Genomic DNA, 45,212 nt, shown 5'->3' with positions numbered 1-45,212 from the left:
GGTAGCAAGACAGCCACAGCAAAGAGTAGTGTAGCAAAGGTACAGGTAAAATTAGCAAGCTCACCAAATTTAGGTGATGGCACCATATCACCAAACGATAATATTTTATCCCCAGCACCTGTAAAAATCACACTGGATACAAATGGTGGCACAACGCTAGTACCAATCGAAATTGCATACAATACAAAGGTGAGCGAATTACCTATCCCAACAAAAGAAGGTTTCCGTTTTGATGGCTGGTATCTGGATGCAGCGTTTACAAAACCGTGGGGTAAAGAGACACTTGTTCGTGAGAATATAGCGCTTTATGCGAAATGGACTGCATTGCCAGTGGAAGAATCCGAAACACCACAAGAACCTCAGCAACCACAACTGCCAAAGCCAGTAGTAACTTACAGTGATATGGATCATCATTGGGCAAACGAGATGGTTGAAGAGCTAGTCAAACTAGGCATTATTCAAGGCTATGAGGATGGCACTTTCCGTCCGAATGTACCGATTAGCCGTATGCACGTAGCGGCACTATTGACAAGAGCGTTTCCATTTAAACCACTACGAGCAACACATGATTTTTCTGATGTTTCCTCAACACATCCTTATTATGATGCGATTATTACGTTGCAACAGGCAGGAATTATTGATGGGACAAATGGGGCTTTCCGACCAACAGAAAAGATGACGCGCGCGCAACTTGCGAAGATTCTTGTTGGTGTACTAGGTTTAACACCAGAGGGCACAAGTTCATTTGCCGATGTAGATAGTCATCATTGGAGTGCAGGTTATATTGCTGTGCTAGAGCGTGAAGGGATCGCGCTTGGAGATAATGGTAAATTTCGACCAAATGAGCATGTGACACGTGCACAGTTCGTGGCTTTTTTATATCGTATTATGCAGCAATAAAATTTTCTCTTGCTAGGATACAGGAAATAACATATAATTTATAATTTTACAGAAATGAAAAAGGGCTGTAGGGAAATGCATTTCTTTCCTTACAAGCCCTATCTTTATTTTGTTATATAATTAAAAAAACAAGCCGATATACATAAGAGAGATGAGGTAATACTACAATGCAAACAATAAAAGAAATTACAACTGCTTTAAAAGCTGCTACAGCACATGAGCCGTGGATGGATACCGTCCAGCAAGACGGACGAGCAGGCGTACAGAAAGCGTGGCAGCAGTTTTTAAAGCGCATGGAAAAAAAGCAACAATTACAACGGGAGCATGATGCGAAAATTGCATTTGATGCACAATTTGGCCAGCTAGTTGCTGGCATAGACGAGGCTGGGCGTGGACCATTAGCAGGCCCTGTCGTTACCGCAGCCGTAATTCTACCTGAAAATTGTCAGGCATTGCTAGGCTTAAATGATTCTAAACAACTGTCAAAAGAAACAAGAGAAAAAATGAGTAAGTTAGTAAGGGAGCATGCAATAAGCTATAGCATACATTTTCAAAATACTAAAGTAATCGATGACATCAACATTTATGAGGCAACGAAACAATCAATGGTCACAAGTTTAGAGACACTAAAAATAAAACCGAACTTTGTTATAGCAGATGCCATGACACTGCCAATCAATTTACCACAGAAATCGATTATTAAAGGGGATGCACAAAGCTTAGCGATTGCTGCAGCTTCTATTTTGGCGAAAACGGCGCGTGACGAATATATGGAGAAGCTTGCACAAGAGTTTCCACAGTATGGCTTTGAGCAACATGCAGGCTATGGCACAAAACAGCATTTAGAGGCACTTGCTAAGTATGGACCGACTATTCATCACCGAGCAAGTTTTGAACCGATAAAATCTATGATGAAGGGGTAATGATATGACATCTACATCATTTAATCCGATTGCAGCACAAACACAGGCGCTTTCAACGAATCAACCGTTAGCGATGAAACAGGGTCAACTATTTCATGGGACAGTTAAGCAGCTTTATCCAGATCAAATGGCTGAAATACAGGTTGGTCAACAAAAGTTTATTGCTAAGCTTGAAGCACCGCTAAAAGCAGGAGACACACATTTCTTTCAGGTAACAGGCACAAGTCCCCAAACGGAACTAAAAGTAGTGACAGGTCCGATGGTACAAACGGCTTCTTCAAGTCAACAAATCAATCAATTACTTGAATCTATGAATTTGCCAAAGACACCTGAAATGCAACAGCTTCTAGCTCATTTTATGAAGGCGGAATTACCGATTTCAAAAGAGCAGCTGATGCAGGCAGAAATGTGGTTAAAGGCTTTACCTGAAGGCATTACTAAAATGGATGCTCTACAAGCGATTCAAAAAATGGTAGAGCTAAAAATGCCGATGACGAATGAAGTTTTTCAAGCACTTATTAGTGGGCAAAAAACTACAGGGATGAATTCCGTTATGGAAAACTTTACTCAAGTTTTAGCAAAGGATACATCTTTACCAGAAAGCCTAAGGCAAAATCTAATGCAACAAGTACAGGCAATTGCAAAGCCGTTTGAGGTAGAAACAGGTAGTTTAATATTCGCGAAGTCCATTCAACTACTAACGAGTGAAGCTGCCTCGATGAGTGAAAAGATTCAAGCTTTGAATATTTTAAAAGAGGCAGGGATAGTGCCTCAGCAAGCTACTTTACAAAATTGGTCAAATCTTAACGCAGCCAAGTCTGGTCAACCAATTCAACCTCAACAGGCAGGACAAGTTATTCAAACAATTCTAACGACAAGCCCTGAAGATAAAAATCAGCTTATCAACGATCTTAAATCATGGACAGCCAACCAAAACCTATTAACGAATGAGCAAAAACAGCAAATTAATCAATTAATCGATAGGCTAAACCAAATACCAGCTACTAAACAAACATTAGAGATTTTTGCAAAGCAGATGCAGGAACAACTCATAAAAGCATTTGCACAAAATGCTTCAGATCGTTTATTCACACAGGATAGTAATGCTCTTTCAGTGAAGGACCATTTATTATCATTAGTAAAAAATGATGTAATTACTCCATTACAGAGCGAAGCATGGATGAGAAATCTTATGAAAAGTAGTGTAGAATCTCCACAATCTTTCATTCAGCAAATGGTTACACAGGCAGATGCACAGGTGCAAAACTCAATGGATAATAAAGCAATGGAGCACGCTCTAAAAACGGTATTGAAGAATCTAGGTATTAGCTATGAGGCTGCACTTAATAATAAATCTGCGGATTTACAAGTGATTGCACATCAATTAAAGCCTCAACTTCATACACTCTTGCAGGATGCCCAAATTACACCCCAGTTGAAGGAAGCGGCAGAAATGTTAATGGCTCGTATGAATGGCATGCAGCTTGTATCTGGAGAGAATGGGCATCAGCATCAACTTATTATGCAAGTACCGCTAGAATTCTTCGGCAGAAAAATGGATGCAACACTACAATGGAATGGACGCATGAAGGAAGATGGAAAAATAGATGCCAATTATGCGCGTATTTTATTTTATTTACAAATGGAATCAATGAAAGAAACCGTAATTGATATGCAGGTTCAAAATCGTGTCGTAACAGTGACAGTATTTAATGAACATAATGACGTTGTTCCTCTTGCAGAACCATTAAAAGCAGCATTAAAAATTGGCTTAGCAGAAAAAAATTATCAACTTTCAGGAGTATTTATTAAACAATTTGAAAAAGCTAAACCTGAAAAAATAACCGCTGTAGTAGAACAGCAGGAGGAACATAATGGGGTGGATTTCCGGGTATGAGTGAAGAAAAATTTACTCGAAAAGAGGCTATCGCGCTCACATATAAGCTAGGTCGTTTTGATAGCCCAAAAGTCGTAGCAAAAGGAAAAGGGAAAATAGCAGAAAATATTTTAGCACGAGCAAATGAGCACAATGTGCCGATTTATGAGGATCCGAACCTCGTTCAATTACTTGGGCAATTAGATTTAAATGAGTCGATACCGGAAGAATTGTATCAAGCTGTCGCGGAGGTTTTTGCATTTATTTATCATTTAGATCAACAACATGCGCAAAAAAATAGAAAAGATAAATAATTCTGATAGTTTGAAAAATCTGTTTTAGTACACGAAGTAGAAGAAAATGTCATAACAAGAGAGAAAATTCGAACAAAAGACAAAGTGTAGACTTTATCAGAATCTTTCGTTAGAATAGATTATGTTAGTAAAACAATTTTATGCAAATGTTTGATGGGAGGATGTATTATGAATATCCATGAATATCAAGGGAAAGAGATTCTGAGAAAGTATGGTGTAGCTGTACCAAATGGAAAAGTAGCTTTTTCCCCTGATGAGGCAGTGAAAGTAGCGAAGGAACTTGGCTCTAATGTAACGGTAGTCAAGGCGCAAATTCATGCAGGTGGACGCGGTAAGGCGGGCGGTGTAAAAATCGCTAAAAACCTTGACGAGGTGCGTACGTACGCAAAGGAATTACTAGGTAAAATTTTAGTGACTCATCAAACAGGTCCTGAAGGAAAAGAAGTAAAACGCTTATATATTGAAGAGGGTTCTGATATTCAAAAAGAGTACTATTTAAGTTTAGTATTAGACCGCGCAACATCCCGTGTGACAATGATGGGATCTGAAGAGGGCGGCATGGNNGGCATGGATATTGAAGAGGTAGCGGAAGCACATCCAGAAAAAATCTTCAAAGAAGTGGTAGATCCAGTCGTTGGATTAACAGGCTTCCAAGCACGTCGTATGGCGTTTAATATGAATATTCCAGCAAACCTTGTAGGGAAAGCTGTTAAATTAATGTTAGGCTTATATCAAGCATTTATCGATAAGGATGCTTCAATTGTCGAAATCAATCCACTTGTTGTCACTGGTCAAGGAGATGTTTTAGCTTTAGATGCTAAATTTAATTTCGATGCAAATGCATTATATCGTCATAAAGATATTGTCGAATTACGCGACTTTGATGAAGAGGATGCAAAGGAAATCGAAGCATCTAAATATGATCTTAGTTATATTTCACTAGATGGCAACATTGGCTGTATGGTTAATGGTGCTGGACTTGCTATGGCTACAATGGACACAATTAGCTATTACGGCGGAAGCCCCGCTAACTTCCTTGATGTAGGGGGCGGTGCAACAGCTGAAAAAGTAACAGAAGCTTTCAAAATTATCCTTTCTGATCCTCACGTAAAAGGCATTTTCGTGAACATTTTTGGCGGAATTATGAAATGTAACATTATCGCTGAAGGTGTGGTAACAGCTGCTAAAGAAATTGGCTTAGCTGTGCCATTAGTTGTACGTTTAGAAGGTACAAATGTAGAACTTGGAAAAGAAATTTTAAATGCATCTGGTTTAAACATCGTTGCAGCGGATTCAATGGCTGACGGTGCACAAAAAATTGTGGGACTAGTAGGCTAAGGAAGGCAGGGAGAATAATGGCTGTATTTATTAATAAAGATACGAAGGTAATTGTACAAGGGATTACAGGCGAAACAGCGCTTTTCCATACAAAACAAATGCTTGAGTACGGTACTAAAATCGTAGCAGGTGTAACACCAGGTAAAGGTGGTCTTGAAATCGAAGGAGTACCTGTATTCAATACAGTAGCAGAAGCAGTAGCTGCAACAGGTGCAACTACATCAGTTATTTATGTACCAGCTCCATTTGCTGCGGATGCAATTCTAGAAGCTGTAGATGCTGAATTAGAATTAACAATCTGTATAACAGAACATATACCTGTCCTTGATATGGTAAAGGTTAAACGTTATATGGAAGGTAAAAAAACTCGCCTTGTAGGACCAAACTGTCCAGGAGTTATTACAGCAGATGAATGTAAAATTGGTATCATGCCTGGCTATATTCATACAAAAGGACATGTAGGAGTAGTTTCTCGCTCTGGAACATTAACATATGAGGCTGTTCACCAATTAACACAAGAGGGTATTGGTCAGACTACAGCTGTTGGTATTGGTGGAGACCCTGTCAATGGTACAAACTTTATCGATGTATTAGAAGCTTTCAATAATGACCCAGAAACATATGCAGTCGTGATGATTGGGGAAATCGGTGGTACTGCTGAAGAGGAAGCTGCTGAATGGATTAAAGCAAATATGACGAAACCTGTCGTTGGCTTTATCGGTGGACAAACTGCACCCCCAGGAAAACGTATGGGCCATGCTGGTGCTATTATTTCTGGTGGTAAAGGTACAGCCGCTGAAAAAATCAAGGCTATGAATGCTGCTGGTATTGAAGTAGCTGAAACGCCATCTGTCATTGGTGAAACACTTATTAAAGTAATTAAAGAAAAAGGGCTATACGAAAAGTGTAAAACCCATTAAAATGGAAGATGTAGCACATTGTGGCTACATCTTTTTCTTTTACTTTAATTGGACTTAAATTAAAGTACTTCTCCTGCCTTGCTCAAAAGATTGCGGTCATTTATCTTTCTTCTATTATTAAAGGGAGGTTTTTAAATGATCTTTTCAGTCGATACACAAAGATTACTAGCTTTGCATTATATTTACCCGTTACCACTTCAAAAACTTCAGCAATTACTGTCTCCAGTAGATCTATTAAGTTATTTTGAAGAAGCAACCCCTAATGAGCTCGCAAATGCATTGCAAATATCATCGCACAAAGCCTTGCAAATTTCTCGAAGCTTTCGACAAATTATGACATGGTCGTTTGAAGAGGCATATGATCGTTCCCATATTTTCCCCATACCTTTTCATCATCCTTTTTATCCAGCGCAATTATTTGAAATCTCCAGCCCACCTACTGTATTGTATGTGAAAGGTCAGTATTTGCAATTAATGAAAGGAAAACAAGTGGCTATAATAGGCTCTAGAAAGGCTACAGCTTATACAAAAACCGCAATGGACTTAATTGTCCCACCTCTCGTTGAACACGGGTATACGATAGTGAGCGGGCTTGCAAGAGGTGCAGATACGATGGCTCATGAGGCAACTATAAAAGTTGGTGGACAGACAATTGCAGTGCTTGGTCATGGTTTTAATTATATATATCCAAAGGAAAACAAAGCCTTAGCAGATCGTATGGCGGAGCATCATTTATTAGTTACGGAGTATCCACCTTACATGAAGCCGGAGAAATGGCATTTTCCTATGCGTAACCGTATCATTAGTGGCTTGTCCCAAGCATTAGTTGTCACAGAAGCTTCATTAAGAAGTGGTACGCTTATTACAACGGAATGCGCACTGGAGCAGGGAAAAGATGTATTTGTTGTGCCAGGTCCAATTGATGCTGAGCAATCAAAAGGGACGAATAGATTACTGGTAGAAGGAGCTATTCCAGTATGTAATGGTCATGAAATCGTTGCATCACTTGCACTCTTTTCTAACAAAAATTGAAAAAAAGTTGCATTATCTTAAAATCTGTTATACATTTTGCAACAGGTAACTTAAAAAATTAGCAATAGACCTCGCTAAGGGGGAGACATAGATGGCGGATTATTTAGTGATTGTAGAATCACCAGCAAAAGCAAAAACAATTGAACGTTATTTAGGAAAAAAATATAAAGTAAAAGCGTCAATCGGACATGTTCGTGACTTACCACGTAGTCAGATGGGCGTTAGTGCTGAAAATAACTTTGAACCTAAATATATTACTATTCGTGGTAAAGGGCCTGTTTTACAGGAATTAAAGACTGCTGCAAAGAAAGTGAAGAAAGTCTATCTAGCGGCCGATCCAGACCGCGAGGGAGAAGCGATTGCTTGGCACCTTGCGACTGCGTTAAATATCGATATTCATTCAGATTGTCGTGTTGTATTTAACGAAATAACAAAGGATGCAATTATAGAATCTTTTAAAAATCCACGTCCTATTAATATGGATCTTGTAGATGCACAGCAAACGAGACGTATATTGGACAGACTTGTCGGCTATAACATTAGCCCAATTCTTTGGAAAAAGGTTAAAAAGGGATTATCAGCAGGACGCGTTCAATCTGTAGCACTGCGTATGATTATTGATCGTGAAAATGAAATTAAAAATTTCCAACCGGAAGAGTATTGGACAATTGAGGGCTCTTTTGAGAAGGGGAAAAAAACGTTTGATGCACTTTACTATGGTAATGGCAAAGACAAAATTAAATTAACAAATGAAGAACAGGTAAAGGCTATATTAAAAGATGTAAAGGGTACTGATTTTAATGTAGTTAATGTTTCAAAGAAAGAGCGTAAACGAAATGCTGCACCAGCCTTTACGACATCTTCATTACAGCAAGAAGCGGCACGTAAGTTAAATTTCCGTGCGAAGAAGACAATGATGTTGGCACAACAATTATATGAAGGAATTGATATTGGTAAAAAAGAGGGAACTGTCGGTTTAATTACCTATATGCGTACTGATTCAACTCGTATTTCAGATACTGCAAAAACGGAAGCGATTGCATACATTGAATCGAAATACGGAAAAGAATATATCTCAACAGATACGAAGCAGGCAAAAAAAGCATCAAATGCACAGGATGCCCATGAGGCGATTCGTCCAACTAGCACAATGCGTTCTCCGGATGAATTAAAAGCGGTTCTAAGCCGTGATCAATTACGCTTATATCGTTTAATTTGGGAACGCTTTATCGCAAGCCAGATGGCGCCAGCTATACTTGATACAGTTGCTGTAGACCTTCAAAATGGTGATGTTTTATTCCGTGCAAATGGCTCACAAGTTAAATTTGCAGGCTTTATGAAGCTATATATTGAAGGTACTGATGATCAGACAGAGGAAACTACAAAGCTTCTACCTGAAATGGAAGTTGGCGATCAAGTAAAATCTCTTGAAATCGAGCCAAAGCAACATTTTACTCAGCCACCACCACGTTATTCAGAGGCGCGTCTTGTAAAAACAATGGAAGAGCTAGGTATAGGGCGCCCATCCACATATGCACCGACCCTCGATACAATTCAGCGCCGTGGCTATGTCGTGTTAGATGCAAAGCGATTTATGCCAACAGAGCTAGGAGAAATCGTGCACCAACTCGTACTAGAATTTTTCCCAGATATCATAAACATCGAATTCACAGCACAAATGGAGCAAGATTTAGATGATATTGAAGAAGGTAGTCGGCAATGGAAAAATGTTGTAGAAGAGTTTTATAAAGATTTTGAGGTTCATGTAAAATATGCAGATGAGGCGATGGAAAAGGTTGTTATTAAAGATGAGCCGGCTGGCGAAGATTGTGAGCTTTGTGGGTCACCAATGGTCTTTAAACTAGGAAGATATGGGAAATTTATGGCTTGTTCAAACTTCCCGGATTGTCGCAATACCAAAGCGATTATGAAGCCAATTGGCGTAAAATGTCCTTCGTGCGAAACTGGTGAGATTGTAGAGCGTAAAAGTAAAACAAAGCGTTTATTCTATGGCTGTAATCAGTACCCTGAGTGTGAATTTGTTTCATGGGACAAGCCAATTAGTAGACCATGTCCAAAATGTAGTGCATTATTAGTAGAGAAAAAAATTAAAAAAGGTGTACAAATTCAGTGTACGAAATGTGACTATGAAGAAGCACCAACTCAATGATAGAAAGATGGTAAGCACATGACGGAACAAGTAGTAAATGTAATAGGAGCGGGCCTTGCAGGAAGCGAAGCGGCTTGGCAAATTGCCAAACGTGGTGTGAAAGTTAAACTTTATGAAATGCGTCCAGTAAAGCAAACACCAGCTCATCATACCGATAAATTTGCAGAGCTTGTATGTTCAAATTCTTTGCGTGCGAATGGTTTAACAAATGCTGTAGGCGTTATTAAAGAAGAAATGCGTATGCTAGATTCTGTTATCTTAAAGGCGGCAGACCAATGTTCAGTCCCTGCTGGGGGTGCATTAGCAGTAGACCGTCACGAATTTGCTGGATATGTGACAGAGACGGTGAAAAACCATCCGCTTGTGGAAGTTATTCATGAAGAGGTCACAGAAATTCCCGAAGGTATAACAGTTATTGCAACAGGACCTTTAACATCAAAAGCCTTAGCTGAAAAAATTCAAGGCTTAACAGGATTAGATTATCTTTATTTTTATGATGCAGCTGCACCTATCATCGAAAAAGATAGTATAGATATGGATAAAGTATATTTAAAATCCCGTTATGATAAAGGGGAGGCAGCCTATTTAAACTGTCCTATGACAAAGGAAGAGTTTGATCGTTTCCGTCAAGCATTAATTGAAGCGGAAGTTGTACCTTTGAAAGAATTTGAAAAGGAAATTTACTTTGAGGGCTGTATGCCAATTGAAGTAATGGCAGCTCGTGGGGAGAAAACAATGTTATTTGGACCGATGAAACCAGTAGGTCTTGAAGATCCGAAGACAGGAAAGCGCCCGTATGCAGTTGTCCAATTACGCCAAGATGATGCTGCTGGTACTCTTTATAATATTGTTGGCTTCCAAACGCATTTAAAATGGGGACCACAGAAAGAAGTACTGCAGCTAATTCCTGGGTTAGAAAATGTGGAAATCGTTCGTTATGGTGTGATGCATAGAAATACTTTTATTAATTCACCAAAGGTTTTAGAGAAAACTTATCAACTTCGTGAACAAAAAAATATTTTCTTTGCTGGTCAAATGACAGGTGTTGAAGGGTATGTTGAGTCAGCTGGTAGTGGACTAATTGCAGGGATTAATGCAGCTCGTTTAGCATTGGGGCAGGAGCCAATTATTTTCCCATTCGAAACAGCATTAGGCAGTATGGCGCGTTATATAACAGAAGCGCAAGCGAAAAACTTCCAGCCGATGAATGTTAACTTTGGAATTTTCCCTGAATTGCCACCAGGCCGTCGTTCCAAACCAGAGCGTGCTGAGATGCATGCTAACCGTGCAATAAGCACAATTTGTAATTTTGTGAATTCACAAACAATTTAATTGCAATAAGCCTCTAAAAGTTGTTATACTCTTAGAGGCTTTTGTTTTTTTTGTAGACAAAATGCTGATTAACACGTATTTTATTATTTTGTATGGAGATTTTCTCAAAATATAACCATTATCACTTGCTATATTATGTAGATAGGTATAGTGTCAGTATGTATGTTTATTAACGATAGGTAACTGATAAGCTTATCCATTTAAATTGTAAGTGTTCGTCATTTGAGAAGATTATTAATAATTCATTGGTGGTGAATCTTTTCATGTTAGTTTCGTCCCAAGATGCACTTGAACAGTTCATGCTTTACATCCAGGTAGAAAAGAACTTCTCTGTTCATACGGTGCGAGAATATGAATCAGACCTACTAGATTTTTTAACCTTTTTACAGGCAGAGGGTGTTAATGATTTAGCTAGTGTTGAGTATATACATGCACGTCTTTATGTAACAAAGTTGTACGATGAAAAAAGAGCAAGATCTTCAGTATCTAGAAAAATTTCTTCCATACGCTCCTTTTTTCGTTTTCTAAATAGACAGTTCGGCATAGATGATGGGGCATTCCGTTCACTTTATCATCCGAAAAAAGAAGCACGCTTACCAAGTTTTTTCTACGAAGAGGAGTTAATGCAGCTATTTGAAGCAAATACTGGTGATGATTTGAAATCAATCAGAAATATGGCTATATTAGAGCTGTTATATGCGACAGGAATTCGTGTGAGTGAACTTACCTCAATTCAAATGAAGGATGTAGATTTTCATTATTCAATTATTCGGGTAATGGGAAAAGGGCGAAAAGAGCGTATTATTCCATTCGGTCAATTTGCGAGTTTAGCGATGCAGGATTACATAGAGCAAGCTCGTCCACGATTGATGAAAAAAACAAATCATCAGCAATTGTTTGTCAACATGCGTGGTGGGGAACTTACTCCTAGAGGGGTACGTCATATTTTAACAGAAATGATTGACAAAGCCTCGCTCCATACGAAAATATATCCTCATATGCTTCGTCATACTTTTGCTACACATTTATTGAATAATGGCGCAGATTTACGTACGGTGCAGGAATTATTAGGCCACGCACATTTATCTTCTACACAGGTTTACACACATGTAACGAAAGAGCATCTTCGTCAAACATATATGAATGCTCATCCAAGGGCATAATAAAGCTAAGGAGGAAGACGAATGGGACAAATTCATGCGACAACGATATTTGCAGTTCATCATAATGGAGGCTGCGCAATGGCTGGTGATGGTCAAGTGACCTTAGGGAATGCAGTTGTGATGAAAGGTACGGCTAGGAAGGTCAGACGTCTGTTTAATGGGCAAGTCCTTGCTGGTTTTGCTGGATCAGTTGCCGATGCCTTTACACTTTTTGAAATGTTTGAAGGAAAGTTAAATGAATACAATGGGAATTTACAACGTGCGGCCGTAGAAGTTGCGAAGCAATGGCGTGGTGATAAAATGCTGCGCCAATTGGAGGCAATGCTCCTTGTAATGGATAAAAACACACTTCTTCTTGTTTCTGGGACTGGAGAAGTTATTGAACCTGATGATGGAATATTAGCGATTGGTTCTGGTGGAAACTATGCATTATCTGCTGGCCGAGCACTGAAAAAATATGCGGGCGAAACAATGTCTGCTCGTGAAATTGCCGAAGCAGCACTCGAAACTGCTGCTGAAATATGTGTATTTACGAATCATAATATTATCGTGGAGGCGCTGAGCTAATGACGCAAAATAATTTAACGCCAAGACAAATTACTGAGCATCTGGACCGTTATATTGTAGGACAAAATGAAGCGAAGCGAGCAGTTGCTATTGCCTTACGTAATCGTTATCGCCGCTCGTTGTTAAATGATGACATGAAGGCAGAGGTTATTCCAAAAAATATCTTAATGATAGGGCCAACAGGTGTCGGAAAAACAGAAATTGCAAGAAGAATTGCAAAGTTAACAAATGCACCATTTGTCAAAGTGGAAGCAACAAAATTTACAGAAGTAGGCTATGTTGGACGTGACGTAGAGTCTATGGTACGTGATGTTGTAGAAGCTTCTCATCGACTTGTAAAAGAAGAGATGATGGAGTCTGTGAAAGACCAGGCGGAAGAATTAGCGAATGAGGCAATCGTTAAATTATTGGTTCCCTCCTTGCGAAAAAAACAATCGATGCAAAATCCTTTCGAAATGCTGTTTGGTGGCAAAGATCAGCAGTCAACTGATGAAAACTCATCTGAAGAGACTGAGGTGCGTTCAAAACGTGCACAAATCGCGATTGATTTACGTAATGGTAAATTAGAAAACGAGTGGATTACTATTGAAGTAACAGAGCAAAGTCCTTCTATTTTTGATGCATTACAAGGCACGGGTATGGATATGTCTGCTAATAGTGGTATGCAAGATATGCTATCTAGCCTGATGCCTAAAAAAACGAAAAAACGCAGAGTCCAAGTGAAGGATGCGCGTCGCATTTTAACAATTGAGGAAGCGAACAAACTTATAGATGCAGATGAAGTTGCTCAAGAAGCCATAGTAAGAGCTGAGCAATCAGGCATTATTTTCATTGATGAGATTGATAAAATTGCTAGTAAAGAAAGTAACTCTTCTGCGAATGTATCTCGAGAAGGTGTACAGCGTGATATACTGCCAATCGTTGAGGGATCTACCGTTACAACAAAGTATGGCGCTGTGAAAACGGACTATATGCTTTTTGTTGCTGCAGGAGCATTCCATATGTCAAAGCCATCCGATTTAATTCCTGAACTACAGGGGCGTTTCCCAATTCGGGTAGAACTTGAAAAATTAACGAAGCAAGATTTTGTCCGTATTTTGCAAGAGCCAGATCAATCGCTTATTTTGCAGTATAAGGCATTATTAGAAACAGAAGGTGTAGAGATTAACTTTACGGAAGATGCCATTGAACGTATTGCTGAAATTGCAACTGAGGTCAATCAAGAAACGGATAATATTGGAGCACGACGTTTGCATACGATTTTAGAGCGCTTGCTAGAGGAATTATCGTTTGAGGCATCAGAGATTGCACCAGCAAATATTCCGATCACTGCCGCATATGTTGATCAAAAACTAGCGGGTATAGTAAAAAACAAAGATTTGTCACAGTTTATATTGTAAGATAAAGCTGAATAGTACCATTCAGTTGTAAAAACCTTTAGAATAGTAAGAAAATACGCTTTGGACCATTTATAGGAGGAACATATAATGAATTTATTAGAAAAGACACGTAAAATTAACTCAATGCTTCAAGCATCTGCTGGTAAACCGGTAAACTTTAAGGAAATGGCTGACACGCTTGGTGATATTATAGATAGCAATGTTTACATTGTGAGCCGTAAAGGAAAGCTTTTAGGCATCTCCATCCATCAGCAAATAGAAAATGAGCGAATGAAGAAGATGTTTGAAGAGCGTCAATTCCCTGAGGAGTATACACATAGCTTGTTTACAATTTCGGAAACATCATCAAATTTAGATATTAATGATGAGCATACTGCTTTCCCGGTAGAAAACAAAGAGTTATTCCAAAATGCGCTAACAACTATTGTGCCAATCGTTGGTGGTGGAGAACGCCTTGGAACATTAATTCTTGCACGTTTATCTGCACAATTTGAGGATGATGATTTAATTTTAGCTGAATATGGTGCAACAGTAGTTGGCATGGAAATTTTACGTGAGAAATCAGAAGAAATTGAAGAAGAAGCTCGTAGTCGAGCAGTTGTACAAATGGCGATTAATTCCCTTTCTTACAGTGAGCTAGAAGCCATTGAACACATCTTCGAAGAACTTGATGGTAACGAAGGGCTACTAGTTGCTTCAAAAATTGCAGACCGAGTAGGAATTACACGTTCAGTGATTGTAAACGCATTACGTAAACTAGAATCAGCAGGTGTTATCGAATCTCGCTCTCTAGGGATGAAAGGTACTTATATTAAAGTGCTAAATGATAAATTTTTAAATGCATTAGCAGAAATTAAAATGAAATAAGCTAACATATCCTTGCATTTTTTAGGAACTGTAAAAGGTATCTGGAGTAGTTTTCCAGATACCTTTTTTGAAATTTTAAGAAATACTAGTAGCGATGATTGCGCACAATACTTCCTTCATCCTCTATATATCCCGAAATTCTTCCATACCTCAGCAGTTTATAAAGGGGACCTTTTCGAGATAGCTTGGATAAATCCAAACACAATTACGCTGGGGCGTAAATAATAATGAAATAAATCTTTGTGAAAGATTTTGTCTTTTAAATGAGGGTAATTTTCGTTTTCCTGAGGGGATCGAGCGCAATTAGGAATGTATGATTGTTTCAAAAGGCAATATATATCTTCATAACATTGACACTTTTTTGTTACTAATAGTATAAAAATAAAGGATGGCTTTAATTTATTTGTCATATAGCAACTAAGCGGTTTAATCCAATCTATTTAGTGATTGACATAGTAAAAATGGACTTGGAATTTGGTTCTAAGTCAATGACGAAAAAGCGAAAAAAAGGAAATATTCAATACTGAAACCGTAAACACTGTCGAAATAGTGTAAAATAACTAGAAGTAACTTGAAACTCTTTGAACGCAGATGGATCAAGGGGTTCGGGAGTTTTGTTACGGTTAATGGCAAGAAAAAATAGGGCGTATCTACTATTAAAAAATGACAAAAGACAATAGACACTACGTATCATCTTAATTACAATTGTATTATTGGATAAATTAAGAAATACATAGAATTGAAATAAAAATGAGGTGAATGGTTTTGAACTTATTTGGAGGAACTATTAGTAGCCTGGAAAACGGACTTTCCTATGCAACTTTAAATCATAAAACAATTGCCAATAATATTGCAAATGTTGATACGCCGAATTATAAGGCGAAAAGTGTTAGCTTTAAGGATATGTTAGAAGAAGAAAAACAAATATCAATTTCAGCATATCGTACCGATAGCAGACATTATGATTTTTCGATTCGTCAATCTACACCTGGTGTGAATAATATTGATGGCCTACGATATCGAAATAATGGTAATGGTGTTGATATGGATGCTGAACAGGCGAAATTAGCAGAAAATCAAATTTATTATAATGCTTTAATTGACCGTGTTAATGGTAAATTAAATACATTAAATATTGTTATAAAAGGAGGTAAGTAATAAATGTCTATTTTTTATGGAATGAATACCACTGCCTCAGCTTTAACAGCACAGCGTTTACGAATGGATGTCATTTCTTCGAATATGGCTAATATGGATACTGCGCGTGCTAGACAAGTAAATGGAGAGTGGGAGCCCTACCGCCGTAAGTCAGTAACATTTACAGCTCAAGAGAGTCAGTTTTCAAAATTTTTTAATGTTGCTCTAGGCAAAAACGCAAAAAGCGGCGTCGGCAACGGCGTAAAAGTAACACAAATAAAAGAAGATAGAGAAACACCTTTCAAACTTGTGTATGATCCAACTCATCCAGATGCAAACGCAGATGGCTATGTAAACATGCCAAATGTGGATCCATTAAGGGAAATGGTAGATTTAATGTCAGCTACTCGTTCTTATGAGGCAAATGTAACTGTATTTAATGCAAATAAATCTATGCTGACAAAGGCTTTAGAGATTGGTAAATAACTAAGAAGAAAGGAAGATACATAATGACAATTTCGTCCGTTTCACTAATGACACCAACCCAGGTTGTAAATCAAACAAATAAACTCCAGACGACACCTTATGAAGCACAGCAAAACTTTGCGAACTCTTTAAAAGAAGCAATAGCAAAAGTGAATGATCAGCAAATTACTTCTGATAATTTTACACAAAAGCTAATTACTGGTGGAGATGTAGAGTTGCATGAGGTGATGATTGCATCACAAAAAGCAAGCATTACATTAAATGCAACAATTGAAGTTCGCAATAAGGTGATTGAAGCTTACCAAGAAATAATGCGAATGAGTGTCTAGCTTTATCGACTAGTTGAACAGATCGATAAAGACTATATCCCCAAAAAGCTTGTTAATGGGGATATCACTGTTTTCGCGAATTATTGATGGTTAGGTTATTCACTATAACCGGAGGATTCATAATGAATGAACGATTGACGAAAATAAAAAACGACACCAGCCAATTTTGGACAAGTCGTAGTAAAAAACAAAAGATTGTAATGATTGGATCCGTCATCGGAGTAATAGCACTAGCAACAGTTATTACAATTTTTGCTACAAAGACTACATACGTACCTCTCTATAAAGATTTATCGACAAGAGAAATCGGGCAAGTAAAGGAAGCGTTGGATTCTCAAGGGGTTAAATATGAAATTGCCCCAGGTGGAACATCGATTTTAGTCCCAGAGGAACAAGTGGATTCCCTATTAGTACAATTAGCTTCAGAGGGATATCCGCAAACAGGTACAATTGATTATTCATTTGCGAACAGCTCTGGATTTGGTATGACAGATAATGAGTTTAATCTATTGAAAAAGGCAGCAACTGAAACAGAAATTGCTAAGCTCATTAAAAATCTTGAGGGTGTAAAAGATGCAAAAGTGATGATAAATGTACCTGAAAAGGGAGTATTCTTAAAAGAAGCTAACTTAGAAGAAGCCACTGCATCTATTGTTTTGAATACTGATCCAGGTTATAAATTTACAGAGCAGCAAATTTCAACAATGTATAATTTAGTAGCAAAAAGTGTTCCGAACTTAAATACGGATAATATTGTAATTTCCAACCAATTTTCTGAGTACTTTGATTTGAATGCTGCCACTGCTGATGGAGCTTCCACAACAACAGCTGAAGGTCAATTACAGGCAAAGAAATTGGTGGAGCGTGACCTACAGCGTCAAGTGCAAAATATGCTTGGTACATTGATGGGGCAGGATAAAGTCATTGTTTCTGTAACAACAGATATTGATTTCAAAAAAGAAAATCGTGAAGAAAGCCTAGTTACGCCAGTTGATGAAGAGAATATGGCTGGAATTGCTATTAGTGCACAGCGCATTACAGAACAATATTCTGGTACTGGAGCTGCAGCCACTGGTACACCTGAAGCAGAAACAACAACAGATAACTTCACAACTTATAATGAAGGTGCGATGGGGAACGGGGATTATGAACGTACAGAGGAAACGATTAATAATGACGTAAACCGTATCCGTAAAGATATTCAAGAGGCACCTTATAAAATTCAAGATATTGGTATCCAGGTAATTGTAGAGCCACCAACAGCGACAGATGCAGCTTCATTACCTGATGGGGTTCGAGAAGATATTGAGAAAATTTTAAGTACTATTGTTCGTACAACGATTTCTAAGGATGTTGCAGCAGAGCTTACTCAAGAGCAAATTAATGAAAAAGTGGCTGTTTCAGTACAACCTTTAAATGGCAAAGCAACAGATGTAGCTGAAGAAACGCCTGTTATTCCATGGTGGGTTTGGGTCATTGGCGGTATCCTATTAGCTGTTATCCTATTGCTGGCATTCTTCATTATCCGTTCACGTAAACGTGCGAAGGAAGAAGAGGAACTTAGCATCCTAGAAGAACAAGAAGAACTAATGATTGATGATATAAATGAAGAAATTGAAACGGAAGCTACAATGCGTCGTAAGCAGCTTGAAAAAATGGCAAAAGAAAAGCCAGACGATTTTGCAAAGTTACTGCGTAGTTGGATTGCTGAAGACTAACTAGGAGGTTCGGCTGTGTCCAAGAAAGATAAGGAATTAACCGGAAAACAAAAGGCCGCTCTCTTGTTAATTTCGTTGGGGCCTGAGGTTTCAGCTTCTGTCTATAAACATTTAACAGAGGAAGAAATTGAACGCTTAACATTAGAAATTTCAAGTGTTAAAAAGGTAGAAGCAAACGTTAAAGAGGAGATTATAGAGGAATTTCATAATATTGCTCTTGCACAAGACTATATTACACAAGGCGGTATTGGCTATGCAAAAACAGTATTGGAGAAAGCACTTGGTGTTGAACAAGCACAAACAATTATTAATCGTCTAACATCTTCATTACAAGTGCGTCCATTTGACTTTGCGCGTAGAGCTGATCCTGCACAAATTTTTAACTTTATCCAAAACGAGCATCCACAAACGATTGCCCTTATTCTATCTTATTTAGAAGCAGGGCAAGCTGGTGTGATTCTATCTTCATTACCACAAGAAGTACAGGCTGATATTGCTAAACGTATAGCGGTCATGGAATCAACATCGCCAGAAGTTATTAGCGAAATTGAGTCTGTCTTAGAGCGTAAATTATCGTCAACGGTTACACAAGATTACACAGAGACTGGTGGTATTGATGCAGTCGTTGAGGTATTAAACGGTGTAGATCGACAAACAGAAAAAACGATTTTGGATGCACTCGAAATTCAAGATCCAGAGCTTGCAGAGGAAATCAAAAAACGCATGTTTGTATTCGAGGATATTGTTACACTCGACAATCGTTCGATTCAGCGTGTTATTCGTGATTGTGAAAATGAAGACTTACTACTATCCATGAAAGTTTCAAGCGAAGAAGTCAAGGATATTATTTTCCGCAATATGTCACAACGTATGGCTGAAACCTTTAAAGAAGAAATGGAAATTATGGGACCTGTACGTTTACGTGATGTAGAGGAAGCACAATCTCGAATTGTTGCGGTAATTCGTCGCTTAGAGGATGCTGGTGAGATTATTATTGCACGTGGTGGAGGAGATGACGTCATTGTCTAGAATCATCCGTTCTATCTATACAGAGTCCAATGGCGATAATGTTAAAACGATAAAAATTCGTGATATGTTTGAAATACCCGAAATTGAAGGGGATGAAACACCATTACAGAAACAAATTACGATTGAAGAAATTCTTGAAGAGCGAGACCGTATATTGACAGAGGCGAGAGCCGGATTGCAGGCAGAACGTGAAGCTTTTGAACAGGAGAAGCAAATGTTCTTTCAGGAAATTGAGCAACTAAAGCGTAACTGGGAAGAAGAACGTCCTAATCGTGTGCAAGAGGCTTATGATGAAGGATTTGGTCAGGGATATGAGGATGGGACGAACAAAGCTAATGAAGCGATGATGCAATCCCTCCAAACGGCCAATGAGGTTATCATCCATGCAAAGGAAAATGCAAGGAAATATATTGAGGATCAAGAAGAAGTCATATTAGAGCTGGGCTTAACAGCAGCAGAACGAATTATTGATGCATCCTTGGAGCGTGAAAATGAACTATTTGTTTCTATCGTTCGCAGAGGACTTAAAGAAGCAAGAGAAATGAAAGAAATAAAAATTTATGTTTCACCGACCTATTATGCATTAATTACTGCTAATCGTGATGAATTAGCTGAAATGTTCCCAACTGATGTCCCATTCATGATTTTTGTTAATGAAGATTTAGAACATGAAACGGATTGCTTTATCGAAACAAATCATGGCCGAATTGTTGTTAGCATTGATGAGCAATTGAATGAATTAAGATTAAAACTTTATGAAATATTAGAAAGTAAGGAATGATCTAGATGAAAACGGCTCAATTAATCGAACAAATTCCTCATATATCAACCTTTAAAAAGTTTGGTAGGGTTACTCGAGTTGTCGGCTTAATGATTGAGTCGCAAGGTCCAGATAGTTCCATAGGCGATGTTTGTAAAATTCATGTGGAAACTTCAAAAAACGGTCATCAAATTATACTAGCAGAGGTGGTTGGTTTTAAGGATGAAATAGTCATCTTAATGCCCTTTACCTCTCTGCGAGAAATTTCCATTGGATGCTTAGTTGAAGGGACTGGGGCACCACTTGAAGTAAAAGTAGGACCCGAGCTGATTGGTAAAGTATTAGATTCGATGGGGAATCCTATCGATGGAACAGTGTTACCAAAGGGATTATTATCAGTTCCGACTGAGCAGGATCCACCAAATCCTCTGACACGTCCACCGATAAATGAAAGACTTGAAGTGGGCGTAAAGGCAATAGATGGTATGTTAACAGTCGGAAATGGTCAGCGTGTAGGTATTTTTGCTGGATCAGGCGTGGGGAAAAGTACCTTGCTTGGTATGATTGCTCGAAATACACAAGCTGATTTAAATGTTATTGCACTAATTGGAGAACGTGGTCGTGAAGTACGTGAGTTTATAGAACGTGACTTAGGATCTGAAGGATTAAAACGTTCAATCGTTGTTGCTGCCACATCTGACCAACCCGCACTCATGCGAATTAAAGGTGCCTTTACCGCAACGGCGATTGCAGAGTATTTTAGAAACCGTGGTTTGAATGTTATGTTGATGATGGACTCCGTCACTCGTGTTGCGATGGCACAGCGTGAGATTGGGCTTGCAACTGGCGAACCACCAGCTCAAAAAGGCTATACGCCATCAGTGTTTGCCATTTTACCTAAACTATTAGAGCGTACAGGAACAAATGAAAATGGTTCTATTACAGCCTTCTACACAGTATTAGTAGATGGGGACGATATGAATGAGCCAATTGCTGATACTGTAAGAGGAATTTTAGATGGTCATATTGTTCTTGATCGGAACCTTGCCAATAAAGGTCAATATCCTGCAATCAATGTATTAAAAAGCGTTAGCCGTTTGATGAATCATGTGGCAGAGCCAGAGCATAAAAAGGCAGCGGAACGATTAAGGGAGCTTTATTATACATATGACAAGTCAGAGGATTTAATCAATATCGGTGCATATAAACGTGGTACCTCACAAGAAATAGATGAGGCTATATACTATGAGCCTCTAATTACAGCTTATCTTAAGCAAGGTTATTTAGATAAAGTGACACTTCTTGAAAGTATGAATGAGTTAATTACATTATCGAACGGTGGAGGGAAATAAATGGTGAATTATATATATCGTTTTGAAAAAGTGTTAACCATTCGTGAACAAGAAAAAAATGAAACGGAAATAGTTTATAAAGAATCTGTTCGTTCTTTTGAAGAAATAGCAACTAAGCTGTATGAGCTGTTGAAAAAGAAAGAGGATTTAATTGACTTTCAACAAGAGCGCTTAGCTGTTGGCTCATCTATAGAGGAGATTCATCATTATGCGAGATTTATTGATAGCCTCGAAAAAACAATTGTAGATGTACAACAGAAGGTAGTGCAAGCACGTTCAAAAATGAATTGGTACGAAGAAAAACTGTTAGAAAAAAACTTGGAAGTACGTAAATTTGAAAAAATGCGAGAAAAGGATTTTAAGTTATTCAAGCAAGAGCAAGATCGGATTGAAGGCATTTTCTTAGACGAAATTTCAACCCTTACGTATAACAAGAGAGAAATCAGGTGATTTCATGGCGAAAAAGGAAAATCGACTTTCAATGGAATTAGCAGAGCAACAACCAAAGCGTAAATCAGGAGGCTTTCGAAAGTTTTTCACCTGGTTTGTCATACCTATTATGTTTGTGGTAGCCGTGTTACTTGTTGTAGCAACGCTAATGAATACGAATGTCTTTGATTTAGGAAAGAAAGCTTTTGAAAGCTTGCCATTTGTTCCTTCAGAAGAACAGCAGGCAAAAGATGCAGTCGTTAACAACGATTCAAAACTTGTAAATCTACAAGCTGAAATAAAAGAAAAAGAAGCTGAAATTGCACAGCTACAAAAGAAATTGGATACTACAGCGACTGAAAAGGAAAAATTATTGACAGAAAAAGAGCAACTCCAGTTTGAAATTGAAAAACTAAATAGAGAACAAAATGATTCGAAACGAGATTTTAATGATATTTTAATAACATTCGATAAAATGTCTCCTAAAGCTGCAGCACCAGTATTAATCAAAATGAGTGATGCTGAAGCGCTTCGTATATTAACAAATTTAAAGCCAGATAAATTAGCAGCTATTTTAGAAAAAATGAGCCCCGAGAATGCTGCTAAATATACGGAAATGATGGCTAAACAATAAAACATGAAAGGAGGTGAAAAAGATGGATGTAGCAATGATGCAAATGATATCCAAAGCAATGCCACCTAAAACAGCGGCTACTGCTACAAATGGTGGTTCTGATGTTAAAGCTAGTGGAGGGTCAAAAAATGATAATTTATCTGCCTTTGGATCAGTTTTTGGACAAATTATGTCTGCTTCCAATCAAACAACTCAGCCTGCACAACCAACAGCAACAGGAGAGATTCATCAATTAGCAGCTGTTCTAAACGCTGAATCAATTGAGGAAGTACTTGACTTACTAGATATTCCACATGATGATGGTCTGTTAATGCTTCAAATTGGTGAAGATGGTAAAGCTGTTGCAATGGATGAAATGCTCAATCTTGAGAATTTAATGGACGCTTTAGGCATTGATGCTGAACAGCTTCAAAAATTAGTACAGAAGTTGCTAGGTGAGGATAAAGAAGCAAAGGATGTTTGGGAGCTTCTAGCATTAGTAGATGTTCAGGCACCTGTACTACAAGCACAAGTAGTTACGGCTTTACAGGGTGAGGGACAGGTTACACCAAAAGAGGCCACACAATTACTTCAAGTATTAAAATTAGCACAATTAGTTGGACAAAAAACAGATTTAACAGCTCCACAAGAAAATTTACTAACAAATGTTAAAAGCCTTTTAACAGTGCTACAAACGAATGTAGAGACGATTCAAACTACACCACAGGTAACAACAAAAACAACTGTAACTCTTCCATTGCAGGGCTTTCAAAATGTGGTTCAGCAGGTTCAGGTAACAAAGCAGACTGACACAAGCGCTAATGAAATGGTAACGGCTAATACAGTTCAAACAAAAGCTGATACATTCCAAGTGACGTTGCCAGCAGCAAAACCTGCACAATCCGAGGCATTATTAAAAGAGATGCAAGCTATCATGAATAAAGCCCAGATTTCCAATGTACAGGGAATTACACGTTTAACATTAAAATTGTATCCTGAGAATTTAGGAACAATTCGGATTGAATTAGTGCAAAATGATGGAGTTCTTACAGCTCGACTACTTGCTTCAACAGCACATGGACGAGAATTACTGGATAGTCAAGCGCATCAGTTAAAGCAAGCATTTGTTCAACAGAATATCCAAATTGAACGACTAGATATTGCTCAATCCCTACAAGACGCAGACCGTCAACAAAGAGATCAAAGCTTCTTTAGTAATTTCTTTAAGCAGCAACAGCAAGAAGAGCAGGAGCAAAGCACCGAAGATGACGATGAAGGCAAGTCCTTTAATGAATATTTAATAAGTGAGGAGGTGTAAGCATGGCAGATGCAACAACAAAAACTGAAAACTCATCAATGTCAATAACGGATGATTTATATTATTCTAATTATAAAAAACCAACAAGACAAACAGGAAATAGTGAACTTGGCAAGGATGCATTTCTAAAATTACTGATTACACAATTACAACATCAAGATCCAACAAATCCAATGGATGACCGAGAGTTTATCTCACAGATGGCACAGTTTTCTTCATTAGAGCAAATGCAAAATATGACGAAAGCAATGGAGTCATTACTTGCCTCGCAGCAACAAACACAGATGATGAATTATTCAACCTTTATTGGTAAGGAAGTCAAATGGCACGAGTTAACTGACAAGGTAGATGAAGATAAAAAACCTATTGTCAATGAAGGAACCGGTGTTATCCAATCCCTGAAATTTGTAGATGGCAGTGTTGTATTTGTATTAGCGGATGGCAAAGAAATAACACCTGGTAATATTTCAGCCGTTTTAAGTGGTTCTGCAACGGAATCAAACAGTAACGGTTCAGTTACAGAATCGCCACTTGTACAAGCAAGCAAGTTGATTGGTAAAAATGTTACTTATAAAGATGGCGAACAAGAACTGCAAGGACGTATCGTTTCTGTTTCAAATAAAGATGGCGTTATACAATATATATTAGACAATGAGAAAAGGTTAACAGATAAGGATTTTACAGTAATAAGCGAATAAAGGTGGAGAATAATGATGGATAAATTTTCAATTCATCGTGTACCATTGCATCCATCTATTCGCCAAGCACAGCCCTCGCCAATAAAATCACAGCAATCGTTCCAAGCTCATTTACAGGAGGCTACCAAACAACAAGAACTAAAAGTGAGCAAACATGCGCAAGAACGTATTATGGAGCGTAAAATAGCGATTTCTGATCAGGAATGGCAGGTTGTATCAGACAAGGTATTTGAGGCACATTCAAAAGGTGTCAAACAACCATTAGTCTTGATGGATCAAGCGGCTTTAATTGTCAGTGCTAAAAATGCTACTGTCATTACAGCAATGGATCGCACGGAGGCAAAGCAACAATTATTTACAAATATTGATGGCACCATTGTTCTTTAATGGCTGGACCTTAATTGGAAGCCTAGTGTGCTGAATGATAGACGCACACAATTTAAAATGAAGGGAGAACGGCATTTATGTTACGTTCTATGTATTCAGGTATTTCAGGTCTTAAAAACTTTCAAACTAAACTAGATGTGGTTGGTAATAATATTGCCAATGTTAATACGGTTGGCTTTAAAAAAGGTCGTGTTAATTTCAAAGATTTAATGTCTCAAACACAAGCAGGTGCATCTGCTGCAACTGCTACACGTGGAGGAGTTAACCCTCAACAAGTAGGATTGGGTTCTCAATTAGCTGCCATTGATACGATTCATGGTGGTGGTTCTATACAAGGTACAGGACGTGCACTTGACTTCGCAATTGAAGGGGATGGCTTCTTTATGGTAGCTGATGCAAATGGTGCCCCAGACCCAGACAGTGGTTTTATTGATGAAGAAGGCTTCAACAACACTTTATTTACTCGAAATGGTATTTTCTACATGGATAGTAATGGCTACTTAGTTAATGCTGATGGTAAATACTTAGTGGGTGTATCTGCTGGGAATGATATTGTTATGGAAGCTGATGATGATGGCATAAATCCTGATGATGCACCAATCGCTTCAGGGGATGAAGGTGCTAACTTATTTAATGAAGATGGTGAATTAACACCTGCTGCTGGTACTGTAGGACCAATTCGTATTCCAACAACGGCTAAAGAGATTAGTGTAGGGCCTAATGGTACGATTGAATATACGGACTTAAACGGTCAACGTAAATGGGCAGGACAGATGATTATGGCTAAATTCCCGAATGCGGGGGGTCTTGCTAAGGTTGGTGGTAACTATTATCAACAAACAGCAAACTCTGGTGCCGCTTATGCACAAGTAGCAACTGTAGCAGGGATGGGGAAAGTGGCTCCTGGGGCTGTTGAAATGTCTAACGTTGATTTATCAGAAGAATTTACTGAGATGATTGTGGCACAACGTGGTTTCCAAGCAAATACTCGTATCATCACAACATCTGATGAAGTACTTCAAGAGCTAGTAAACTTAAAACGATAGGTTAAAATAATTTTAGTGTTTTATGCTTTATATAAATACCTGGTAATGCATATATTACTAGAATGTGAATAAAGCATTCAGGTTATCAAAACATAATTTCATATGAGGGAGGGTCGGGCCGGCTCTCATGCTAGACCCGGCCCTATTTCAATGATTGAACTAACACGTCTAAATGGCAAAGCATTTACATTGAATGCTTTATACATAGAAACGGTCGAATCTTTTCCAGATACGACCATAACATTAACGACTGGAACCAAAATCATTGTTTTACAGAGTGAAGATGAGGTGCGACAAAAGGTAAATGCCTTTTATAAAAATATACAAATACTATCAAACCCGCATCTACGAGGTGAAGAAGATGAAGAATAACAAAATGTTGACGATGATTATTATCGTACTAGTAGCAATCATACTTATCGGGGGTATTGCGGTTGTATTGCTAACCCAATTTAATAAGCCAGCTGGATCACTTGAACCATCGATTGATGACATCGTAAAAGCTTCTGTAGAGGTACCGGAAATAACGACAAATCTTGCTGATAACAGAGTCGTACGTTTTTCGTTAACAATTCAAACATCCAGTAAAGATGCAGCAGAAGAATTAACGAAACGTACATTCCAAGTGAAAAATATTGTTATTCAGGAGCTTTCCGAAATGGAGCAAAAGGATTTAGAAGGTAAGCAAGGTAAACAAGTTTTCCAAAAGTCATTAAAAACACGAATAAATGAATTGATGCAAGAGGGAGAAGTTCAGGAGATTTATTTCACCTCCTTTATCACTTCTCCATAAAACGAAAAACTGCTTGAAATGGAGGTGGGCAAATGGCAGGAGATGTGTTATCTCAATCCGAGATAGATGCGCTGCTTTCCGCAATATCAACTGGGGAAATGTCAGCGGACGACATAAAGAAAGAGGATGAGGGGCGTAAGGTTAAGGTCTATGATTTTAAACGAGCTCTGCGATTCTCAAAAGATCAAATCCGAAGTTTGACCCGAATACATGAAAATTTTGCACGACTACTGACAACCTTCTTTTCTGCACAGCTAAGAAGCTATGTGCAGATAACGGTTGCATCAGTGGATCAAATACCATTTGAAGAGTTTGTACGTTCGATTCCGAATATGACACTCATTAATGTGTTTGAAGTGCCACCATTAGATGGTAATATATTGATGGAAATAAATCCGAACATTGCCTACTCCATGCTAGATCGTTTAATGGGCGGTAGTGGATCAAGTCATAGTAATGTAGATAATTTAACAGAAATTGAAACGAAAATTATGACAAACCTATTCGAACGTTCATTTGATAATTTACGTGAAGCGTGGGAAAATGTTGCGGAAATTGATCCGATTTTAGTGGAGCTTGAGGTGAATCCTCAATTTTTACAAATGATTTCACCTAATGAAACAGTTGTTGTCATTTCCTTAAATACGATTATCGGTGAAACAAGTGGCATGATTAATATTTGTATTCCGCATGTCGTACTGGAACCTATTGTTCCAAATCTTTCTGTTCGTTACTGGATGCAAACAAATACGAAAGAGATGTCTCCAGAACAAACAAAAATGCTTGAAACGCGCGTTAAACAAGCGCAATTACCACTTACCGTTGAATTAGGTAATACAGATATCACGATTGAGGATTTCCTGACAATGCAAGTTGGGGATGTTATACAACTAGATCAAAAAATCGAAAATCCTTTAATGTTAAAAGTAGGTACATTACCGAAATTTACTGTTCAACCAGGTAAGCAAGGCAAAAAATTAGCAATCCAAATTATCGACCCTTTGAAAGGAGGAGACGAAGATGAGTGATGAAATGCTCTCCCAAGAAGAAATTGAAGCGTTATTAAGGGGCGAAACGTTGGAAGATAAAAACAGCGGCACTGAAGCTTCTACAAATGATGATATGAACGATATACGAGTAGAGGATTATCTCGATTCGTTTGCCCAAGATGCATTAGGTGAGGTAGGTAATATATCTTTTGGTAGCTCTGCCACAGCACTTTCAGCGTTATTAGGTCAAAAAGTAGATATTACTACCCCAAGTATTTCGATGATTAACCGCAATAAGTTAGAAGAGGAGTTTCCTCACCCTTATGTGGCAGTCCAAGTTGAATATACAATTGGCTTAACAGGTATGAATTTACTTGTTATTAAACAATCTGACGCAGCGATTATTGCTGATTTAATGTTAGGTGGAGATGGATTAAATCCGAAGCCAGATTTAGGTGAGATTCAGTTAAGCGCTGTCCAAGAGGCCATGAACCAAATGATGGGTTCAGCAGCCACGTCCATGTCGACTGTATTCAACAAAAAAGTAGATATTTCTCCACCAACAATTGATTTGATGAATATTTCTCAAAATGAAGGACGAGAAAATATTCCAGAAGACGATTTGCTTGTAAAAGTATCCTTTAGATTACGTATTGGTAATTTAATTGATTCAAATTTAATGCAATTATTACCGCTTAAATTTAGTCAAAATATTGTTAAGTCACTTTTAGGAGAAACACAAACAATAGAAGAACCGGTAGCTGCAACTATTGCACCTGAAGCACCAGTAGCACCACAGCCAGTGCAACCACAAGCTCCAGCGACGCCACCACCAGCACAGCCAGCTTATCAACAGCAGGAGGCGCCAGTACAGCAGCAACCAATGTATCAAGAGCAGCAACAGATCCCTTACGCAGCAAGACCTGTTCAGCCTGTCAATGTTCAACAAGCGCAGTTTGCTAGTTTTGATACGGATGTAATCTCGCAATCTGAAGCTAGAAATTTAAATATGCTACTTGATATTCCATTGCAAGTTACTGTAGAGTTAGGACGTACGAAACGTTCTGTAAAAGAGATATTAGAACTATCTAGTGGTTCGATTATTGAACTAGATAAATTAGCTGGTGAACCAGTTGATATTTTAGTAAATAGCCGTTTAATCGCTAAAGGTGAAGTCGTTGTTATTGATGAAAACTTCGGTGTCCGCATTACAGATGTTTTAAGTCAAGCAGAGCGTTTAAATAATTTAAGATAGTTTCAATTGGAGGAGTTAACCATGTCTAAAAGAATTTTGATTGTAGACGACGCTGCATTTATGCGCATGATGATCAAGGATATTTTATCGAAAAATGGATTTGAAGTGGTTGGAGAGGCAGCTGATGGTTTACAAGCTGTCGAAAAGTACAATGAACTGAAGCCAGACTTAGTAACAATGGATATTACAATGCCTGAAATGGACGGCATTGCTGCTCTTAAAGCGATTAAGGGCTCTGATCCAAGTGCAACTGTAATCATGTGTTCAGCAATGGGACAACAAGCGATGGTAATCGATGCAATTCAGGCAGGTGCGAAGGACTTTATCGTCAAGCCTTTCCAAGCTGATCGTGTAATTGAAGCGATTCAAAAAGCTCTAGGATGATAGCATGCAAATGTTAAAATCATTTCGTCTAACGATGATTTTCGCATTTCTTGTATCCTTCCTGTTTTTGTACCCTACACCTGCTTCTGTATCTGCTGATTCTAACACAGGAAGTGTTGATGATTGCATCAATAAAACAGAAGCATGTAAAGAAGATACAGATCCAGCTGCTCCACAAAATACAGATGTATCAGCAGCTGGAGATATCTCTGCATGGGAATACATAAAAATGGTTTTGGCGCTTATTTTTGTTGTAGCTTTATTTTATGGGCTAATGAAGTTTTTAAATAAAAGAAATTTAAACTTTCAACGTAATCAATTGGTACAAAATTTAGGCGGTTTATCGTTAGGTGCACAAAAGTCAGTGCAGTTATTACAAGTAGGGAACACACTCTATTTAGTTGGGGTCGGTGAGGATGTTCAACTGTTACGTGAAATTACTGATCCTGAAGAAGTCGCAACACTTTTAGCACTCTATAATGAACGACAAGAACTTGCAGCATCATCACCGTATATTGCAGAAGTATTTTCAAAGTTTAAGAGAAAAAATATTGGGAGCTCATCCACAGAGCAAGGGAAAGATTCATTTGGTGAGCTATTTGAAAAAAAGATATCCGAAATTAAACAGGAGCGTAGTGAAGAACTGGAGAGATGGAAGCAAAAGGAGAATGATGATAAATGAATGATGCAATCAGTATTTTGTCCAACAGCGACCCGACAAATGTCTCCAATGCTGTGAAGCTCCTTTTACTGTTAACGGTTCTCTCACTGGCACCAAGTATATTAATTTTGATGACTTCGTTTACACGAATTGTTATTGTTTTATCATTTGTTCGAACGGCTTTGGCGACACAGCAAATGCCGCCAAACCAAGTCATTGTTGGTCTTTCTTTATTTTTAACTTTCTTTATCATGGCTCCGACGTTCCAAGAGGTTAACAAAGAGGCATTGCAGCCCTTATTTTCTGAAGAAATCGGACTTGAGGAAGCTTATGATCGTGCCAGTGTGCCTTTTAAGGAATTTATGAGTAAGCATACAAGGCAAAAGGATCTTGACTTATTTTTAACATACAATCAAGCAGAAAAACCAGCATCAGTGGAAGAAATTCCGCTAACAATGCTTGTTCCTGCATTTGCATTAAGTGAGATTAAAACCGCTTTTCAAATTGGTTTTATGATTTTTATTCCATTCCTAGTTATCGATATGATAGTTGCAAGTACGCTTATGTCGATGGGGATGATGATGTTACCGCCGGTTATGATTTCATTACCATTTAAAATTTTATTATTTGTTCTCGTTGATGGCTGGTATCTCGTGATGAAATCATTACTACAAAGTTTTTAGGGGATGATACAGTATGACAGGTGAATTGGTTATTTCAATTGCAGAGCGTGCCATTATGATTATCCTTCTAACAAGCGGTCCGCTACTATTAGTTGCTTTAATCACTGGTTTAGCGGTTAGTATTTTTCAGGCAACAACTTCGATTCAAGAACAAACATTAGCATTTGTTCCAAAAATTATCGCTGTATTAGTGGCCATAGTTTTTTTCGGACCATGGATGTTATCCCAGGTGACAAGCTATGCGAGAGATATTTTTGAGAATTTAACGCGTTATATAGGGTGAGTAGATGAATGAATTAATTCCGCACTTCACGGTTTTCTTGTTAGTACTTGTACGTGTATCGGCATTTTTTGTTACAGTTCCTTTCTTCTCGTACAGAACGATTCCGGCACAAGTCAAAATAACTCTCGCACTCGTTTTAGCTTGGATGATGTATTATACGATAGACGTTGAGCCATTTGCCTTTAATGGTGATTACATACTGTTAGTGATGAAAGAAGCCCTCATTGGACTGTTACTCGGACTTGTTGGCTATATCATCATGTCGGCAATTCAAATAGCCGGAAGCTTTATTGATTTTCAAATGGGGTTTGCTATCGCCAATATTATTGACCCGCAAACGGGGGCACAAAGTCCTTTAATTGGGCAATTTTTTAATATGTTAGCAATGCTCTTACTATTAGCGATTAATGGACATCATATGATTCTTGATGGCATCCATTACAGTTATCAATTTTTACCAATAGATCAAGGATTTCCTCATTTCTCAAGTGACAATTATATTACATTTATTATAACAACATTTACGGCTGTTTTTGCCATTGCCTTTCAAATGGCTGCACCTGTAGTCGCAACATTGTTTTTAGTTGATTTATCGCTCGGTATTACTGCTAAAACAGTCCCACAATTAAATATTTTTGTAGTCGGCTTTGCTATTAAAATTGGTGTAAGTTTTTTAGTGTTATTTACAATGATGGCTGTTATGATTCAGGTTATCCAAAAACTGATCAGTATCATGATCTATGCAATGCGAGATTTTATGGCAATTTTAGGTGGTGGGTAAAATGAAGCTACTACTAGACTTAGATTTACAATATTTTTCCGGAGAAAAGACGGAGAAGGCAACACCTAAAAAACGCCAAGATGCTCGTAAAAAGGGTCAGGTTGTTAAAAGTCAGGATATTTCCAGTGCTATTGTCATGCTCATGGTCTTTATCTTTTTATTCTTCTTCGCAGGCTCAATGCGAGACGATTTATTGGCTTTTTTTAGACAAACCTTTATCCATAATATACGCGTAGAAACACTTACAATTGATAGTGTCATACGCCTTTTTACAGAAACTTTAGTACAAATGGCTTTTATCGTTGTTCCAATAATGGCAATAGCCTTTGTAGGAGCCTTAGCGGGTAACTTTTTACAATTCGGTTTTTTATTTACTTTAGAGCCGATGAAATTTGATTTAACGAAGATGGATCCAATCAAGGGATTAAAAAAAATATTCTCAGTTAAGGCCATTGTAGAGCTGATTAAATCCGTATTAAAGATTGGTTTTATTGGTGGCGTTACGACCATTATTGTATGGACGAATTTGCCAGAAGTTTTGGCATTATCCTTTAAAAGCCCTGGAATTACACTGATTACAGTGGGCAAGCTTGTAGGAATCATGGGAATTGCAGCTTCCCTCGTTCTACTTTGTGTATCCATTTTAGATTGGATGTATCAAAAACATGATTACGAAAAAAATCTTAAAATGTCTAAGCAAGATATTAAAGATGAATATAAAAATAGTGAGGGTGACCCGCTAATTAAATCAAAAATCAAACAGCGTCAACGTGAAATGGCGATGCGTCGTATGATGTCAGAAATTCCTAGCGCGGATGTTGTCATTACAAACCCTACGCACTATGCAATTGCCCTCAAATATGATGAGAATAGTATGGATGCTCCACGCGTTGTGGCGAAGGGGACAGACTTTATCGCTCAAAAGATTAAGCTGATTGCAAAAGAACATGATGTCATTATGGTTGAAAATAGACCATTAGCACGAGCAATGTATGATCAGGTAGAAATTGGCGATCAAGTACCAGAAGAGTTTTTCAAAGCAGTGGCAGAAGTGCTTGCTTATGTATATCGAATTAAGCGGAAAATTTAAAGTTTTAAGTAGGAGGGACACAAATGAAAGTTCGCGATATAGGGGTTTTAGGTGCGGTTATTTTAATCGTTGCGATGCTCATCATCCCTCTTCCTCCGTGGATGTTAAGTTTCTTAATCGTCATTAATATTACATTGGGATTAATCGTACTTTTAACAGCAATGAGTATGAAGGAAGCATTAGATTTTTCAATATTTCCTTCCGTTATTTTACTGTTAACCTTGTTCCGACTCGGACTGAGTGTATCAACAACACGTGCCATCTTGGCAAACGGAGATGCTGGTGCTGTTGTTGAAACCTTTGGTGATTTCGTAGTCGGCGGGAATGTTCTTGTTGGGTTAGTTGTATTCTTAATTCTTGTGTTAATTCAGTTTATCGTTATCACTAAAGGAGCTGAGCGTGTAGCTGAGGTAGCAGCACGATTCACACTGGATGCGATGCCAGGTAAACAAATGAGTATTGATGCTGACTTAAATGCAGGAATTATTTCTGAGCGAGAAGCACGTGAACGACGCGATAAAGTATCGGGTGAAGCGGATTTCTACGGAGCAATGGATGGTGCCACAAAATTTGTTAAAGGGGATGCCATTGCCTCTATGGTAATGGTTATTATCAACCTATTATTTGGGATTATCATCGGTGTTGTGCAGATGAAGCTTCCATTTGCAGAAGCAGCAACTCACTTTTCTAAGTTAACTGTTGGTGACGGTATTGTATCTCAAATTCCTGCGCTATTAATTTCTACAGCAACAGGTATTGTTGTAACACGTGCATCCTCTAAAGGAAGTCTTGGACAAGATATTACGGGTCAGCTCTTTGCACAGGCAAAACTGCTCTATGTTGCGGGCGGTACAATTGTATTACTAGGGTTATTTACACCTATTCCGAACTGGGTTACACTTCCAATTGGTATCTCACTAATTGCTGGTGCATATATGATGGAACGTAAGAAACCAGAAGATGAAGAAGAATTACTTGAAATTGAGGAAGAAGTGGCAACTGACGGTATGAAGAGCCCTGAAAATGTTGTGAATTTATTAAATGTGGACCCTATTGAATTTGAATTTGGCTATGGTCTAATACCTTTAGTAGATGCTGCACAAGGTGGAGATTTATTAGACCGAGTCATTATGATTCGTCGTCAGTTAGCCTTAGAATTAGGAATTGTTATTCCTGTTGTACGTATTCGGGACAACATTCAATTACAACCAAATGAATATCGAATTAAAATTAAGGGTAATGAAATGGCACGTGGTGAACTGTTGCTTGATCATTATTTAGCGATGAGTCCTGGAGACGATGACTCTATTGAGGGCATTGATACAGTCGAGCCTTCATTCGGCTTACCAGCTAAATGGATAACTGAGCAAGTGAAAGAAGATGCTGAAATGTTTGGCTATACAGTAGTTGATCCACCGAGTGTTGTTTCAACACATCTAACAGAAATGATCCGTGCCAATGCATATGAGTTACTTGGTCGACAAGAGACAAAGCAGCTAATCGATCATTTACGCGAGACACATCCAATTTTAGTAGAAGAATTGACACCTGCTCCATTATCAACAGGGGAAATTCAAAAAGTGTTGGGTAAATTACTTCGAGAAAATGTTTCTGTCCGCAATCTACCAATTATCTTTGAAACACTAGCTGATTATGCAAAATTAACTAGTGATACGGATTTATTAACGGAGTATGTGCGTCAATCTTTGGCGCGTCAGATTACTTCACAATTTGTTGGGGACGGTTCATCATTGAAGGTTATTACTGTTTCGGGTAAAGTAGAGAAAATGATTGCTGATAGTATTCAGCAAACCGATCACGGTAATTACTTGGCGATGGATCCTCAGGATTCTCAAATTGTTCTGGAATCCATTGCATCAGAAATAGAACGTGTTTCCTTTATGGAGCAGTCAGCTATTATTTTATGCTCTCCAGCGGTTCGTATGTACCTGCGTCAGCTAACAGAGCGTTACTTCCCGCAAATTCCTGTTCTATCCTATAACGAACTTGATGCTACGGTTGAAATTCAAAGTGTTGGAGTGGTGAATGTAGAATGAAAATGAAAAAATATTATGCATCTTCCATACCAGAGGCTATGAAGCTTGTGCGTGCTGAGTTAGGTGAGGACGCTGTCATTCTGAATTCAAAAGTAGTAATCACAAAGAAATTTTTCGGGATACTTAAAAAGAAAAGTTTTGAGGTGGTGGCAGGTATCGATTCAATGGAGCCAAAGGACTTGGCTCCAACACCCGCTGAAGTACCAGTAATACAGCCTAAAAAAGAAAATGTAAGGTTACAAGAAATTACTCATGCTGTGCAAGCCAAAATACACCAAGGACAGCCGCAGCAGGATGTGTCTTTACATGAAGACACAGGCATACCTGATGAATTGAGGAAGGAAATTGCAGATTTAAAATCTTTAATGCAGTCTATGCATAAAAAGACAACCCAAGCTCAATATCCCGATGAACTCTTCCCCTTCATTGAATACTTAAGACAGCAGGAGCTAAGTGAAGAGCTCATCACGGAGATTGGTGATGAGCTTTTTATGCATTTTAGAGAAGCATCAGAAATTAATTTTTCACAATGCAAGTTAATAACAAAAAATTTATTACGTAAAAGGTTAGAGGATTTTCCGATAGGAGGAATATCCTACGAAAGAAAATATATTAATGTACTTGGTCCTACAGGTGTTGGCAAAACAACGACTATCGCAAAAATGGCTGCTAGGGCAGTTTTAGAGAAAAAGAAAAAAATAGGATTTATTACAACTGATACTTACAGAATTGCAGCAATCGAGCAATTGAAAACATATGCAGGACTTTTACAGGCACCTGTAGAGATTGCCTATAATGCAACAGACTTTGAACAGGCCGTTCAACGCTTAGCTCATTTAGATTTAGTATTTATCGATACAGCAGGTAGAAATTATAAAGAAGTAAAATATGTTAATGATTTACAACGTCTAATAAAATTTGATGATCAAGCAGAATCCTTCTTAGTCCTTGCTATGACAACAAAAGAGAAGGACATGGCAAACATTATCGAGCAATTTAAGCAATTACCAATTGAAAAATTCATTTTTACAAAGCTAGATGAAACAAATTCTATTGGCACAATGATTAATTTAATGATTAAATATAATAAAGGACTTGCTTACTATACGAATGGTCAAGAAGTACCAGAAGATATTGAAGAAGCTAATCTAGAAGCAGTGCTTAATTTGTTTTTCCAAGGTGAAGAAAAATGAGAGACCAAGCTGAAACATTACGCTTGAAAATGCTAAGGCGGCAAGGTGATTTAGGTAGAGCAATTGCTGTTGTAAGTGGCAAAGGTGGGGTAGGTAAAAGTAACTTCACAATGAATTTTGCAACTATGCTGGCGAATAGAGGGAAAAAAGTTGCAATCATTGATATGGATATAGGTATGGGGAATATCAATATCTTAATTGGAAAAAATGTTTCTTTTAGTTTAAAAGATTACTTGGAAGGAAATAAGTTACTAGATGAAGTGGTATTTGAGGGTCCTTACGGTTTAAAGTATATTTCCGGTGGTTCTGGTATGTCGAGTGTCCTAGAATGGTCGGAAGTGTTGCTTGAACGACTTATACATGCATTTGAGCAACTACAAAAAAACTTTGATTATATTTTATTTGATATGGGGGCAGGAGCGACAAGCTGGTCATTAGAATTACTGACGTCAATCGATGAGATTATTGTTATTTCAACAGCTGAACCAACTTCTATTACAGACGCCTATTCGATGATGAAATATATTCATGTAAGGGATATGGATAAACAGTTTTATATTCTCTGTAACCGTGCTTTTAGTAAGGAAGAAGGAATGGAGACCAATGAACGATTAAAGCAAACCATGAAACGTTTTTTGGACAAAGAAGTTACTGTTTTAGGTTCATTACCTGAGGATGCTGTTGTGCGTAAGGCTGTGCGCGAGCAAGTACCTTTTTCACTTGCTTATCCGGACGCACTTATTTCGAAGACACTTCAACTAATAGTGGCTCGTTTTATGGAACACCGTGTGGAGGAAGTTCACGCACATGATCAGTCAGCGAGTAAATTCTTAACTAAATTAAGAAGTATTTTTTCGAAAGGGCGTGATTAATTGGACTTTTTACATAAAAGCAAGCTATTGGTAGTTGATGATTCTGCTTTTATGAGAAAGCTAATTAGTGACTTTTTTGTTGGTAATTCGAAGGTTGAAGTAGTTGGAACTGCACGAAATGGGAAAGACGCGATAAAAAAAATTCAATCATTGAGGCCGACAGTTGTGACAATGGATATTGAGATGCCTGAAATGAATGGACTTGATGCTTTAAAAGAAATAATGACAATATGTCCAGTACCTGTGGTGATGCTTTCTAGTACAACACAACGAGGTGCTGAAAATGCCTTATCAGCAATTGAATTTGGAGCAGTGGATTTTGTCGCTAAGCCGAGCGGAACAATTTCTCTTGATTTACATAAAATCCAAACTGAACTTGTCCACAAGGTTGAACAAGCATCATTGGTACCTATTTCAAAATTAAAGAAACCTTCTGGTAGTAAAAGACAACAAGAACCGGCATTAAACGTGAGTACCATAAGAAAAGATTCACCAAATGAAGGAAAGATAGGCTCTCCTGTTAATATTTCTCCAACAAGAGTAGAGCTATCAAGATCACGTATGGAGTGGAATAAAATAGGTAGGAAAATTGTATTGATTGGTACTTCTACTGGCGGACCAAGAGCGTTACAGGAAGTCATTACGAAAATTCCTAAAACAATTCAAGCACCGATTTTAATCGTCCAGCATATGCCGGCTGGGTTTACAAAATCACTTGCGACTCGCCTTGATCAATTGAGTGAAATTACTGTAAAAGAAGCCGAACAAGGTGATATTCTTCAAAATGGAGTAGCCTATATTGCACCTGGTGGGTACCATCTAAAACTTCGAAAAGTAGGTACCTCCTTTGGCATCGTTCTAGATAGTAATGAACCACCTAGATCCGGACATCGACCTTCTGTAGACGTGATGTTCGAAGATGTGAGTCAATGGAAGGATTTTGATAAGGTAGCAGTGATTATGACAGGTATGGGGCAAGATGGCTCAAATGGACTAAAGGTACTAAAAAGTACTGGCAATGTAATTGCTATCGCTGAGTCAGCTGAAACTTGCATTGTATATGGAATGCCAAAAGCAGCAGTAGAGACGCAGCTTGTTGATGAAGTTGCAGATGTAGATGATATTGCACAAACAATAATGAAATATTTGCCTTAAAAGGGGTGTCCTCTTATGGAAGTAAATCAATATTTAGAGATGTTTATTGAAGAAAGTAAAGAGCATTTACAAGCATGTAGTGAACATTTATTAGAATTAGAAAAAAATCCGGAAGACTTGGCGATTGTTGGGGAAATTTTCCGTTCGGCACATACATTAAAAGGTATGTCTGCAACGATGGGCTTCGAGGATTTAGCAGATTTAACGCATAAAATGGAGAACGTATTAGATGCAATCCGTAACGAAAAAATTCACGTATCACCGGAAATTCTAGATGTTGTCTTTGAGTCTGTTGATCATTTAGAAGAAATGGTGATGGACATTGCGAATGGTGGAGATGGAAAGCGAGATGTCTCTTCTACTGTAGCACAATTAAAACGTATCGAATTAGGTGAAGAAGCGATTCCTGAGGTTGTGGCAACCATTGAAGCGCCTTCAGCTCCTGCTGTAGCAAGCGTTTTAGAATATGATAGCTTTGAAGAAACGGTTATTTCCCAATCCGCAGAACAAGGTTTCAATGCTTATGAAATTTCAGTGAAATTACGTGAGGATTGTCTATTAAAAGCTGCACGTGTATTTATGGTGTTTGAAATTTTGGAAAAAGATGGAGATGTTATAAAATCAAGTCCATCTGTAGAGAAACTAGAAGACGAGCAGTTCGATCAACAATTCCATGTAGCCTTTGTGACGAAAGAATCTGCAGAAGATATGCAGAAAAAAATTATGAAAGTCTCTGAGGTGGAAGAGGTTAACGTTGCTACGATTGACCAAAAGCAATTTAGTGAAAAAGAATTCCAAGTAAATGAAGAAGTAGCTGTAACTACTACAGCACAGGTTGAAGTGGTGGATAAAGCTGCAGCAGCACCAGAAAACAATACACCAGCAGCTAAGTCTGCAAAAACGGCAACCCCAGCAAAGGCAGATAAAAGTCATGCACCTGTTGGAAATAAAACAATTCGTGTCAATATTGAGCGTCTGGATATTTTAATGAACTTATTTGAAGAGCTTGTAATAGATCGTGGAAGACTACAATCTATTGCAACAGAGGTAAATCATGGGGAGTTAAATGAAACGGTTGAACGTATGAGTCGTGTAATGGGTGACCTGCAAACGATTATTTTAACAATGCGAATGGTACCAGTGGAAACAGTATTCAACCGCTTCCCAAAAATGATTCGTCAATTGTCTCGTGATCTTAACAAGAAAATTAATCTTGAAATTATCGGTGCTGAAACAGAGCTAGATCGTACAGTTATCGATGAAATAGGAGATCCACTTGTTCATTTAATTCGAAATTCTGTGGACCATGGTATTGAAAATCCTACTGCGCGTCGTGCTAAAGGAAAGCCAGAAGAAGGGACAGTTGTACTACGTGCATATCATAGTGGTAACTATGTCTTTATTGAAATTGAGGATGATGGCGCAGGGATTAACCGTGATAAAGTATTAGCAAAAGCAATATCTAAAGGTGTTGTAACGCAAGAGCAATCCTATTCAATGTCAGATAAGCAAATTAACGAGTTAATTTTAGCATCTGGGTTCTCAACAGCTGATGTCATTTCGGATGTTTCAGGGCGAGGCGTTGGATTAGACGTTGTGAAAACAACCATTGAATCTTTAGGTGGAAATATTTCGATTGAATCTACACAAGATGTAGGATCAATCTTCTCAATTCAACTACCTCTAACATTATCGATTATCTCAGTCATGCTGGTAGAGATTGAAAAAGAGATTTATGCTATTCCACTTTCATCAATAATTGAAACTTCTATTATCCGTTCATCCGAGATTATGAATGCGCATAATCAAAAAGTAATTGACTTCCGTGGGAAGGTTGTCCCGCTTGTGTTCTTAGAAGAAATCTTCGAAGTACCTCGTAAAGAGCAGCAGGATGATGAATTCCATTCAGTAGTCATCGTACGAAAAGGCGAGAAACTTGCTGGTTTAGTTGTGGATTCATTCATTGGCCAACAAGAGATTGTACTGAAGTCATTAGGCAATTACTTAACGAATATCTTTGCTATTTCAGGTGCGACTATTTTAGGTAACGGAAAAGTAGCCTTAATTGTGGACTGTAACGCACTTATAAAATAAGTAAGGTGAATGAATAAGAGAGGTGTAGATCATGACAAACGCAGTGGAACAAGAAAGTATTAAAGTAATTGTCTTTCAATTAGCCGATAAAGAATATGCAATCCCAGTGTCACATGTACAAGGGATTGAAAAATTAATGCATATTACACGTGTACCAAAAACGGCGAAATATGTGAAAGGTGTCATTAACCTTCGTGGTGTTGTAACACCAATTGTTGATTTACGAGAAAGATTTGAATTACCAATTTCTGAGCACGAAGAAACAACGCGTATTATCATTATTTCCTTAGAAGATATGGAAGTAGGCTTCGTCGTAGACTCTGCAAATGATGTATTAGACATTCCTGCAAATTCAATTGAACCACAGCCAGAAGTAGTCGGATCGCTTGAAGAAGAGTTTATTTCAGGAGTAGCTAAAATTGATAAACGATTATTAATTTTATTGCATTTAGAGAAAGTACTAAATCCACTAAAGTAGGGATCGATAATGACACTTAATCAAAAGATTACATCACTACATTTAGATGTATTAAAGGAAATTGGGAATATTGGTGCTGCGCATGCTGCGACAGCACTTTCCAATTTACTCGGAAAAAAAATTGATATGCGAGTACCAAAGGTAGAAATGGTGTCGTTTAATGACATGATGGAGCTTGCTGGTGGATCTGAAAATGTTGTAGTTGGCATCTATCTACGCATCGAAGGTGATGCTGAAGGCAGTATGTTCTTTATCTTGCCGATCGAACAAGCGAATCGTTTTATTCGTCGTCTTATTCATGATGAATCATTCGACTTTAAAAAACGACCAGTTTCAGAGCTAGGGTTATCAGCCATGCAGGAAATGGGGAATATTTTATCAGGTTCCTATTTATCCGCATTATCTGACTTTACAAATTTGAAAATTTATCCGACTGTTCCAGGACTAAGCGTTGATATGTTTGGTGCTATTATCAGTATTGGCTTAATTGAATTGTCACACGTAAGCGATAATGTTATCGTCATAAACACATCCATTTTTGAAGACGGGGTAGAGGACCACGAAACAGTAAGGGGCCACTTTTTCCTCTTGCCCGATCCAGACTCATTTGATGCTATTTTCAAAGCATTAGGAGTTTCGTAGATGATGCTAAATAGTAGTGGGCTAGTGATTAAAGTTGGAATTGCACAAATGGATGTGGTAAAGTTACCCAACACTATCAGAACATCAGGTCTTGGATCTTGTGTAGGTGTTATTTTATATGATGAATCAAAAAAAATTGCTGGTTTAATACATGTGATGTTGCCAGATTCAAGTTTAGGTAGACAGGAGTCAATAAACGTAGCCAAATTCGCAGATACAGGTATTTCAGCTATGATTGACTTATTAAAAATAGAAGGCGTACAAAAATTCAAGCTAAAGGCAAAAATTGCGGGTGGTGCACAGATGTTCCAATTCACCTCAGATAAAGACTCGATGCGTATTGGTCCACGTAATGTTGAGGCTGTCAAACGTGAGTTGAAACGCCATGGCATTCCATTAGTTGCAGAAGACACTGGTGGTAATAGTGGTAGAACAATTGAATTTAATCCAGCGACGTCAACATTACATATTCGAACAGTTAACCAAGGAGTGAGCGAAATATAATGTTTGGTTCTATTTTTTACAACCTATGGGGAGCGCTAATTGCCTTTTCGATTTATTTTTTCAGTACATTTCAAAAACCCCTTACGCCACTACGTATTCTTATAGGATCATTTATAGTAGCCATAATCGTGTTTTTCGCAATGTATATAATTCGTTTTTTAATTGCCTATATTTTATATACACCAGAAGATAACGAAGCAATGGGTGAAGGTGAGTTGGAAGAAAACGCATCCGATGAGCATAATGAAGGCGAACAAGAAGGATCTTCTGCTAGTTCAACTGTTGAATTTCAGGATGAAAGCTCAGAAGAAATTGCGCAAGTTGTACGAACGATGATGAGCCGTGAAGACCATCAGCAAGTAAATGCATAAAATAAATAAGGGGGTCGCGAGTTGCGGCTCTTTTTTTGTTATCGTAAATGCTTTGAGGAGTACCAAGTTATATTAACCTATTTAGAAACATTTTCATACAATTCACCAGCTATAGTAACTAAGTTAAATACCTAGTAATTAATTAAAACAATATGTGAGAGAGTGGGAGAAACAAATGAAATTATGGTCGAATCTTGCTATAATGTAGGAAAGAATGGTAATCACTTTATCTGCATTCAGGAAGTGTTTTTGTATCGAAAGCATAGCGGCAGATGTTTTATGCGCGTAAGCGTAGCGGTAGCAGCAGATACAGAAGACTCCCAGGCCTAGGCACAATTTAAAATCCAGACGCAATTACGCCAAGGCGAAATTGATCTTGGCGGCTCACAACAGTGAAGTTTAGTGTTTTTCTAAACGAATAGGCGCGGTAAAGGCGTTTTCTTAAGAGAGGTGGATTTCATGACACAACCAAATCTAAACGATGAACAAAAGCTGTGGAACCGTTGGATAGATGACCGTGATCCAGATGCTGGGGATTTGCTTATCAAAAAATATATTTCACTAGTATCTTATCATGTACAACGCATTGGTGCCAGCTTACCGAAAAATGTATCTCGAGATGATCTAACAAGCTTAGGCATGATAGGTCTATTTGATGCATTAAATAAATTTGATATTAAGAGAGATTTGAAATTTGATACATACGCTTCTTTTAGAGTAAGAGGAGCAATAATAGATGGTTTACGGAAAGAAGATTGGTTGCCGCGTTCTGCTCGTGAAAAAGCTAAAAAATTAGATGCGCAAATTGAACGGTTAGAACAAAAATATATGCGTCATGTAACACCTGAGGAGCTTGCTGAAAATTTGGAATTACCAGTAGAGGAAGTCTATCAAACTGTACAGGAGCATTTCTTTTCGAATGTCCTTTCTATTAACGAACAACAAGATCAGGAAGAAACGGATGGAAAGTCATTTGTTATTAGGGATGATACAACAAAAACACCTGAGCAGGTTATCATTAAATCAGAATTATTGGGTGATTTAGCGGAAAATATTCAAAAGTTGAATGAAAAGGAACAATTGGTGCTTAGTTTATTTTATACAGAGGAATTGACCTTAACAGAAATCGGTGAAATGCTTGATTTATCAACTTCACGTATTTCACAAATTCACTCAAAGGCGCTTTTAAAGCTACGAAAGTTATTATCTAGTGAAATGATTAATGCCTAATGATGATTAGATACATAACATTAAGGGAGGAATTCCAATGAGTTTAAAGGGTGTCGAGTTACAAATTGCTATTCCAAAAACGTTTGAGGCAGGGAAAATGGCAGATCAGGCACAGCAGCAAACCTTGGCTCAACAAGCACATGCAAATGAAGCATTAAAAAAAGAAATAGATCGCAAGCAAAAAATTGTGAATACTTCAGAGGGTATGGATGAAATTAGTGAAGATGAAGAAGCGGGCGGTGAGTACATTAAGGGAACACGCAAAAAAAAGAAAAAAAGTGACAATCAAGAAAAACAGGCACGACATCCGTTTAAAGGAAATTTTGTGGATTTTAGTGGATAGGAGTTTACTATGGCAACCATACTAATTACGATTCTATTTTTCTTACAGTTGCTTTCGTTTTACTTCCTTATTATTTTAAATACGAAACTAGCTAAATTTAAAGATTTAGAAAAGAAACAGGAACGTTTAATGCGCGAAATGGATGATACAATTAGTGTCTATTTGGCAGATATGAAAGATGAGAATGATCGTTTAATACAAGAACTACACAGCGTTTCAAAATCGGAATTGAATGTAAATGCTATCCAGCAGGCTGAAAAAATTGTCATTCAGAAAGTGCAAGAGCCGCTTCCTGAAAAAATGAAAAAAGAACAAGAATCTACTAATTTAGAAACTGATTCACGAAAATATATACCTAAAAATATTGTTGCGAGTGCTTATTCACGCCAGCAACAGTCTGTTTCAAAAACAGCACAATCTGATAGTATGGCTAATGAGGTAGAAAAGGAACAACCAAAGGTACTCACAATGGAGCAACAAGCCATTGAATTAGCGAAGCAAGGAAAAACACCAGAGGAAATTGCAAAACAACTCCAAAAAGGCAAGACAGAAATCGAGCTTTTATTGAAATTTCATGGCTAAACAGTTGCGAATAGGGTAAAGCTATGATATAGTTGCAAATGGTGTTATTACTACACACGCATTTTGATGCAGTAAGTGGTGCTCTAAGCTTAGGGTAGCTTGTTGCAGAAGATAAATGCGGAGGATAAAAACCAAACATACTAGGAGGAAATTCACATGTCAGTAATTTCTATGAAACAATTACTTGAAGCTGGTGTACATTTCGGTCACCAAACTCGTCGTTGGAACCCAAAAATGAAGAAATATATCTTTGTTGAACGTAACGGGATCTACATCATCGACTTACAAAAAACTGTTAAAAAATTAGAGGAAGCTTATGACTTCATGCGTCAAGTTGGTCAAGACGGTGGTAAAGTTCTTTTCGTTGGTACGAAAAAACAAGCACAAGAAGCGATCAAAGATGAAGCTGAACGTTCAGGCAACTACTACATCAACCAACGTTGGTTAGGTGGTACTCTTACAAACTTCGGTACAATTCAAAAACGTGTTGCACGTATGAAACAAATCGAAAAAATGGAAGAAGAAGGAACTTTTGAAGTTCTTCCTAAAAAAGAAGTAATCCAACTTAAAAAAGAACACGAACGTCTAATCAAATTCTTAGGCGGTATCCGTGATATGCACGATCTTCCAGACGTAATGTTCGTGGTTGACCCACGTAAAGAACGTAT

The 45,212-nt window shown here is 38.0% G+C and carries 49 protein-coding genes; all 49 read left to right on the top strand.

Annotation, left to right across the window (positions count from 1 at the left end; translation table 11 throughout):
- A partial coding sequence (locus B2R82_RS21060) for an S-layer homology domain-containing protein (RefSeq protein WP_286926856.1) occupies positions 1-900 on the top strand: 900 nt, incomplete at its 5' end.
- 167 nt (positions 901-1,067) lie between these two features.
- Positions 1,068-1,823: a ribonuclease HII gene (locus B2R82_RS21055; RefSeq protein WP_286926855.1), complete on the top strand. Its 756-nt coding sequence runs from the start codon at positions 1,068-1,070 to the stop codon at positions 1,821-1,823.
- A 4-nt stretch (positions 1,824-1,827) separates the two neighbouring features.
- Positions 1,828-3,720 (top strand): hypothetical protein, encoded by a 1,893-nt coding sequence (locus B2R82_RS21050; protein ID WP_286926854.1) that lies wholly within the window; start codon positions 1,828-1,830, stop codon positions 3,718-3,720.
- On the top strand, positions 3,717-4,013 hold the full coding sequence (locus tag B2R82_RS21045; RefSeq protein ID WP_283871146.1) for an EscU/YscU/HrcU family type III secretion system export apparatus switch protein: 297 nt from the start codon (positions 3,717-3,719) through the stop codon (positions 4,011-4,013). Before B2R82_RS21050 ends, B2R82_RS21045 begins: the two co-directional genes overlap by 4 nt.
- Positions 4,014-4,181: 168 nt before the next feature.
- Positions 4,182-5,351: an ADP-forming succinate--CoA ligase subunit beta gene (sucC, locus tag B2R82_RS21040; RefSeq protein WP_286926853.1), complete on the top strand. Its 1,170-nt coding sequence runs from the start codon at positions 4,182-4,184 to the stop codon at positions 5,349-5,351.
- A gap of 17 nt (positions 5,352-5,368) precedes the next feature.
- A complete protein-coding gene (gene sucD / locus B2R82_RS21035) occupies positions 5,369-6,271 on the top strand; it encodes a succinate--CoA ligase subunit alpha (RefSeq protein ID WP_283871148.1) in 903 nt (300 codons plus the stop codon).
- A 135-nt stretch (positions 6,272-6,406) separates the two neighbouring features.
- A complete protein-coding gene (gene dprA, locus B2R82_RS21030) occupies positions 6,407-7,303 on the top strand; it encodes a DNA-processing protein DprA (protein ID WP_286926852.1) in 897 nt (298 codons plus the stop codon).
- 91 nt (positions 7,304-7,394) lie between these two features.
- Entirely contained in the window at positions 7,395-9,473 is a 2,079-nt protein-coding gene (gene topA, locus B2R82_RS21025; protein ID WP_286926851.1) for a type I DNA topoisomerase, read from the top strand.
- An 18-nt stretch (positions 9,474-9,491) separates the two neighbouring features.
- The gene (gene trmFO, locus B2R82_RS21020) at positions 9,492-10,805 is read left to right on the top strand and encodes an FADH(2)-oxidizing methylenetetrahydrofolate--tRNA-(uracil(54)-C(5))-methyltransferase TrmFO (RefSeq protein ID WP_286926850.1); all 1,314 of its coding nucleotides are present in this window, start codon (positions 9,492-9,494) and stop codon (positions 10,803-10,805) included.
- 263 nt (positions 10,806-11,068) lie between these two features.
- Positions 11,069-11,968: a tyrosine recombinase XerC gene (xerC, locus tag B2R82_RS21015; protein WP_286926849.1), complete on the top strand. Its 900-nt coding sequence runs from the start codon at positions 11,069-11,071 to the stop codon at positions 11,966-11,968.
- A 21-nt stretch (positions 11,969-11,989) separates the two neighbouring features.
- The gene (gene hslV, locus B2R82_RS21010) at positions 11,990-12,535 is read left to right on the top strand and encodes an ATP-dependent protease subunit HslV (RefSeq protein ID WP_286926848.1); all 546 of its coding nucleotides are present in this window, start codon (positions 11,990-11,992) and stop codon (positions 12,533-12,535) included.
- Positions 12,535-13,935: an ATP-dependent protease ATPase subunit HslU gene (gene hslU / locus B2R82_RS21005; protein ID WP_286926847.1), complete on the top strand. Its 1,401-nt coding sequence runs from the start codon at positions 12,535-12,537 to the stop codon at positions 13,933-13,935. The genes hslV and hslU overlap by 1 nt, the downstream gene beginning before the upstream one ends.
- Positions 13,936-14,022: 87 nt before the next feature.
- Positions 14,023-14,802, top strand: coding sequence for a GTP-sensing pleiotropic transcriptional regulator CodY (codY, locus tag B2R82_RS21000; protein WP_286926846.1), 780 nt, complete (start codon positions 14,023-14,025; stop codon positions 14,800-14,802).
- Positions 14,803-15,567: 765 nt separating this feature from the next.
- Positions 15,568-15,960, top strand: coding sequence for a flagellar basal body rod protein FlgB (gene flgB / locus B2R82_RS20995; protein ID WP_054770629.1), 393 nt, complete (start codon positions 15,568-15,570; stop codon positions 15,958-15,960).
- A gap of 3 nt (positions 15,961-15,963) precedes the next feature.
- Positions 15,964-16,425: a flagellar basal body rod protein FlgC gene (gene flgC, locus B2R82_RS20990; RefSeq protein ID WP_286926845.1), complete on the top strand. Its 462-nt coding sequence runs from the start codon at positions 15,964-15,966 to the stop codon at positions 16,423-16,425.
- Positions 16,426-16,448: 23 nt separating this feature from the next.
- The gene (fliE, locus tag B2R82_RS20985) at positions 16,449-16,754 is read left to right on the top strand and encodes a flagellar hook-basal body complex protein FliE (RefSeq protein ID WP_054770630.1); all 306 of its coding nucleotides are present in this window, start codon (positions 16,449-16,451) and stop codon (positions 16,752-16,754) included.
- 122 nt (positions 16,755-16,876) lie between these two features.
- Positions 16,877-18,472: a flagellar basal-body MS-ring/collar protein FliF gene (gene fliF / locus B2R82_RS20980; protein WP_286926844.1), complete on the top strand. Its 1,596-nt coding sequence runs from the start codon at positions 16,877-16,879 to the stop codon at positions 18,470-18,472.
- A 15-nt stretch (positions 18,473-18,487) separates the two neighbouring features.
- The gene (fliG, locus tag B2R82_RS20975; protein ID WP_053594207.1) at positions 18,488-19,501 is read left to right on the top strand and encodes a flagellar motor switch protein FliG; all 1,014 of its coding nucleotides are present in this window, start codon (positions 18,488-18,490) and stop codon (positions 19,499-19,501) included.
- Positions 19,494-20,282, top strand: a complete 789-nt coding sequence (fliH, locus tag B2R82_RS20970; protein ID WP_286926843.1) for a flagellar assembly protein FliH — start codon at positions 19,494-19,496, stop codon at positions 20,280-20,282. The genes fliG and fliH overlap by 8 nt, the downstream gene beginning before the upstream one ends.
- 5 nt (positions 20,283-20,287) lie before the next feature.
- A complete protein-coding gene (gene fliI / locus B2R82_RS20965; protein ID WP_283871162.1) occupies positions 20,288-21,613 on the top strand; it encodes a flagellar protein export ATPase FliI in 1,326 nt (441 codons plus the stop codon).
- Positions 21,614-22,063: a flagellar export protein FliJ gene (gene fliJ, locus B2R82_RS20960; RefSeq protein WP_286926842.1), complete on the top strand. Its 450-nt coding sequence runs from the start codon at positions 21,614-21,616 to the stop codon at positions 22,061-22,063.
- Between the two features lie 4 nt (positions 22,064-22,067).
- On the top strand, positions 22,068-22,676 hold the full coding sequence (locus tag B2R82_RS20955; protein WP_283871164.1) for a MotE family protein: 609 nt from the start codon (positions 22,068-22,070) through the stop codon (positions 22,674-22,676).
- A 22-nt stretch (positions 22,677-22,698) separates the two neighbouring features.
- Entirely contained in the window at positions 22,699-23,973 is a 1,275-nt protein-coding gene (locus B2R82_RS20950; RefSeq protein WP_286926841.1) for a flagellar hook-length control protein FliK, read from the top strand.
- Positions 23,974-23,975: 2 nt separating this feature from the next.
- The gene (flgD, locus tag B2R82_RS20945) at positions 23,976-24,671 is read left to right on the top strand and encodes a flagellar hook assembly protein FlgD (protein ID WP_286926840.1); all 696 of its coding nucleotides are present in this window, start codon (positions 23,976-23,978) and stop codon (positions 24,669-24,671) included.
- A 15-nt stretch (positions 24,672-24,686) separates the two neighbouring features.
- Positions 24,687-25,058, top strand: coding sequence for a TIGR02530 family flagellar biosynthesis protein (locus B2R82_RS20940; protein WP_286926839.1), 372 nt, complete (start codon positions 24,687-24,689; stop codon positions 25,056-25,058).
- Between the two features lie 77 nt (positions 25,059-25,135).
- Positions 25,136-26,104 carry a flagellar hook-basal body complex protein gene (locus tag B2R82_RS20935; RefSeq protein ID WP_283871167.1) on the top strand — a complete coding sequence of 323 codons (969 nt, stop codon included), beginning with the start codon at positions 25,136-25,138 and terminating at the stop codon, positions 26,102-26,104.
- A 150-nt stretch (positions 26,105-26,254) separates the two neighbouring features.
- Complete coding sequence (locus B2R82_RS20930; protein WP_283871168.1) at positions 26,255-26,476, top strand: flagellar FlbD family protein; 222 nt, start codon at positions 26,255-26,257, stop codon at positions 26,474-26,476.
- Positions 26,466-26,897, top strand: coding sequence for a flagellar basal body-associated protein FliL (gene fliL, locus B2R82_RS20925; protein WP_286926838.1), 432 nt, complete (start codon positions 26,466-26,468; stop codon positions 26,895-26,897). Before B2R82_RS20930 ends, fliL begins: the two co-directional genes overlap by 11 nt.
- A 32-nt stretch (positions 26,898-26,929) precedes the next feature.
- Positions 26,930-27,925: a flagellar motor switch protein FliM gene (gene fliM / locus B2R82_RS20920; RefSeq protein WP_283871170.1), complete on the top strand. Its 996-nt coding sequence runs from the start codon at positions 26,930-26,932 to the stop codon at positions 27,923-27,925.
- Positions 27,918-29,141 carry a flagellar motor switch phosphatase FliY gene (gene fliY / locus B2R82_RS20915; protein ID WP_283871172.1) on the top strand — a complete coding sequence of 408 codons (1,224 nt, stop codon included), beginning with the start codon at positions 27,918-27,920 and terminating at the stop codon, positions 29,139-29,141. Before fliM ends, fliY begins: the two co-directional genes overlap by 8 nt.
- Positions 29,142-29,162: 21 nt before the next feature.
- Positions 29,163-29,525, top strand: coding sequence for a response regulator (locus B2R82_RS20910; RefSeq protein WP_008180756.1), 363 nt, complete (start codon positions 29,163-29,165; stop codon positions 29,523-29,525).
- Between the two features lie 10 nt (positions 29,526-29,535).
- Positions 29,536-30,207 carry a flagellar biosynthetic protein FliO gene (locus B2R82_RS20905; protein WP_286926837.1) on the top strand — a complete coding sequence of 224 codons (672 nt, stop codon included), beginning with the start codon at positions 29,536-29,538 and terminating at the stop codon, positions 30,205-30,207.
- Positions 30,204-30,869 (top strand): flagellar type III secretion system pore protein FliP, encoded by a 666-nt coding sequence (gene fliP / locus B2R82_RS20900; RefSeq protein ID WP_054770635.1) that lies wholly within the window; start codon positions 30,204-30,206, stop codon positions 30,867-30,869. The genes B2R82_RS20905 and fliP overlap by 4 nt, the downstream gene beginning before the upstream one ends.
- 13 nt (positions 30,870-30,882) lie before the next feature.
- Positions 30,883-31,152, top strand: a complete 270-nt coding sequence (gene fliQ / locus B2R82_RS20895; protein WP_283871174.1) for a flagellar biosynthesis protein FliQ — start codon at positions 30,883-30,885, stop codon at positions 31,150-31,152.
- Positions 31,153-31,156: 4 nt separating this feature from the next.
- Positions 31,157-31,933, top strand: coding sequence for a flagellar biosynthetic protein FliR (fliR, locus tag B2R82_RS20890; RefSeq protein WP_286926836.1), 777 nt, complete (start codon positions 31,157-31,159; stop codon positions 31,931-31,933).
- A 1-nt stretch (position 31,934) separates the two neighbouring features.
- The gene (gene flhB / locus B2R82_RS20885; protein ID WP_283871176.1) at positions 31,935-33,023 is read left to right on the top strand and encodes a flagellar biosynthesis protein FlhB; all 1,089 of its coding nucleotides are present in this window, start codon (positions 31,935-31,937) and stop codon (positions 33,021-33,023) included.
- Positions 33,024-33,046: 23 nt separating this feature from the next.
- Positions 33,047-35,080: a flagellar biosynthesis protein FlhA gene (flhA, locus tag B2R82_RS20880; protein ID WP_286926835.1), complete on the top strand. Its 2,034-nt coding sequence runs from the start codon at positions 33,047-33,049 to the stop codon at positions 35,078-35,080.
- Positions 35,077-36,273 carry a flagellar biosynthesis protein FlhF gene (flhF, locus tag B2R82_RS20875; protein ID WP_286926834.1) on the top strand — a complete coding sequence of 399 codons (1,197 nt, stop codon included), beginning with the start codon at positions 35,077-35,079 and terminating at the stop codon, positions 36,271-36,273. The genes flhA and flhF overlap by 4 nt, the downstream gene beginning before the upstream one ends.
- Positions 36,270-37,145 (top strand): MinD/ParA family protein, encoded by an 876-nt coding sequence (locus B2R82_RS20870; RefSeq protein WP_286926833.1) that lies wholly within the window; start codon positions 36,270-36,272, stop codon positions 37,143-37,145. Before flhF ends, B2R82_RS20870 begins: the two co-directional genes overlap by 4 nt.
- Entirely contained in the window at positions 37,146-38,300 is a 1,155-nt protein-coding gene (locus B2R82_RS20865) for a protein-glutamate methylesterase/protein-glutamine glutaminase (RefSeq protein WP_286926832.1), read from the top strand. It begins immediately after the preceding gene.
- Positions 38,301-38,315: 15 nt separating this feature from the next.
- Complete coding sequence (locus tag B2R82_RS20860) at positions 38,316-40,394, top strand: chemotaxis protein CheA (protein ID WP_286926831.1); 2,079 nt, start codon at positions 38,316-38,318, stop codon at positions 40,392-40,394.
- 31 nt (positions 40,395-40,425) lie between these two features.
- Positions 40,426-40,872 carry a chemotaxis protein CheW gene (locus B2R82_RS20855; protein ID WP_054770637.1) on the top strand — a complete coding sequence of 149 codons (447 nt, stop codon included), beginning with the start codon at positions 40,426-40,428 and terminating at the stop codon, positions 40,870-40,872.
- A gap of 9 nt (positions 40,873-40,881) precedes the next feature.
- Complete coding sequence (locus tag B2R82_RS20850) at positions 40,882-41,514, top strand: chemotaxis protein CheC (protein WP_283871181.1); 633 nt, start codon at positions 40,882-40,884, stop codon at positions 41,512-41,514.
- Entirely contained in the window at positions 41,515-42,018 is a 504-nt protein-coding gene (locus tag B2R82_RS20845) for a chemotaxis protein CheD (RefSeq protein WP_286926830.1), read from the top strand.
- Complete coding sequence (locus B2R82_RS20840) at positions 42,018-42,389, top strand: hypothetical protein (RefSeq protein WP_283871182.1); 372 nt, start codon at positions 42,018-42,020, stop codon at positions 42,387-42,389. Before B2R82_RS20845 ends, B2R82_RS20840 begins: the two co-directional genes overlap by 1 nt.
- Positions 42,390-42,848: 459 nt before the next feature.
- The gene (locus tag B2R82_RS20835) at positions 42,849-43,619 is read left to right on the top strand and encodes a FliA/WhiG family RNA polymerase sigma factor (protein ID WP_286926829.1); all 771 of its coding nucleotides are present in this window, start codon (positions 42,849-42,851) and stop codon (positions 43,617-43,619) included.
- A 37-nt stretch (positions 43,620-43,656) separates the two neighbouring features.
- Positions 43,657-43,962 (top strand): RNA polymerase subunit sigma, encoded by a 306-nt coding sequence (locus tag B2R82_RS20830; RefSeq protein WP_286926828.1) that lies wholly within the window; start codon positions 43,657-43,659, stop codon positions 43,960-43,962.
- A 9-nt stretch (positions 43,963-43,971) separates the two neighbouring features.
- On the top strand, positions 43,972-44,544 hold the full coding sequence (locus tag B2R82_RS20825; RefSeq protein WP_286926827.1) for a hypothetical protein: 573 nt from the start codon (positions 43,972-43,974) through the stop codon (positions 44,542-44,544).
- Between the two features lie 156 nt (positions 44,545-44,700).
- A partial coding sequence (gene rpsB, locus B2R82_RS20820; RefSeq protein WP_286926826.1) for a 30S ribosomal protein S2 occupies positions 44,701-45,212 on the top strand: 512 nt, incomplete at its 3' end.

Origin of the sequence: Lysinibacillus sp. UBA6686 (genome assembly GCF_002455205.1) — a bacterium.
Classification (GTDB): domain Bacteria; phylum Bacillota; class Bacilli; order Bacillales_A; family Planococcaceae; genus Lysinibacillus; species Lysinibacillus pakistanensis.
The sequence above is the reverse complement of the archived record's forward strand: the minus strand, read 5'-3'. Positions and strand labels throughout refer to the sequence as shown.

What these genes read in the sequence shown, in the direction of transcription:
- B2R82_RS20905 (WP_286926837.1), top strand. Translation starts at nt 29,536, where the DNA reads ATGTTAAAATCATTTCGTCTAACGATGATTTTCGCATTTCTTGTATCC.
- fliM (WP_283871170.1), top strand. Translation starts at nt 26,930, where the DNA reads ATGGCAGGAGATGTGTTATCTCAATCCGAGATAGATGCGCTGCTTTCC.
- fliY (WP_283871172.1), top strand. Translation starts at nt 27,918, where the DNA reads ATGAGTGATGAAATGCTCTCCCAAGAAGAAATTGAAGCGTTATTAAGG.
- B2R82_RS20860 (WP_286926831.1), top strand. Translation starts at nt 38,316, where the DNA reads ATGGAAGTAAATCAATATTTAGAGATGTTTATTGAAGAAAGTAAAGAG.
- fliE (WP_054770630.1), top strand. Translation starts at nt 16,449, where the DNA reads ATGACAATTTCGTCCGTTTCACTAATGACACCAACCCAGGTTGTAAAT.
- flgC (WP_286926845.1), top strand. Translation starts at nt 15,964, where the DNA reads ATGTCTATTTTTTATGGAATGAATACCACTGCCTCAGCTTTAACAGCA.
- dprA (WP_286926852.1), top strand. Translation starts at nt 6,407, where the DNA reads ATGATCTTTTCAGTCGATACACAAAGATTACTAGCTTTGCATTATATT.
- B2R82_RS20955 (WP_283871164.1), top strand. Translation starts at nt 22,068, where the DNA reads ATGGCGAAAAAGGAAAATCGACTTTCAATGGAATTAGCAGAGCAACAA.
- B2R82_RS21050 (WP_286926854.1), top strand. Translation starts at nt 1,828, where the DNA reads ATGACATCTACATCATTTAATCCGATTGCAGCACAAACACAGGCGCTT.
- B2R82_RS20870 (WP_286926833.1), top strand. Translation starts at nt 36,270, where the DNA reads ATGAGAGACCAAGCTGAAACATTACGCTTGAAAATGCTAAGGCGGCAA.
- hslV (WP_286926848.1), top strand. Translation starts at nt 11,990, where the DNA reads ATGGGACAAATTCATGCGACAACGATATTTGCAGTTCATCATAATGGA.
- B2R82_RS20835 (WP_286926829.1), top strand. Translation starts at nt 42,849, where the DNA reads ATGACACAACCAAATCTAAACGATGAACAAAAGCTGTGGAACCGTTGG.
- flgD (WP_286926840.1), top strand. Translation starts at nt 23,976, where the DNA reads ATGGCAGATGCAACAACAAAAACTGAAAACTCATCAATGTCAATAACG.
- B2R82_RS20825 (WP_286926827.1), top strand. Translation starts at nt 43,972, where the DNA reads ATGGCAACCATACTAATTACGATTCTATTTTTCTTACAGTTGCTTTCG.
- B2R82_RS21045 (WP_283871146.1), top strand. Translation starts at nt 3,717, where the DNA reads ATGAGTGAAGAAAAATTTACTCGAAAAGAGGCTATCGCGCTCACATAT.
- xerC (WP_286926849.1), top strand. Translation starts at nt 11,069, where the DNA reads ATGTTAGTTTCGTCCCAAGATGCACTTGAACAGTTCATGCTTTACATC.
- codY (WP_286926846.1), top strand. Translation starts at nt 14,023, where the DNA reads ATGAATTTATTAGAAAAGACACGTAAAATTAACTCAATGCTTCAAGCA.
- B2R82_RS20930 (WP_283871168.1), top strand. Translation starts at nt 26,255, where the DNA reads ATGATTGAACTAACACGTCTAAATGGCAAAGCATTTACATTGAATGCT.
- B2R82_RS20840 (WP_283871182.1), top strand. Translation starts at nt 42,018, where the DNA reads ATGTTTGGTTCTATTTTTTACAACCTATGGGGAGCGCTAATTGCCTTT.
- B2R82_RS20855 (WP_054770637.1), top strand. Translation starts at nt 40,426, where the DNA reads ATGACAAACGCAGTGGAACAAGAAAGTATTAAAGTAATTGTCTTTCAA.
- topA (WP_286926851.1), top strand. Translation starts at nt 7,395, where the DNA reads ATGGCGGATTATTTAGTGATTGTAGAATCACCAGCAAAAGCAAAAACA.
- B2R82_RS21055 (WP_286926855.1), top strand. Translation starts at nt 1,068, where the DNA reads ATGCAAACAATAAAAGAAATTACAACTGCTTTAAAAGCTGCTACAGCA.
- fliR (WP_286926836.1), top strand. Translation starts at nt 31,157, where the DNA reads ATGAATGAATTAATTCCGCACTTCACGGTTTTCTTGTTAGTACTTGTA.
- B2R82_RS20845 (WP_286926830.1), top strand. Translation starts at nt 41,515, where the DNA reads ATGATGCTAAATAGTAGTGGGCTAGTGATTAAAGTTGGAATTGCACAA.
- trmFO (WP_286926850.1), top strand. Translation starts at nt 9,492, where the DNA reads ATGACGGAACAAGTAGTAAATGTAATAGGAGCGGGCCTTGCAGGAAGC.
- fliJ (WP_286926842.1), top strand. Translation starts at nt 21,614, where the DNA reads ATGGTGAATTATATATATCGTTTTGAAAAAGTGTTAACCATTCGTGAA.
- fliL (WP_286926838.1), top strand. Translation starts at nt 26,466, where the DNA reads ATGAAGAATAACAAAATGTTGACGATGATTATTATCGTACTAGTAGCA.
- hslU (WP_286926847.1), top strand. Translation starts at nt 12,535, where the DNA reads ATGACGCAAAATAATTTAACGCCAAGACAAATTACTGAGCATCTGGAC.
- fliP (WP_054770635.1), top strand. Translation starts at nt 30,204, where the DNA reads ATGAATGATGCAATCAGTATTTTGTCCAACAGCGACCCGACAAATGTC.
- flhF (WP_286926834.1), top strand. Translation starts at nt 35,077, where the DNA reads ATGAAAATGAAAAAATATTATGCATCTTCCATACCAGAGGCTATGAAG.
- fliF (WP_286926844.1), top strand. Translation starts at nt 16,877, where the DNA reads ATGAATGAACGATTGACGAAAATAAAAAACGACACCAGCCAATTTTGG.
- B2R82_RS20950 (WP_286926841.1), top strand. Translation starts at nt 22,699, where the DNA reads ATGGATGTAGCAATGATGCAAATGATATCCAAAGCAATGCCACCTAAA.
- B2R82_RS20850 (WP_283871181.1), top strand. Translation starts at nt 40,882, where the DNA reads ATGACACTTAATCAAAAGATTACATCACTACATTTAGATGTATTAAAG.
- B2R82_RS20910 (WP_008180756.1), top strand. Translation starts at nt 29,163, where the DNA reads ATGTCTAAAAGAATTTTGATTGTAGACGACGCTGCATTTATGCGCATG.
- B2R82_RS20830 (WP_286926828.1), top strand. Translation starts at nt 43,657, where the DNA reads ATGAGTTTAAAGGGTGTCGAGTTACAAATTGCTATTCCAAAAACGTTT.
- B2R82_RS20935 (WP_283871167.1), top strand. Translation starts at nt 25,136, where the DNA reads ATGTTACGTTCTATGTATTCAGGTATTTCAGGTCTTAAAAACTTTCAA.
- B2R82_RS20940 (WP_286926839.1), top strand. Translation starts at nt 24,687, where the DNA reads ATGGATAAATTTTCAATTCATCGTGTACCATTGCATCCATCTATTCGC.
- fliI (WP_283871162.1), top strand. Translation starts at nt 20,288, where the DNA reads ATGAAAACGGCTCAATTAATCGAACAAATTCCTCATATATCAACCTTT.
- fliQ (WP_283871174.1), top strand. Translation starts at nt 30,883, where the DNA reads ATGACAGGTGAATTGGTTATTTCAATTGCAGAGCGTGCCATTATGATT.
- flhA (WP_286926835.1), top strand. Translation starts at nt 33,047, where the DNA reads ATGAAAGTTCGCGATATAGGGGTTTTAGGTGCGGTTATTTTAATCGTT.
- sucD (WP_283871148.1), top strand. Translation starts at nt 5,369, where the DNA reads ATGGCTGTATTTATTAATAAAGATACGAAGGTAATTGTACAAGGGATT.
- flhB (WP_283871176.1), top strand. Translation starts at nt 31,935, where the DNA reads ATGAAGCTACTACTAGACTTAGATTTACAATATTTTTCCGGAGAAAAG.